This window comes from Aeromonas sp. S18(2024) (assembly GCF_041402525.1).
Taxonomy (GTDB): domain Bacteria; phylum Pseudomonadota; class Gammaproteobacteria; order Enterobacterales; family Aeromonadaceae; genus Aeromonas; species Aeromonas enteropelogenes.
In genome coordinates this window covers 113,116-159,508 of the sequence record NZ_JBGLQV010000010.1, presented here as the reverse complement: position 1 = coordinate 159,508, position 46,393 = coordinate 113,116, and the positions used below count along the sequence as shown (strand labels likewise).

46 protein-coding genes, 1 rRNA gene and 1 riboswitch (1 of these 48 cut by a window edge) are annotated in these 46,393 nt (G+C 60.4%); of the genes, 21 read left to right on the top strand and 26 right to left on the bottom strand.

The features are described from left to right. From rrf to ACB034_RS16545, 5 genes are all read left to right on the top strand, one after another. A 5S ribosomal RNA gene (gene rrf / locus ACB034_RS16565) occupies nt 1–103 on the top strand; the annotation flags it as partial. A gap of 284 nt (nt 104–387) precedes the next feature. Then, nucleotides 388–837 (top strand): pullulanase, encoded by a 450-nt coding sequence (locus ACB034_RS16560; RefSeq protein WP_124240377.1) that lies wholly within the window; start codon nt 388–390, stop codon nt 835–837. A 210-nt stretch (nt 838–1,047) separates the two neighbouring features. After that, complete coding sequence (locus ACB034_RS16555; RefSeq protein ID WP_371173279.1) at nt 1,048–3,195, top strand: adenosylcobalamin-dependent ribonucleoside-diphosphate reductase; 2,148 nt, start codon at nt 1,048–1,050, stop codon at nt 3,193–3,195. A 10-nt stretch (nt 3,196–3,205) separates the two neighbouring features. Continuing rightward, a complete protein-coding gene (locus tag ACB034_RS16550; protein ID WP_371173278.1) occupies nt 3,206–3,889 on the top strand; it encodes an NrdJb in 684 nt (227 codons plus the stop codon). A gap of 206 nt (nt 3,890–4,095) precedes the next feature. Then, entirely contained in the window at nt 4,096–5,466 is a 1,371-nt protein-coding gene (locus ACB034_RS16545; RefSeq protein WP_371173277.1) for a PhoH family protein, read from the top strand. A 69-nt stretch (nt 5,467–5,535) separates the two neighbouring features. Here ACB034_RS16545 and thiQ read toward each other — a convergent pair whose 3' ends face one another. The 3 genes from thiQ to thiB form a co-directional block, all read right to left on the bottom strand. After that, nucleotides 5,536–6,231, bottom strand: coding sequence for a thiamine ABC transporter ATP-binding protein (gene thiQ / locus ACB034_RS16540; protein ID WP_371173276.1), 696 nt, complete (start codon nt 6,229–6,231; stop codon nt 5,536–5,538). Between the two features lie 80 nt (nt 6,232–6,311). After that, nucleotides 6,312–7,934, bottom strand: coding sequence for a thiamine/thiamine pyrophosphate ABC transporter permease (gene thiP, locus ACB034_RS16535; RefSeq protein WP_371173275.1), 1,623 nt, complete (start codon nt 7,932–7,934; stop codon nt 6,312–6,314). Next, on the bottom strand, nt 7,931–8,911 hold the full coding sequence (gene thiB, locus ACB034_RS16530) for a thiamine ABC transporter substrate binding subunit (protein WP_371173274.1): 981 nt from the start codon (nt 8,909–8,911) through the stop codon (nt 7,931–7,933). The genes thiP and thiB overlap by 4 nt, the downstream gene beginning before the upstream one ends. 99 nt (nt 8,912–9,010) lie before the next feature. After that, a riboswitch (TPP riboswitch) is annotated at nt 9,011–9,101 on the bottom strand. A 91-nt stretch (nt 9,102–9,192) separates the two neighbouring features. Here thiB and ACB034_RS16525 point away from each other — a divergent pair. Further along, nucleotides 9,193–9,483 (top strand): PilZ domain-containing protein, encoded by a 291-nt coding sequence (locus ACB034_RS16525; RefSeq protein ID WP_042028725.1) that lies wholly within the window; start codon nt 9,193–9,195, stop codon nt 9,481–9,483. A gap of 64 nt (nt 9,484–9,547) precedes the next feature. Here the strand turns inward: ACB034_RS16525 and ACB034_RS16520 are convergent, their stop codons facing one another. From ACB034_RS16520 to leuA, 5 genes are all read right to left on the bottom strand, one after another. Then, nucleotides 9,548–10,474 (bottom strand): transglutaminase domain-containing protein, encoded by a 927-nt coding sequence (locus ACB034_RS16520; protein WP_371173273.1) that lies wholly within the window; start codon nt 10,472–10,474, stop codon nt 9,548–9,550. Nucleotides 10,475–10,579: 105 nt separating this feature from the next. Beyond that, the gene (gene leuD, locus ACB034_RS16515; protein WP_371173272.1) at nt 10,580–11,179 is read right to left on the bottom strand and encodes a 3-isopropylmalate dehydratase small subunit; all 600 of its coding nucleotides are present in this window, start codon (nt 11,177–11,179) and stop codon (nt 10,580–10,582) included. Between the two features lie 16 nt (nt 11,180–11,195). Then, entirely contained in the window at nt 11,196–12,593 is a 1,398-nt protein-coding gene (gene leuC / locus ACB034_RS16510; protein WP_371173271.1) for a 3-isopropylmalate dehydratase large subunit, read from the bottom strand. 32 nt (nt 12,594–12,625) lie between these two features. Next, on the bottom strand, nt 12,626–13,711 hold the full coding sequence (gene leuB / locus ACB034_RS16505; protein ID WP_371173270.1) for a 3-isopropylmalate dehydrogenase: 1,086 nt from the start codon (nt 13,709–13,711) through the stop codon (nt 12,626–12,628). Next, a complete protein-coding gene (leuA, locus tag ACB034_RS16500) occupies nt 13,708–15,270 on the bottom strand; it encodes a 2-isopropylmalate synthase (RefSeq protein ID WP_124240387.1) in 1,563 nt (520 codons plus the stop codon). The genes leuB and leuA overlap by 4 nt, the downstream gene beginning before the upstream one ends. Nucleotides 15,271–15,678: 408 nt before the next feature. Between leuA and ACB034_RS16495 the strand changes: the two genes are divergently transcribed. The 8 genes from ACB034_RS16495 to ACB034_RS16460 all read left to right on the top strand — a co-directional run bounded on the left by ACB034_RS16495 (nt 15,679) and on the right by ACB034_RS16460 (nt 22,643). Further along, nucleotides 15,679–16,302, top strand: coding sequence for a TetR/AcrR family transcriptional regulator (locus ACB034_RS16495; RefSeq protein WP_026455914.1), 624 nt, complete (start codon nt 15,679–15,681; stop codon nt 16,300–16,302). A 136-nt stretch (nt 16,303–16,438) separates the two neighbouring features. Next, nucleotides 16,439–16,936, top strand: coding sequence for a phosphatase PAP2 family protein (locus ACB034_RS16490; protein WP_042070187.1), 498 nt, complete (start codon nt 16,439–16,441; stop codon nt 16,934–16,936). Further along, nucleotides 16,933–18,042 (top strand): MJ1255/VC2487 family glycosyltransferase, encoded by a 1,110-nt coding sequence (locus tag ACB034_RS16485; protein WP_371173269.1) that lies wholly within the window; start codon nt 16,933–16,935, stop codon nt 18,040–18,042. Before ACB034_RS16490 ends, ACB034_RS16485 begins: the two co-directional genes overlap by 4 nt. Nucleotides 18,043–18,083: 41 nt before the next feature. Beyond that, nucleotides 18,084–18,236, top strand: a complete 153-nt coding sequence (locus ACB034_RS16480) for a hypothetical protein (RefSeq protein WP_156130703.1) — start codon at nt 18,084–18,086, stop codon at nt 18,234–18,236. A gap of 391 nt (nt 18,237–18,627) precedes the next feature. Beyond that, nucleotides 18,628–20,346: an acetolactate synthase 3 large subunit gene (locus ACB034_RS16475; RefSeq protein ID WP_061477090.1), complete on the top strand. Its 1,719-nt coding sequence runs from the start codon at nt 18,628–18,630 to the stop codon at nt 20,344–20,346. Beyond that, nucleotides 20,346–20,840 (top strand): acetolactate synthase small subunit, encoded by a 495-nt coding sequence (gene ilvN / locus ACB034_RS16470; RefSeq protein WP_026458423.1) that lies wholly within the window; start codon nt 20,346–20,348, stop codon nt 20,838–20,840. Before ACB034_RS16475 ends, ilvN begins: the two co-directional genes overlap by 1 nt. A gap of 98 nt (nt 20,841–20,938) precedes the next feature. After that, nucleotides 20,939–21,565, top strand: a complete 627-nt coding sequence (locus ACB034_RS16465) for a LysE family translocator (RefSeq protein WP_061477092.1) — start codon at nt 20,939–20,941, stop codon at nt 21,563–21,565. A 43-nt stretch (nt 21,566–21,608) separates the two neighbouring features. Further along, nucleotides 21,609–22,643, top strand: a complete 1,035-nt coding sequence (locus ACB034_RS16460) for a LysR substrate-binding domain-containing protein (RefSeq protein WP_223379936.1) — start codon at nt 21,609–21,611, stop codon at nt 22,641–22,643. Nucleotides 22,644–22,726: 83 nt separating this feature from the next. Here the strand turns inward: ACB034_RS16460 and ACB034_RS16455 are convergent, their stop codons facing one another. The 7 genes from ACB034_RS16455 to ACB034_RS16425 all read right to left on the bottom strand — a co-directional run bounded on the left by ACB034_RS16455 (nt 22,727) and on the right by ACB034_RS16425 (nt 27,965). Then, on the bottom strand, nt 22,727–23,908 hold the full coding sequence (locus tag ACB034_RS16455) for a M20 family metallopeptidase (protein ID WP_371173268.1): 1,182 nt from the start codon (nt 23,906–23,908) through the stop codon (nt 22,727–22,729). After that, nucleotides 23,908–24,357: a hypothetical protein gene (locus tag ACB034_RS16450; RefSeq protein WP_042028750.1), complete on the bottom strand. Its 450-nt coding sequence runs from the start codon at nt 24,355–24,357 to the stop codon at nt 23,908–23,910. The genes ACB034_RS16455 and ACB034_RS16450 overlap by 1 nt, the downstream gene beginning before the upstream one ends. After that, a complete protein-coding gene (locus ACB034_RS16445) occupies nt 24,354–25,172 on the bottom strand; it encodes a DUF3100 domain-containing protein (protein ID WP_342011147.1) in 819 nt (272 codons plus the stop codon). The genes ACB034_RS16450 and ACB034_RS16445 overlap by 4 nt, the downstream gene beginning before the upstream one ends. 245 nt (nt 25,173–25,417) lie before the next feature. Further along, complete coding sequence (locus ACB034_RS16440; protein ID WP_201982370.1) at nt 25,418–26,299, bottom strand: DMT family transporter; 882 nt, start codon at nt 26,297–26,299, stop codon at nt 25,418–25,420. 113 nt (nt 26,300–26,412) lie between these two features. Then, nucleotides 26,413–26,709 (bottom strand): DNA-binding transcriptional regulator Fis, encoded by a 297-nt coding sequence (fis, locus tag ACB034_RS16435; RefSeq protein ID WP_005309538.1) that lies wholly within the window; start codon nt 26,707–26,709, stop codon nt 26,413–26,415. A 26-nt stretch (nt 26,710–26,735) separates the two neighbouring features. Beyond that, nucleotides 26,736–27,701, bottom strand: a complete 966-nt coding sequence (gene dusB, locus ACB034_RS16430) for a tRNA dihydrouridine synthase DusB (protein ID WP_026458041.1) — start codon at nt 27,699–27,701, stop codon at nt 26,736–26,738. A 75-nt stretch (nt 27,702–27,776) separates the two neighbouring features. Next, on the bottom strand, nt 27,777–27,965 hold the full coding sequence (locus ACB034_RS16425; RefSeq protein ID WP_371173267.1) for a hypothetical protein: 189 nt from the start codon (nt 27,963–27,965) through the stop codon (nt 27,777–27,779). 27 nt (nt 27,966–27,992) lie between these two features. On the opposite strand from ACB034_RS16425, the gene ACB034_RS16420 reads away from it, so the two are divergent. The 4 genes from ACB034_RS16420 (at nt 27,993) to ACB034_RS16405 (ending at nt 32,827) form a co-directional block, all read left to right on the top strand. Beyond that, nucleotides 27,993–29,399 carry a TolC family protein gene (locus ACB034_RS16420; protein WP_042028755.1) on the top strand — a complete coding sequence of 469 codons (1,407 nt, stop codon included), beginning with the start codon at nt 27,993–27,995 and terminating at the stop codon, nt 29,397–29,399. Between the two features lie 73 nt (nt 29,400–29,472). Continuing rightward, nucleotides 29,473–30,477, top strand: a complete 1,005-nt coding sequence (locus ACB034_RS16415; RefSeq protein ID WP_026457043.1) for an HlyD family secretion protein — start codon at nt 29,473–29,475, stop codon at nt 30,475–30,477. Further along, nucleotides 30,477–31,616: an ABC transporter permease gene (locus tag ACB034_RS16410; RefSeq protein ID WP_371173266.1), complete on the top strand. Its 1,140-nt coding sequence runs from the start codon at nt 30,477–30,479 to the stop codon at nt 31,614–31,616. The genes ACB034_RS16415 and ACB034_RS16410 overlap by 1 nt, the downstream gene beginning before the upstream one ends. After that, complete coding sequence (locus ACB034_RS16405) at nt 31,616–32,827, top strand: ABC transporter permease (protein WP_371173265.1); 1,212 nt, start codon at nt 31,616–31,618, stop codon at nt 32,825–32,827. Before ACB034_RS16410 ends, ACB034_RS16405 begins: the two co-directional genes overlap by 1 nt. 56 nt (nt 32,828–32,883) lie before the next feature. Here ACB034_RS16405 and ACB034_RS16400 read toward each other — a convergent pair whose 3' ends face one another. From ACB034_RS16400 to ACB034_RS16390, 3 genes are all read right to left on the bottom strand, one after another. Next, complete coding sequence (locus ACB034_RS16400) at nt 32,884–33,519, bottom strand: NAD(P)-dependent oxidoreductase (RefSeq protein WP_371173264.1); 636 nt, start codon at nt 33,517–33,519, stop codon at nt 32,884–32,886. A gap of 130 nt (nt 33,520–33,649) precedes the next feature. After that, a complete protein-coding gene (locus tag ACB034_RS16395; RefSeq protein ID WP_042028765.1) occupies nt 33,650–34,504 on the bottom strand; it encodes a DnaA ATPase domain-containing protein in 855 nt (284 codons plus the stop codon). Between the two features lie 71 nt (nt 34,505–34,575). Continuing rightward, nucleotides 34,576–35,262, bottom strand: coding sequence for a DnaT-like ssDNA-binding domain-containing protein (locus tag ACB034_RS16390; protein ID WP_371173263.1), 687 nt, complete (start codon nt 35,260–35,262; stop codon nt 34,576–34,578). A 319-nt stretch (nt 35,263–35,581) separates the two neighbouring features. Here ACB034_RS16390 and ACB034_RS16385 point away from each other — a divergent pair, with 319 nt between their 5' ends. After that, a complete protein-coding gene (locus ACB034_RS16385) occupies nt 35,582–36,553 on the top strand; it encodes a response regulator (RefSeq protein WP_124238940.1) in 972 nt (323 codons plus the stop codon). A 73-nt stretch (nt 36,554–36,626) separates the two neighbouring features. On the opposite strand, the gene ACB034_RS16380 is transcribed toward ACB034_RS16385, so the two are convergent. The 5 genes from ACB034_RS16380 to ACB034_RS16360 all read right to left on the bottom strand — a co-directional run bounded on the left by ACB034_RS16380 (nt 36,627) and on the right by ACB034_RS16360 (nt 43,366). After that, nucleotides 36,627–38,024 carry a peptide MFS transporter gene (locus ACB034_RS16380; protein WP_042028771.1) on the bottom strand — a complete coding sequence of 466 codons (1,398 nt, stop codon included), beginning with the start codon at nt 38,022–38,024 and terminating at the stop codon, nt 36,627–36,629. Between the two features lie 213 nt (nt 38,025–38,237). Then, complete coding sequence (gene galU, locus ACB034_RS16375; RefSeq protein WP_371173262.1) at nt 38,238–39,149, bottom strand: UTP--glucose-1-phosphate uridylyltransferase GalU; 912 nt, start codon at nt 39,147–39,149, stop codon at nt 38,238–38,240. Between the two features lie 95 nt (nt 39,150–39,244). After that, a complete protein-coding gene (locus ACB034_RS16370; RefSeq protein ID WP_026455883.1) occupies nt 39,245–39,565 on the bottom strand; it encodes a ComEA family DNA-binding protein in 321 nt (106 codons plus the stop codon). A 374-nt stretch (nt 39,566–39,939) separates the two neighbouring features. After that, entirely contained in the window at nt 39,940–42,111 is a 2,172-nt protein-coding gene (gene pta / locus ACB034_RS16365) for a phosphate acetyltransferase (RefSeq protein ID WP_026455882.1), read from the bottom strand. 52 nt (nt 42,112–42,163) lie between these two features. Then, a complete protein-coding gene (locus ACB034_RS16360; protein ID WP_026455881.1) occupies nt 42,164–43,366 on the bottom strand; it encodes an acetate kinase in 1,203 nt (400 codons plus the stop codon). 305 nt (nt 43,367–43,671) lie between these two features. Here ACB034_RS16360 and yfbV point away from each other — a divergent pair, with 305 nt between their 5' ends. Further along, on the top strand, nt 43,672–44,112 hold the full coding sequence (gene yfbV, locus ACB034_RS16355; RefSeq protein ID WP_371173261.1) for a terminus macrodomain insulation protein YfbV: 441 nt from the start codon (nt 43,672–43,674) through the stop codon (nt 44,110–44,112). A 61-nt stretch (nt 44,113–44,173) separates the two neighbouring features. On the opposite strand, the gene ACB034_RS16350 is transcribed toward yfbV, so the two are convergent. The 3 genes from ACB034_RS16350 to ACB034_RS16340 form a co-directional block, all read right to left on the bottom strand. Beyond that, nucleotides 44,174–44,674: a YfbU family protein gene (locus ACB034_RS16350; RefSeq protein WP_042028775.1), complete on the bottom strand. Its 501-nt coding sequence runs from the start codon at nt 44,672–44,674 to the stop codon at nt 44,174–44,176. A 156-nt stretch (nt 44,675–44,830) separates the two neighbouring features. Next, nucleotides 44,831–45,295 carry a thioredoxin-dependent thiol peroxidase gene (gene bcp / locus ACB034_RS16345; protein ID WP_342018107.1) on the bottom strand — a complete coding sequence of 155 codons (465 nt, stop codon included), beginning with the start codon at nt 45,293–45,295 and terminating at the stop codon, nt 44,831–44,833. Nucleotides 45,296–45,318: 23 nt separating this feature from the next. After that, nucleotides 45,319–45,852, bottom strand: coding sequence for a glycine cleavage system protein R (locus ACB034_RS16340; protein ID WP_026455877.1), 534 nt, complete (start codon nt 45,850–45,852; stop codon nt 45,319–45,321). A gap of 203 nt (nt 45,853–46,055) precedes the next feature. Here ACB034_RS16340 and dapA point away from each other — a divergent pair, with 203 nt between their 5' ends. Then, nucleotides 46,056–46,393: the 5' portion of a 4-hydroxy-tetrahydrodipicolinate synthase gene (gene dapA, locus ACB034_RS16335; protein WP_026455876.1), read on the top strand. The gene runs 550 nt beyond the window's last position; only the first 338 of its 888 coding nucleotides appear in the window; it begins with the start codon at nt 46,056–46,058; the stop codon falls past the right edge of the window.

The window sequence follows — 46,393 nt, the reverse complement described above, 5'->3', positions numbered from 1 at the left end:
AGCGCCGTGGAACCACCTGATCCCATGCCGAACTCAGAAGTGAAACGCGGTAGCGCCGATGGTAGTGTGGCATTCGCCATGCGAGAGTAGGACACTGCCAGGCACCCAACATGAAAACCCCGCTCATTGAGCGGGGTTTTTTATTGCGTGAAATTGGTCAGATCGGTTGATCTTCGCCTTCAGGTATTCCCGTCGTTTTGTAATTAACCGCCTTCGGTTTACCAATTCCTTTGATTTTCTGTTCGATATTTATCCATCGATAACGTGCATTGGATATAAAAAGAACAGAATGTGATGCCTCTACCTTTCTTGTGATCCCCGCTCTGGTTTAATTCATCAGTCCACCACGATGGACCAAGGAATCACAATAATTTGAGGAATGGACACATGTTCAAGAGAACAGTAACGATGATACTGGCGGCGGGAACCCTGGTATTGGGCGGTTGTGCATCGAATGGTGGTGCTGAGTCGTCGACCGATAACGGCGATTTTAGTGGCAAGTCCATCTACCTGCGCGGGGAGATGAATGACTGGATGGCAACCGATGAGAGCAAGGTGGTCAAGGTGGCCGACAAGCTCTACATGGCCAAGGGCACGCTCAAGAAAGAGTGGGCCCCCTATAAGTTCAAATTTGCTGACTCCGGCTGGAGCTGCGGCACCAACTTCGGTTACAAGAGCCCGAGTGACGGCATTGCGGTGCTGGGTGGTGAGGCGGTGCCGGTCAATCCCTGCTCCAAGTACGAAGACATGAAATTTTCACCCGAGGTGGACGGGGTCTACGAGTTCTATCTGAATATGGCTGGCGAGACGCCGACCGTGTATGTCAAACAGCCCTGAGCTCAGTCTGAACGTTAAATCTTTCAGGAAATGAACCAGTTAAATGCCCCGGTCCAGAAATCTGCTGGCCGGGGCGTTTTTTTAGGATAGAATCAGCGCCCTCACGGTGGCAGGTGTACTATATATTGTGTCATTTTTATTTAATGTCACTATTGGTTGTGTTTTCTGCCGCACGGTGACCTAGGTGCATTCATATAAGGTTGATTGAATATGGCTAAATCCGAACCGGTACTGGCGAGCGAAACCGGCTCTCGCCTTATCCCTTTGCAAGAGACCTCTCTCGAAATCTGGGATAGCAAGTATCGTCTCAAGAGCAAGGATGGCGCACCCGTCGATGGTAGTATCGATGACACCTACCAGCGGGTGGCCCGAGCCCTGGCCGAGCAGGAGCAGGATCCCGCGGCCTGGTATGAGCCTTTCCTGTGGGCGCTGCGCAATGGTGCCATTCCGGCTGGCCGCATCACCTCCAACGCGGGGGCCTTCGAACACAAGCCTGCGACCTCGACCATCAACTGCACCGTCTCCGGTACCATCGAGGATTCGATGGACGATATCCTCGGCAAGGTCCATGAGGCAGGTCTGACCCTGAAGGCAGGCTGCGGCATTGGCTATGACTTCTCGACCCTGCGTCCGCGCGGTGCTTTTGTCTCCGGCGCCGGTGCCTACACCTCGGGTCCGCTCTCCTTCATGGATATCTATGACAAGATGTGTTTCACCGTGTCGTCTGCCGGTGGTCGTCGTGGCGCCCAGATGGGCACCATGGATATCCGTCATCCCGATGTGATCGAGTTCATCCAGGCCAAGCGGGAAGATGGGCGCCTGCGCCAGTTCAACCTCTCCCTGCTCATCACCGAAGACTTCGTCAAGGCGGTGAAGGAAGATGCTCCCTGGTCGCTTATCTTCCCCTACACCGCCAAAGAGGTGGAGCTGGATGACATAGCGCTCGACGACCCGGAGCAGGTGGTCTGGGCAGACTGGCCCAACAAGGAAGGGGTGGTTTTCAACGAGCTGGGGCAGGTCGCCTGCAAGGTCTACAAGACCCTGCCTGCCCGCAAGCTGTGGAATGTCATTATGACCTCCACCTACGACTATGCGGAGCCCGGTTTCATCCTGATCGACAAGGTCAACCAGATGAACAACAACTGGTTCTGCGAAGAGATCCGCGCTACCAACCCTTGTGGCGAGCAGCCTCTACCACCTTATGGCGCCTGCCTGCTGGGTTCGGTCAACCTGACCCGCTTCGTGCGAGATCCCTTCACCGAACAGGCCGCCTTCGACTGGCCCGCGTTTCGCAAGGTGGTGGCCATCTTCACCCGCATGCTCGACAACGTGGTAGAGATCAACCAGCTGCCGCTGGCCAAACAGCGCGAGGAGATCGTAAACAAGCGTCGTCACGGCATGGGCTTCCTTGGCTTGGGCTCGACCCTCACCATGCTGCAGATCAAGTATGGCTCTGCCGCCTCCGTCGCCTTTACCGAGCAGGTTTCCCAGGAATTGGCCATGACCGGCTGGCAGGAGTCTCTGCGGTTGGCGAAGGAGAAGGGCCCGGCTCCCATCATGGAACAGGAGTTCGAGGTGACCGGCAAGATGCTGCGACTGCGTCCCGAGATGGCTGCCGATGGCATCAAGCTGGGTGACAAGGTAAAGGGCAAGGTGCTGCACGCGCGCTATAGCCGTTACATGCAACAGGTGGCCGAGGTGGATCCTGCGCTCGTTGCCGAACTGGCCGAAGTGGGTGGCCGCTTTACTCACCACAGCAGTATTGCGCCGACCGGTACTATCTCGCTGTCGCTGGCCAACAACGCCAGCAATGGCATCGAGCCGAGCTTTGCCCATCACTATTGCCGCAACGTCATCAAGCCGGGCAAGAAGAGCAAGGAGAGCGTGGATGTCTACTCCTTCGAGCTGCTGGCCTACCGTGAGCTGGTGAATCCGGCCGCCATGCCCTATGCCGAGGATGAGGCGAGCCGGCTGCCGGACTACTTCATCACCGCCGATGACATCAGCCCGGCCCAGCATGTGGATATTCAGGCCGCAGCCCAGCGCTGGATCGACTCCTCTATCTCCAAAACCGCCAATGTGCCGACCGATTTTCCGTTCGAGCAGTTCAAGGACATCTACATGTATGCCTCGGACTCCGGCCTCAAGGGCTGCACCACCTTCCGCTTCAACCCGGAGGCCTTCCAGGGCGTGCTGGTGAAGGAGAAGGATCTGGAGAACACTCAATACGAGTTCACTCTGGAAGATGGCTCCGTCATCACCGCCAGGGGCAATGAAGAGATCGAATACGACGGCGAGCTGCACACAGCTGCCAACCTCTATGACGCCTTGAAAGAAGGCTATTACGGTAAATTCTGAGAACGACATCATGGTCAAGAAGATCGACAAGAAAATCGTCGCCTACAAGGTGCACACCCGGGATGAGCCACAAGAAGATCTGGCACCGCAGGACGACGTGGTACACATGCACGAGACCGTGCTGCGCCCGGAGCGGCTGATGGGCACCACCTACAAGCTGAAGACGCCGGAACATGTCTCCGAGCACTCGCTGTTCATCACCATCAACGACATTATCCTCAACGAAGGCACTGTCCACGAGACCCGCCGTCCGTTCGAGATCTTCATCAACTCCAAGAGCCTGGAACACTACCAGTGGATCGTGGCGCTGACCCGCATCATCTCGGCGGTGTTTCGCAAGGGCGGGGATGTTACCTTCCTGGTGGAGGAGCTGCGCTCCGTGTTCGATCCCAAGGGTGGTTACTGGAACAAGGGCAAGTATGTTCCTTCCCTCATCGCCGAAATTGGCAACGTGATTGAGACCCACCTCACCGAGATTGGCATGCTCAAGGCCCCCGGGCTGGATGAACACCAGCAGGCGTTTCTGGCCGAGAAGCAGGCCGAACTCCAGGCTCAGCAAAACGAGGAAGCGCAGTCGGCTGGCAGTGGTTTCCCGGCCAATGCCGCACTCTGCTACAAGTGCCACACCAAGGCGCTGGTACTGAAGGATGGCTGCATGACCTGCCTCAACTGCGGCGATTCCAAGTGCGGTTAAGTCGATGAACCAGGAAAGCGACCGGCCACAGTGCCGGTTTTTTTTTTGCTGTTTTTATGCGCAAACGATCGGGGCGAACCAGCGATTTGTTGCGCGATGGTAAAATCGGGCGTAGCGTTGAAAGTAATAAAACTGTCACGGCCGTGTGGTTTCAATGACATCTGAGATTCACACACGTGGCACCTTCAGTGCCAAGGAGGATGCTTATGGACAATACTGACCGAAAGCTGTTTATCCTGGATACCAACGTTCTGCTTCACGAACCCCTCGCCATCTACTCCTTCAAAGAGCACGACGTACTGATCCCCATGACGGTGCTGGAGGAGCTCGACAACATCAAGGATCGCCACAAGGATGTCAGCCGTGACGCCCGGGTGGCTATTCGGGCACTGGAGGATGTGTTTCGCGACGCTTCGACCGACGAGATCACCCAGGGCGTTCCTCTGGCCGGTGAGGCCAGCGGCCATATCTGCATCTTCAGCGATCACCATCTGCCTCAGGATGCCGAGGTGTTCACCGACAAGGAAGCCGACAACCGCATCATCAACGCCGCCCTCTATCTGCAAAAGCATGAGATGAAGCGCCAGGTGGTACTGGTGACCAAGGACATCAACATGCGCCTCAAGGCCAAGGGGGCTGGGCTGGCGCATGTGGAGGATTATCGCAGCGACCAGCTGATCGACGACATCCGGCTGCTGGCCAAGGGCTTTCAGGTAGTGCCAGGCAGTTTCTGGGAGCGGGTGGGGGAGTGCGAGAGCGAGACCCACGGCCGCGACACCATTCACATCATTGATGACAAGCTGCTGGACGGCGTCCACGTCAACCAGTACCTGATCGATGAAGAGAACTTCTTCGCCGCCCGGGTGCTGAGCCACGATGGCCACAAGATCCGCCTCAAGGATCTGGGGCGTGAGCGCCTGCTGTCGCGCAAAGCCTGGGGCGTACATCCCAAGAACGTCTATCAAGGCATGGCGCTGGACGCTCTGCTCGATCCCCACATCGATCTGGTGATCCTGACCGGCCCGGCCGGCTGCGGCAAGACCCTGCTGGCCATGGCGGCGGCCCTGGAGCTGGTGATCGAGAAGGGGATCTACGACAAGGTGATCGTCACTCGTAACACCCCCGAAATCGCCGAGAGCATCGGCTTCCTGCCCGGCACTGAAGAAGAGAAGATGATGCCCTGGCTGGCAGCCATCACGGATACCCTGGAGGTGCTGCACAAGCAGGACGAGAACATGAGCGGGTCGCTGAGCTACATCATGGAGAAGGCCAACATCCAGTTCAAATCGGTCAACTTCATGCGCGGGCGCAGCATCCAGAACACTTTCGTGCTGCTGGATGAGTGCCAGAACCTGACTGCCTCCCAGATCAAGACCATCATCACTCGCTGCGGCGAGGGGACCAAGATTGTCTGCTCCGGCAACCTGGCGCAGATCGACTCCAACTACCTGAGCCCGGTGACCTCGGGTCTGACTTACATAGTCGAGCGATTCAAGGACTTCGATGGCAGTGCCAACATCTTCCTGAATGGGGTAATGCGCAGCAAGCTCGCCTCCTTTGCCGAGGAAAACCTCTGATTGCAGGCGATCTCTGCCCATGCAAAAGGGGAAGCCAGCCGGCTTCCCCTTTTTAATCTCATCGCTGGTTTATTGCCCCAGATAGCGCAGCAGCCCGGGATGATCGCTCTGTTGCAGGATGGCCGGTGTGCCTTGCAAAGCGATGCGTCCCTCATCGATAAAGAGCACATGATCGGCGATAAGCTGGGCATCTTCCGGATTGTGGGAAACCATCAACACTGTGATGCCCTGTTCGCAGGCGAGGCGGGCCACTTCGGCCAGCATCTCACGGCGCAGGGCGGGATCGAGCGCCGAGAAGGGCTCATCCAGCAGCAGCAGTGGCTTGCCCCGTACCAGGGCGCGGGCCAGCCCCACCCGCTGTTGCTGGCCACCGGAGAGCTGCTCCGGCAGGCGTGTCAGCATCTCGCCAAGGCCCACTCGTGCAGCGGCATCTTTCACCTGTTCTCGCTGGGCAGGAGTCAGTCTCAGGCCCGGGTGCAGACCGATGGCGATGTTGTCGAATACCGAGAGGTGCAGGAACAGGTTGTGATCCTGAAATAGTGTGGTGACCGGTCGCTCGGCTGGCCCCAACGGCAGCAGATCCTGGCCGTCGAAGCTGAGGGCGCCCGACTCCACCGGCACGAAACCGGCGATCATGCCGAGCAGGGTCGACTTGCCCGCGCCGCTCGGGCCGATCAGCGCGGTGATCTCCCCCTTCGGCAGCGTCGCCGTGAAGCTCACGTGCCAATCCGGGTAGCTGGTGACAAGCGTATCAATGTTCAGCATTCTTTTCTCCTCAAGGGGTCCGTTCGATCAGCCAGAACAGCCGCAGAAACGGTAACGCAGGGGAGCAAGCTCCTTTGTAGTCAATGCTCGACATGTTTTCCTCCAAGTCCCCGCTCGACCAGCCAGAACAGGGAAAAACAGAGCATCAGCAGCAGCAGGGCGGTGGCGGCTGCCTCGGTCAGGCGATAGCTGCCGAGCTGCTGATAGAGCAACCAGGGCAGGGTGGTGAGCTCCTGGCTGCCAAACATGGCGATGGCGCCAAGATCCCCCAGCGAGAGGATCATGGAGAGCGCCGCAGCCTGGGCCAGCGGGCGGCGCAGCAGGGGCCACTCCACCAGACGCAGGCGGTGCAGGCCGTGTACCCCCAGGCTGTCGGCCAGCCTGTCATACTGACGTACCACCAGCTGCATGGGGGCGGAGAGAGTGCGCAGCACATAGGGCAACGCCATCAGGGCGTTGACCAGCACCACCAGCCAGGGGCCGAGGGCAAACACGTCGGTGAAGGGCATGAACATGATGAACAGGCCGGTGGAGAGCACCACAGCCGGGATCATCAGGATCATGGAGCCGCTGGCTTCCCACAGGGCGGCGGCCCGGCGCTTGTGTTCACGTACCTTGAGGTGACGACTGGTGAGCAGCAGGGCGGCCCCGAGCAGGGTAGCCAGGGTACCCGCCGCGAGCGCGATCAGGATCGACTGGCCACTGGCCTGCCATAGCCGGTTCGAGCTCAGCGCCGTCAGCAGGCCGGGGTGAAAACCGGCCACGACGATGGCCAGCAGTGGCGGCAGGAAGATGGCCAGCCCGCTGAGCAGTGCCAGAGTATCGACCGCGAGCGTGCCAGGCTGGTGGCGGTCCGGGCGCAAGCAGGGGCGGCGTGAGCTCAGGCGGCTGGCCGGTGTGGTTTGCAGCTTGTGCTGCAGCAGGAGCAGGGCGGCGGTCAGCAGCAACTGCACCAGCGCCAGTCCGCCGGCGGTGGCGAGATCGAAATCAAAGCGCAGCGCCTGATAGACGGCCACCTCCAGGGTGGTGGACTTGGGGCCGCCACCGAGGGCCAGTACGGTCGTGAAGCTGGTGAAGCAGAGCATGAAGATGAGGCTCGCCAGACCCGGTAGCTGGGCCCGGATCAGCGGCCACTCCAGCAGTCTGAAGATGTGGATCGATCGCATGCCGAGCTGACTGGCGAGGCGCCAGGAGGATTCTGGGATGCTCTCTATGCTCTGCAGGATGAGGCGCGCCGCCAGCGGCATGTTGAAGAAGACGTGGGCCAGCAGGATGCCGAACAGGCCGTAGAGGTAGTTGCCGGGATCCAGCCCGAGGGAGCGCAGCAACTGCGGCAGCCAGCCCTGCTTGCCGTGTACCGCGACGATGCCGAAGATGGCGATGATCACCGGCAGCACCAGGGAGAGGCCAAACAGCTTGAGCAGCAGGCGGCGACCGGTAAAACGGCGCCGGGCCAGGGCGCGGGCGACCGGTATGGCGAGCCCGAGGCTCAGCAAAGTGGAGAGCAGCGCCTGCCCCAGGCTGAAACCCAGTACGTGGCGCAGGTAGGGATCGGCCAGCAGGGTGCGAGGGGAGAGCCCCCCGGCCTGCCACAACAGGGCCGCGAGCGGCCCCAGGGACAACAGCAGGATCAGGCCGGTGGCTGCGCTGCCAGGCAGCCACCAGAGAGGGCGAGTTCCTGATTTCACTAAGAGACGATTCACTGGGTGACGGCTTGCAACCACTCGCGGATCCACTCCTTGCGATGGGTGGCGACCTCATCGGCAGTGAAGGCCAGCGGCTTGCTGACGGTGATCATCTGCTCGAATCCTTTGGGCAACGGCATGTCTGTCACCGGATACATCCAGTTGCCGGTGGGGATCTCCTGCTGGAAGGCGGGGCTCACCATGAATTGCAGGAACTGGTTGGCCAGCTTGTCCTGCGCCGTGCTCTTGAGTTTGGCCGCCACTTCAACTTGGCGATAGTGCCCCTCTTCGAACGCGGCTGCCTGATACTGGGGCTTGCTCTCGGCGATGAGGTGATAGGCCGGGGAGGTGGTGTAGGAGAGCACCATGTCCGCCTCGCCATCGAGGAACATGCCATAGGCCTCTGACCACCCCTTGGTGACGGTGACCGTCTTCTTGGCAAGCTCGGCCCAGGCGGCAGGGGCCTGGTCGCCATAGACGCTCTTCATCCACAGCATCAACCCCTGACCCGGGGTGGAAGTACGCGGATCCTGGTAGATCACCTTGATATCGGGGCGCGCTACCAGCTCTTTCAGGCTTCTGGGCGGTTGCTTGAGCTTCTCCTTGTCGTAGACGAAGGCGAAGTAGCCGTAGTCATAGGGCACGAAAGTGTCATCCTGCCAGCCGCCCGGCACCTTCAGACCATCCAGCTTGATGGTGTGGGGGGCAAACAGGCCGCTCTGCTTGGCTTCACTCAGCAGGGCATCATCCAGCCCCAGCACCAGATCGGCCTTGCTGTGTTTGCCTTCCAGTCGCAGCCGGTTGAGGATGGCGACGCCATCTTCCAGCGCCACCAGATTGAGGTTGCAGCCGCACTCCTTCTCGAAGGTCTGCTTGATCTTGGGACCAGGCCCCCATTCGGCGGCGAAGGAGCTGTAGGTGTAAACGGTGAGGGTATCGGCCGCGAAGGCGCTGGCCGAGAGCAGGCTGGTGGCAACCAGCAGCAGGGTTTTCATCGAGGGCACTCCCTGTGAGTCACGAGGTGCCATCGGTATGGTGTTTGGCGATGGCACCTCTGGGGTTGTGAAGTGCCAGCGGATGAGGGCGCCCGCAACGGGAGCCATGCCTCAAATTCCTCCGCCAGCATTATCTGGATCAGGTATACGGGTATAATCTCAGCGGCAAGCCGCACCCCGTTTGAGAAACGAACCGCATTGTATTAACGTTCTTGGGGGGAGGCCAGCACTATGTTTATGCAGGCCGTCGAGATGGCGCCAGTACAACAGAGGATGCTCGCGTGATAACCAATACCAAGGAAAGACGCGCCTTCCAGCGCATGATCATCAATGCTCCCGTTACCATCTTTCAGCAACAACAGGTGCTGGAGGGGATCTGCCGGGACCTCAGTGCCAACGGCATGGGGATCGCCATTGCCGAACACCGGCTGGATGTAAATCAGCCCATCCGGGTGAGCCTTGCCACCAACAACAACCTGTTGCCCCCCTTCGAAGCCCAGGCCCGCATCATACGGGTACTTGAAGAGGAAGAGGGGCTGCTGCTGGCCGTCGAGTTTCAACCCCTCGGCTGAACCCTTGTTTAGATGACCCATGAATCGACCGGCAACCCGCCGGTCGATTTCATTTCGGCCTCCGTCAGGGGGTTGCCTGCACCGGCTGGACGCTCAGCTGCCTGCTGTCGATCAGCGTCTTGCTGGTGGGGGCTATCTGGCCGGGAGGGAGCTCCGCCGGCCCCGTGGGTTCCAGCAGCAGATAAATCTGCCCCTGCCAGCTGATAGTCTCATCCCCTGGTTGGGCGGGCAGGTCGACGGCCAGCAGCGCATGACCCGGCACGAAGACCATGGCCTGTTTAAGCTCGGGAAAGAGCTGGGCAAGCAGGGCTGCCATCAGGGTCACCTTGCTGTCGCAGTCGCCGCGATTTTGCATCAGCACCTGGCGCGGCGTGAGAAAGCCCTTGCCCAGCCGTCCCCCCAGATTGTCCAGCTGCAGATAGGGAATGCTCTGGATGAAGGTGAGCATATGGGCCGCCGTCTTCTGGCGCGCCTCCACTTCGGTGGCCCCCTCCTGCTTGAGCTGGGCAGCCAGCGGGGCCAGCTCGCCGCGGCTCTCCAGCGCGATGCGCACATGATCCTGTTTGACGGCCAGCTGTCCATCGGGCGGGGTGAAGTATTGAAAGTAGTGCTTGTGCAGCCAGGCCTCTTCGGCCTTGTTGCGCTCGGCTTCCAGCCAGGCCATCGCCTCGCCGGCTTTGTCCGGATTGCGGCTCTTCATATGCAGCTCGAGGGAGGGGCGGGCCAGGGTAAATTGTACCTCCGGGTATTGCTGGCGTACCTGGCGCAGCAATCCCTGCAGCACCTCTTCCTGCATTCGTGCCGGGCGGTAGGCGATAAGCGGCGGCAGCTTGCCCGGTTCCAGCCGATAGGTGAGCTGCTGGCGTTCTCCCTTGCTGTCTTGCCAGCCGACATTGTTCTGGCCACCACTGACATTGAAATAGGTTTGTTCGGCGCTGGCCGGCAGCGCAAACAGCAGGGCGGCGAGCAGCGGAACTGGCATGGCTTTCATCGAGACTCCTTTGCAGGTGCGCACTCCCTGGCACCCATGACCGGACAGTAAAACGGGGAGCCAAGGCTCCCCGTTGATTCTACTCGTTTTATTGCAATCAGCTCGTCAAATCCAGCACGGCTGCTTCGCTTCGAAGGCGCTGATGGACGCCTCGTGTTGCAAGGTGAGACCGATGGCATCCAGCCCGTTGAGCAGGCAGTAACGGCGGAATTCGTCGATCTCGAAACTGAAGGTGAGTTCACCGGCCCGCACCTGATTGGCCTCCAGATCCACTTCGATCTCGATGCCCGGCTGGGTGGCGACCAGCTGGAACAGGGCGTCGACCTCCTCCTCCTTCAGGCGAACCGGCACCATGCCGTTGTTGATGGCGTTGCCGTAGAAGATATCGGCAAAGCTTGAGGCGATCATGGTCTTGAAGCCGTAATCCGCCAGCGCCCAAGGGGCGTGCTCGCGGCTCGAGCCGCAGCCGAAGTTCTCGCGAGCCAAGAGGATGCTGGCGCCGGCGAACTGTGGCTGGTTCAGCACGAACTCGGGGTTGGGCTGCTGGCCCGCATCGTCCAGAAAGCGCCAGTCGTGGAACAGGTGCTTGCCAAAGCCGGTGCGGTTTACCTTCTGCAAAAACTGCTTCGGAATGATGGCGTCGGTGTCGACGTTGGCGCTGTCGAGGGGGACGACAATCCCTTTGTGTTGCTTGAAGCCTGTCATCTTGTTCTCCTCGTAATTACAGCGCGCGAATGTCGGCGAAACGGCCAGTAACGGCGGCGGCGGCGGCCATGGCCGGGCTCACCAGGTGGGTACGGCCGGCACGGCCCTGGCGCCCCTCGAAGTTGCGGTTGCTGGTGGATGCGCAGCGCTCGCCTGGCTGCAGGCGATCGTTGTTCATCGCCAGGCACATGGAGCAGCCCGGCAGGCGCCACTCAAAGCCGGCCTCGATGAAGATCTTGTCCAGCCCCTCGGCCTCGGCTTGTGCTTTCACCTGCTCGGAGCCCGGCACCACCAGCGCCTGTACCCCGGCGGCGACCTTGCGGCCACGGGCGATGGCGGCGGCGGCGCGCAGATCCTCGATGCGGCTGTTGGTGCAGGAACCGATAAACACCTTGTCGATGGCGACCTCGGTGAGCTTCTGGCCGGCATTGAGCCCCATGTATTCCAGCGCCTTGCGGGCGGATTGCTGCTCGATGAGATCGGCAAAGCTCTCGGGGGCGGGGATGGGGGCATTGACGTCGATTACCTGGCCCGGGTTGGTACCCCAGGTCACTTGCGGGGCGATATCGGCGGCTTCCAGCACCACTTCGGCGTCGAACTTGGCGCCTTCGTCGCTCTTGAGGCTTTGCCAGTAGGTGATGGCCTGTTCCAGTGCCTCACCTTTGGGCGCAAACTCCTTGCCACGGATATAGTCGATGGTGGTTTGATCGGGGGCAATCATGCCCGCCTTGGCACCGAGCTCAATGGCCATGTTGCACACCGTCATCCGCCCTTCCATGGTGAGCCCTTCGATGGCCTCACCGGCGAACTCCACCACGTAGCCGGTACCGCCGGCGTGGCCGACCTTGCCAATGATGGCGAGCACCACGTCCTTGGCGCTGATCCCCTCGGCCAGCTTGCCGCGTACGCTGATGCGCATGGTCTTGGCGCGGCCCTGCTTCAGGGTCTGGGTGGCCATCACGTGCTCCACCTCGGAGGTGCCGATGCCAAACGCCAGCGATCCGAAAGCACCGTGGGTGGCGGTGTGGGAGTCGCCGCAGACGATGGTGGTGCCGGGCAGGGTGATGCCGAGCTCGGGACCCATCACGTGGACGATCCCCTGGTACTTGTGGTTCAGGTCATAGAGGCGAACTCCGAACTCCTTGCAGTTCTGTGCCAGGGTCTCCATCTGGATGCGGGCCATCTCGCCGGAGGCGGCGATGTCCTTGGTGGTGGTGGAGACGTTGTGATCCATGGTGGCCCAGGTCAGATCCGGGCGGCGCAGCTGGCGGTTCATGGCGCGCAGGCCGTCGAAGGCCTGCGGGCTGGTCACTTCATGCACCAGGTGGCGGTCGATGTAGATGAGGGGCGTTTCGCCTTCCACTTCCCGCACCACGTGGGCGTCGAATACTTTCTGATAGAGGGTCTTGGCCATTGCTCGGTTTCCTTGTTATCGATTCCGTGGCGTCAGATGCGGGCGGCGATCTGGTCACCCATGGCTGCAGTGCTCTGTACCGGGTGGCGGGCGCTTGCCTGGTGCAGATCGGCGGTGAAGTAGCCTTCGGCCAGGGTCTGGGCCACGGCCTGCTCGATGGCTTGGGCGGCAGCTTCCTGGCCCAGGCTATAGCGCAGCATCAGGGCGGCTGAGAGAATCTGGGCTATGGGGTTGGCGATGCCCTTGCCAGCGAGGTCCGGCGCCGAGCCACCGGCCGGTTCGAACAGGCCGAAACCGGATTCGTTCAGGCTGGCGGAGGGGAGCAGCCCCATGGAGCCGGTGATCATGGCGCATTCGTCTGAGAGGATATCGCCAAACAGGTTGGAGCAGAGCAGCACGTCGAACTGGGACGGATCCTTGATGAGCTGCATGGTGGCGTTGTCGATGTACATGTGATTCAGCGTCACGTCCGGATAGGACTTGGCGACTTGTGTCACCACCTCGCGCCACAGGATGGAGGAGGCGAGGACGTTGGCCTTGTCGATGGAGGTTACCTTGGCCTTGCGTACCCGGGCGGACTCGAAGGCAATCTTGGCGATGCGCTCGATCTCGAAGCGATGGTACACCTCGGTGTCGAATGCCTTCTCGGTGGCGCCTTCCCCTTCACGCCCCTTGGGCTGACCGAAGTAGATGCCGCCGGTCAGCTCGCGCACGCAGGCGATGTCAAAACCGCGATCCGAGATGTCGGCGCGCAGAGGCGAAAACTGCTCGAGGCCGGTGTAGATACGGGCCGGACGCAGGTTGCAGAACAGCTTGAAGTGGGCGCGCAGGGGCAGCAGGGCGCCGCGTTCCGGCTGATCGTTGGGGGGCAGATGCTCCCACTTGGGGCCACCGACAGAGCCGAACAGCACGGCGTCGGCCGCTTCACAGCCGGCTATGGTGCTCTGGGGCAACGGGGTGCCGTGGTTGTCGATGGCGATGCCGCCCACGTCATGGCGCTTGTAGTCGAGGGTGAAGCCGAACCTGGCCTGCACCTTTTCCAGCACCTTGACGGCCTCGGCCATCACTTCCGGGCCAATGCCGTCACCCGGCAATACTGCGATCCGATAACTGCTCATACTGTCTCCGTCTTGATATTGTTATTGCGTTCCATCTGTTCGGCGACCTGGTCGGCGCGCCAGATGCTGTTGATCACGTGCAGCAGGGCATGGGCTGATGATTCGATGATGTCGGTGGCCAGCCCCATGCCATGGAATTTGCGCCCCTTGTACTCGGCGACGATATCGACCTGGCCGAGGGCATCTTCCCCTTCCCCCTTGCTCTTGAGGGCATACTTGTCGATGCGGATCTCGTAGCCGGTGATGCGGTTGATGCACTGGTAGACCGCATCCACCGGACCATTGCCGGTGGCCGCTTCGCATACCAGATCCTGGCCTACCTTCAGTTTCACCGAGGCGGTGGCCAGCACCGAGCTGCCGCTCTGCACTCCGAGGTACTCCAGCTTGAAGTGCTCCGGCTCTTCGTGGATCTGGCTGAAGAAGGCGAGGGCTTCCAGATCGTAATCGAACACCTGCCCCTTCTTGTCGGCCAGGGTCAGGAACTTGGCGTAGAGATCGTCGAGGCTGTAACTGCTCTCGGCGTAACCCATGGACTCCATTCGGTGTTTGATGACGTGGCGGCCGGATCGGGAGGTCATGTTGAGGTTGTTCTGGGTCAGGCCAATGCTCTCGGGGGTGATGATTTCATAGGTGTTTTTCGCCTTGAGCACGCCATCCTGATGAATGCCGGAGCTATGGGAGAAGGCGTTGGCACCGACGATGGCCTTGTTGGGCTGCACCGGCATGTTGCAGAGCTGGCTGACCAGCGTGCTGGTACGGTGGATCTCGCTGTGGCGGATGTTGGTGTGCACCCCGAGCAGGTCGGCGCGGGTTTTGAGGATCATCGCCACCTCTTCCAGCGAACAGTTGCCGGCCCGCTCGCCGATGCCGTTGATGGTGCACTCGATCTGGCGAGCGCCCATCTGCACGGCACCGATGGAGTTGGCCACCGAGAGCCCCAGATCGTCGTGGCAGTGCACTGAGATGATGGCCTGGTCGATGTTGGGTACCCGGTTGAACAGGGTCTGGATGATGCCGGAGAACTCGGTCGGGACCGTATAGCCCACGGTGTCCGGAATGTTGATGGTGCGGGCTCCGGCCTTGATGGCGGCTTCCACCATGCGGCAGAGGTTATCGATCGGGGTGCGGCCCGCATCCTCGCAGGAGAACTCCACGTCATCGGTGTAGCGGCGGGCGTGCTTGATGGCGCCGATCCCCATCTCCAGCACGTCCTCGAAGCTCTTCTTCAGCTTGCTTTCGACATGGATGGAGGAGGTGGAGATAAAGGTGTGGATGCGAAACGCCTCGGCGACTTTGAGCGCCTCACCGGCGGCATCTATGTCTTTGGGAAGGGCGCGGGCCAAGGCACATACCCGGCTATTCTTGATGTGGCGGGCGATGGTCTGCACCGACTGGAAATCGCCGGGGGAGGAGACCGGGAATCCCACTTCCATGACATCGACACCGAGCCGCTCCAGGGCCTGGGCTATCTGCAGCTTCTCCTTGACCGTCAAGCTGGCGGCCAGAGCCTGCTCACCATCACGCAAGGTGGTGTCGAATATGATGACCCGATCTGACATGTGACTTCCCTCTTCCTAAGTTCGGTGACGTGCATCCTGCGGCGGCATAAAAAAACCCGTGCAGGGTGCACGGGTTTTTGTAAATTCCGGCTATACCTGAGCCCGGCTACAAGGATCCCGCGCGAGTCAACGCGATTAGGGAGATTAGTAGTAGCGGGGTGGCAATATGCATGACGGTGTTATTCCTTCCTGTCGGTAACGCCTTTACCAATATCGAGATTTTTATGCTGTGTCAACACGGGCGGCCAGGGGCAATCTGCTGACGTATTTAATCGGATTGTAAAGGATTGCAAATTTCCTTGTCCCATATTCGGCCCATGACTGATTATTCGGTCATTCCTGCTGTACTCGATTCTTTGCACAACCAGATCGACTTATCAGCATTGGCTGAATTATCTGAGGTGTTAAATGGAAAAACGTAGACCTGGTCGTCCGGTCGGGCGTTCTGACATTCGTGACAAACTGTTGGCTGCCGCTCGCGAGCGCTTTCTCTCCACTCCCTACAGCAAGGTCACTACCCGCGAAATCGCCGAGCTGGCTGGCTCCAATCTGGCGATGATCCACTACTACTTCGGCAGCAAAGAGGGCCTCTACAAGGCGGTGCTGGGTGATGTGGCCGAGCCGCTGGAACACGCCTGGCAGGATGAGCACAGCAACCACAGTCTCAACGAGCTGCTCAACACCTACTACCAGGTGATGGCGCCAAACAGCGAGCTGACCTCCGCCATCTCCAGCGCATTGTCGACCGAGAAAAGCCCGGGACGGGATTTTGTGCTGAGTCGTCTGCTGGAGCGCCAGCTGCCCCAGTTCGATGCGCTGCTGGAATCCATGAAGTCCAACGGTGAACTGGGTGACAACCTGGATCCCGAGATGCTGAAGGTCTCCTTCCTCAGCATGATGTGGCAGCCATTCGTGATGAAGGATCTCTACGAGCAGGTGTTCGGCCTGAAGGTGGATGAGCACTTCATGGCCCGTCTGGCGGATCACAACTGCCGTCTGATGGAAAACGGTCTGCGTGGCAGTCTGAACTAAAGACACCGAGGCATACCGCCTGGCAGTCATCAAAAGGGCCCTTCGGCCCTTTTTTCATAAATCTGTTATCCCCCGTTCAACACCCTGTCATCCCTCTTTCCTACCCTGCCATGAAAGCTCAAGGAAGGAGAGAGTCATGAACAAACTCCAGCAATGGGATCTGCAGGTATGCCGGGTCTGCCTGCTGCATGCCTACAACCGGCCACAGGCAAGAGTCAGTCGGCTGATTTCCCGCACCGGTGATGGCCCGCTTTATGGCGTGCTGGGGGCCTTGCTCTGGTGGCAGGGGGAGCGGGAACTGGTAGGGCAGGTATTGCTCGCCTTTGCCCTCGAGCTGCCACTCTATCTGTTGCTGAAAAACAGCCTCAAGCGGCAGCGCCCGGTGGGGCTGCCGGTCTTCATCACTCCCTCCGATCGTTACAGCCTGCCCTCCGGTCATACCGCCGCCGCCTTTCTGATGGCCACCCTGCTGGCCACGGCGTTTCCGCTCTGGGCACCCCTGCTGTTTGGCTGGGCCGCCCTGGTAGGGGCATCCCGATTGTTGCTCGGGGTGCATTATCTCAGCGATCTGGTGGCTGGCGCCCTGCTCGGCGGTGGCTGCGCCATGCTGGTACTGCTCTGGAGTCAGGGATGAGAATACTGTTCGGGGTACAGGGCACCGGCAATGATCATATCAGTCGCAGCAGAACCCTGGCCCGGGCTCTGCGCGGCGCCGGGGTGGAAGTGGATTATCTGTTCAGCGGCCGTCCCGCCGACGGTTACTTCGACATGGCGGAGTTTGGCGCCTATCGCGCGTTCTCCGGGCTCACCTTTGTCACTCATGAGGGCAAGGTGTCTCCCTGGCGCACCCTGCAGGCGGCATCGCCGCTCACCTTCTGGCGGGATCTGCGCGCCCTTGATTGCCGTGCATATGACCTGGTGGTGAGCGATTTTGAGCCGCTCACCGCCCATGCCGCCCGCCGTTATCACAAGCCGAGTCTCACCATCAGCCATCAGGCCAGTTTCAACTGGCCTATCCCCCGCTGGGGAGAAGATGGCCTGAGCCGCCAGCTGATGCGCCACTTCGCTCCCGTTTCCCGGCCGCTCGGATTGCACTGGTTTCACTTCGGACAACCCCTGTTGCCACCGGTGATCGACCCTCTGGTTGCGGCGCCAGACAACGGCAACATCCTGGTCTATCTCCCCTTCGAGCAGACCGAGGCGATTGCTGCTCTGTTGTCGCGTTTCAGCCAGCAACGCTTCGTCTGCTTTCATCCGGCGATCCGCAACGTCAGCCAATGGCGCAACCTGCGCTTCGAGCCCCCCTCCCGTGAGGGTTTCCTTGAGGTGCTGCGTGGCTGCCGCGGAGTCATCTCCAACGCCGGATTCGAGCTGGCGAGCGAGGCCTTGTCCCTTGGCAAGAAGCTGTTGGTCAAGCCGCTGCACGGCCAGTTCGAGCAGTTGACCAACGGCAAGACGCTGGAGATGATGGGGCTGGCGACCCTGATGGATTGCCTCGACGCCAACCAGGTTCGCCACTGGCTCGACAGCGCCGCCCCGGGAGTAATCAGTTACCCGGATGTGGCGGGCGAGGTGGCACGCTGGCTGGCGGCAGGGGCCGAAGAGAGCGTGCCCGCCCTGTCACGGCGGCTCTGGGCCCGTACCCTGTTTCCGGAAGAGGTCAGCGATCGCCTGAGCGAGCTGGAAGGGGGCGAGAGTTTGTCCGGTTGCTGGTTATCGCAAGTCAGTGTTGTCAACTAGACTGAAAGGCGAGCCGGCAAGATGCGAAGAGGAGGGAAGTAATGCGCTTTACCAATGAAAATGGCGAAACCATGGATCTGGCAGACAACCTGACATTGCACGAACTGCTGGACATGGGCGTCAGTATCTCTGTCAGCGAGGAGACAGATCCGGATCAACAAATCTGGCTGGCCGAGCCGGAACAGGATCACTGAGTCACCCGCAACGATAAAGCCCACCGATCAATCGGTGGGCTTTTTTATGGCCGTCACTGCTCTCATCGGGACGATCCGCTGGCTTTTCATCGACTTACTTCCCGTTTGTGTTACCGCCATGGTAGCAAACCATTGAATGTTAATAGCCGGTTGAAATCTATGACTGTTTCGGTCAGACAAAGCCGTGGACAAGCGTTCACGGGCAGGTTAAGTTGGTTTTTCACCCGATTCTCGGGTCAATGATGGAAAAATCCTTTTTTTCTGCTGTCGGCGGGGCTGAATTGGCCCGATCTGCATTCAGATAACAACAAGAAACGGATTGGGCTGTGCCGGGAAGCACGGTGCTGTCGACGGGATTCGCTAAACGGAGCAAAGCCTGGAGGGCTTTATCATGGAGATGTTATCAGGCGCCCAGATGGTGGTTAGAGCGCTGGAGGATCAGGGAGTCGAACACGTATTTGGCTACCCGGGTGGTTCGGTGCTCGACATCTACGACGCTCTCTTCGAAAACGGCAAGATGGAGCATGTTCTGGTGCGGCACGAGCAAGCCGCTGTGCACATGGCTGATGGTTACGCCCGTTCCACCGGCAAGGTGGGAACCGTACTGGTGACCTCTGGCCCTGGCGCGACCAACTGCATTACCGGTATTGCCACCGCCTACATGGATTCCATTCCGCTGGTGATCCTCTCCGGCCAGGTGCCGACCAGCATGATCGGCGAGGATGCGTTCCAGGAGACCGACATGATCGGCATCTCCCGCCCGGTGGTGAAGCACAGCTTCTTGTGCAAGAAGGCGAGCGACATCCCCGAGGCCATCAAGAAGGCCTACTACATTGCCGCCAGTGGCCGCCCGGGGCCCGTGGTGGTGGATCTGCCCAAAGACGTGCAGAACCCGAAAGAGAAATTCCCCTACCAGTATCCGGAGACGGTCTCCCTGCGCTCCTACAACCCGACCAAGTCCGGTCACAAGGGCCAGATCAAGCGCGCCGCCAAACTGCTGGTGGAGGCGCAGCGCCCCGTGATGTACGTGGGAGGGGGAGCCATCAACGCCAATGCGGATCATCTGGTGACCAAGCTGGCGGAGCTGTTGAACCTGCCGGTGACCACCACCCTGATGGGGCTGGGGGCCTTCCCGGGTACCCATCCGCAGTTCATCGGCATGCTGGGGATGCACGGCACCTTCGAAGCGAACAAGACCATGCACAACGCGGATCTCATCTTCGCCGTGGGTGCCCGCTTCGATGACCGCGTCACCAACAATGTGGCCAAGTTCTGCCCCAACGCCACCGTGGTGCATATCGACATCGATCCCACCTCCATCTCCAAGACGGTGCAGGCCCATGTACCCATCGTCGGCTCGGTGGAAACCGTGCTGGAGCAGATGCTGGAAGTGATCCGCGAAAACGGCTTTGACAACGACAAGCAGGTGATGGCGGACTGGTGGGAGCAGATCAACCAGTGGCGCTCCCGTCACTGCCTCGCCTACGAGACCTCGCCCACCCAGATCAAGCCGCAGCAGGTGATCGAGACCCTCTACAAGGTGACTCAGGGCCAGGCGTTCGTCGCCTCCGACGTGGGCCAGCACCAGATGTTTGCCGCCCTCTACTACCCGTTCGCCAAGCCGCGCCAGTGGATTAACTCCGGTGGTCTCGGCACCATGGGCTTTGGCATCCCGGCCGCCATGGGCGCCCAGTTTGCCAACCCGGATGCGGTGGTCTGCTGCGTTACTGGCGACGGCTCGGTGCAGATGAACATCCAGGAGCTCTCCACCTGCATGCAGTACGGGGTGCCTATCAAGATCATCTCCATCAACAACCGTGCCCTCGGCATGGTCAAACAGTGGCAGAAGATGTTCTATGGCGGCCGTCACAGCCACTCCTACATGGAATCCCTGCCTGACTTCGTCAAACTGGCGGAAGCCTACGGCCATGTCGGTATCGCGGTGAGCGATCCGGCCGAGCTGGAGAGCGCCATGGAGAAGGCGTTTGCCATGAAGGATCGGCTGGTGTTCATGGACATCTCGGTCGACCCGGATGAGCACGTCTATCCGATGCAGATCAAGTTTGGGGCCATGGACGAGATGTGGCTGAGCAAGACGGAGAGAACCTGATGAGACATATAATTTCCGTTCTGCTGGAGAACGAATCCGGCGCCCTGAGCCGGGTGGTGGGCCTCTTCTCCCAGCGTGGCTACAACATCGAGACCCTGACCGTGGCTCCCACCGAGGATCCCACCCTGTCGCGTATGACCATAGTCACCATGGGGGATGAGCGGGTGCTTGAGCAGATCCAGAAGCAATTGCACAAGCTGGTGGACGTGCTCAAGGTGTGCGATTTGAGCGAAGGGGAGCACATCGAGCGGGAGATCGCGCTGGTGAAGGCGCGCGCCGCCGGTGGTGGTCGCGACGAGCTCAAGCGCCTGGCGGATATCTTCCGCGGCCAGATCGTCGATGTGACCCCGGAGCAGTACACCGTGCAGCTGGTGGGCACCAGCGAGAAGCTGGATGCCTTCATCAAGACCGCCGCCCAGACCAACGAGATCATCGAAGTGGTGCGCTCCGGTGTCTGCGGCATCTCCCGCGCCGACAAGGCGCTGCGTCCCTGATGCAGGTGCAAGTCCGCGGGGCAACAGAAAGACACCCATGATACAGGGGGCTCTGCGGAGCCCTCTGCTTTTGGCACTCAGGAAGTAGAGGAGGAGAGATGTTCGGGATCCACGATTTGGCGCTGTTTGTGGTATCGGGTCTGCTGCTCAACATGATGCCGGGGCCGGACTCCCTGCTCATCATGCTGCGCAGCGGTTCGCAGGGGTGGCGGGCCGGTTCGGCGGCGGCCCTGGGGATAGGAACCGGCACCATGATCCATGTGCTGGGGGCCGCCCTTGGTCTCTCGGCCCTGCTGAGCGCCTCGGCCGAGCTGTTCGCCGTGATCAAGCTGGTGGGGGCTCTCTATCTCATCTATCTGGGGATCTCGCTGTTTCGCCAGAAATCGGCCAGGGTCGACAGTGCCGGGGTGAGCCTGCCTGCGCTCTCCTATGGCCGCATTTACTGGCAGGGGGTGTTGACCAATGTGCTCAACCCCAAGGTGGCGCTCTTCTTTCTCGCCTTCGTGCCCCAGTTCATCGCGCCGGATTCCCCCGACAAGGCCCTCGCCTTTATCCTGCTCGGCTGCATCTTCAACCTGAACGGTATGATCTGGTGCCACTTTCTGGTCTTCAGCACCGCCTATGCCAGCAACAAGGTGAAGCTGCCGACCAGGATTGGCCGCTGGCTCAACCGGGGTATCGGCACCCTCTTTGTTGGGCTCGGGGTCAAGCTGGCGAGCGAATAGTCAGCCACTCCCTGACCTGGGGCAGGTTATCCCCGGCGACCCTGTGATATGGTCGCTGGGTATTTCCATTCGCGGCCACGGCCTGCCGGCCGCCGACAATCGAGACCCACTAGCACAGATGAATATCGCCCGGCTCAAGAATTTTACCGAGATAGTGAAGAACAACTTCAACATCTCGGCGACGGCGGAGAAGCTCTACACCTCCCAACCTACCCTCAGCAAGCAGATGAAGATGCTGGAAGACGAGCTGGGGCTGGCCCTCTTCACCCGCAAGGGCAAGAACCTCATCGGCCTGACCCCTGCCGGTGAGCAGGTGATGGAGCTGGCCAAGGGAGTAGTGGCCCAGGTGGAGCAGATCAACCAGCTGTCCCTGGGCGAGCAGCTCGCCACCAGCGGGGTGCTGCGCATCGCCACCACCCACACCCAGGCCCGCTACAAGCTGCCCGAAGTGATTACCGAGTTTCACCGCCGCTATCCCGAGGTGGCGATCCATCTTCATCAGGGGGCGCCCGCCCAGCTGGCCCAGATGGTGCAAAGCGGTGACGTGGAGATGGCCATTGCCACCGAGTCCATGTACCTGTTCGACGAGCTGGCCGCCGTGCCCTGTCATCGCTGGGGGCGCAGCGTGGTGGTGCCCCATGGCCACCCGCTCCTTGAGTGCCAGCCCTTGTCCATGGCCGATCTGGCCCGTTACCCTCTGATCACCTATGTGTTCGGTTTCACCGGCCGTTCCAAGATGGACAAGGCCTTCGGTCGCCACGGCCTCTCCCCGAAAATCGTGCTGACCGCCACCGACACCGATGTCATCAAGCATTATGTGCGGCTCGGCATGGGGGTCGGGGTGATTGCCAGCGTTGCCTTTGACGAGGGGGACAGGGAGGATCTGGTCTGCCTCAACATCGATCATCTGATCGCCTCGAGTGCCACCCACGTCTGCCTGCGCAAACATGTGCACCTGCGCGATTACATGTATGACTTCATTCACCTCTACGCCCCTCATATCAGCCGGGAGACGGTACAGCGCCACCTGATGAACCAGCCGCCGGCCATCAATATGGCGGAGCTGCCCTGGCTGTAACGCCGTGTCCGCCATATGGATTTGAATCGCAGAGATAAAAAAAGAGAGGCACTTGCCTCTCTTTTGTTTCAGGGGATGGGACTTTAAGGGCGACGGGTCGCCAGATTGATAAAGATCTGGGCCCCGATCAGCAGGCAATCGTCATCCAGGTAGTAGGGATTCGCGTGCAGATAGTTGCAAATCCCCTTGGCCTGGCAGCCGCTGCCGAGGAAGAACATGGCGCCCTTGCGGTCACGGCAGGCGTTGACCATGTAGCTGAAGTCTTCACTGCCGGTCATCGGCTGACCCTGAGCGTTGATCCCTTCTGCTGGCACTACGTCGGCGGCGGCCTGCAGCAGGCGCTCGCATGCCTCCTGGTGGTTCTCTACCGCCGGATAACCGGCATAGACCATGCTGGTCTTGAAGCCGCGCAGCTCGCTCTGGGCCACTATCTCCCTGAAGCTGTTTTTCAGGATCTGGTCGGTTTCGGCGTCCATGGCGCGGATGGTGCCGCGCGCCTGCACATGGTCGGCGATGGCGTTGGGAATGGTGCCGCCGTTGATCATGCCGCAGCCGAACACCGCCGGGCTGAACGGACTGGTGCGCTTGGCGACGATATAGTCCATGTCCTCAATGATGCGCACCGCCTCGCGGATGGCGTCCAGCCCCTTGTGGGGTGTGGAGCCGTGGGCCGAGACCCCGTGCACCTCCAGGGTCCAGGCCGAACCCCAGGAGGACATGACGCCGCTGTTGAACTTGATGGTGCCGGTCTCCATGGCGCCGTCGTTGTGCAGGGCGTAGACCTCGTCCACCCCCGCCATGCAGCCCAGCTCCACCATCTTCTCGGCGCCCGGCACCCGCATGTCTTCCTCCGCCATCTGGAAGATGACGCGCACATTGTGGGTCAGCCGCTCTTGATGCTCCGCCAGAAATTTCGCCGTGGTCAGGGCGATCGCCATATGGGAGTCGTGACCGCAGTTGTGGGCCATCCCCTCGTGGGTTGACTTGAACGCCACCTCGCTCATGTCGTGCATCTCGAGGCCGTCCATGTCGGCACGGAAGGCGATGGTGGGCAGGCTGGGGTCTATCACCAGATCCCCGTGAAAGCCGGTGAAGCCCGGGTAGTCGGTGAGGCGGTAGCCAAAGCCTTGCATCAGCTCGCGGCAGTAGGCCGAGGTCTTGAACTCGACGCCGGAAGCCTCGGGGATGGTGTGCAGGTGGTGGCGCACTTCCTGGCTGAAGTCGCGCAAGGCCAGCAGGGCCGGTTCAATGTGATAGTGGTTCATCAGATGATCCCTTGAATGGAGAAGCCAAGCTGGGCAACCAGCGACGCGCCGAAGAAGCAACTGGTGGAGACGATCATGAAGATCAGGATCACCTTCCACGACATCTTCTTCAGCTCCTCCAGCTGACCGCCCACCGAGAGGCCGGCGAAGGCCAGCAGCGGCACGCAGCAGGAGAGGAAGGAGATCTTGGCCACGGCATCGATAAAGAGGCCACGCACCGGAGTGTCCGGCAGGCAGATGAGAATGCCGATGATGGTGGCATAGGCAAACGCCGGCAGGGAGGAGGGCAGATAGTGCTTGGCCACCAGAGAGGCAAACACCACCAGCGACATGGCCACGAAGCTGTCACCCATCTGCCAGATCGGCAGGCCAGTGGTCAGAGTCTGGGTAAACATGGCCAGCAGGATCGCCAGAAAGACGAACCGCATATCCATTACGATGCTTTTCATACTTTCTCTCCTTTCGCAGTCAGGGCAAAGATCTTCTCGGCAAGGGGCAGTCCCAGGTAGGTGAGGGAGAGGGCGCCCAGCGCCGACGAGAGCAGGTTCGATGCGGCTGCGATGCTCAGCACCTGCTGGGCCAGCGCTTCGTCGAGGCCGTTGATCAGCGCCCCGGAGGCGGCGCTCAGCATGGAGCCTGAGCCCACCCCCGAGCCGGCGGCCAGCGCCAGCGGATGCAGGCCGGTGAGCGGCGCTATGCTGCCGAGCACGCTGAACCAGAGGGTGCCGATGACTGAGCCGCACAGGTAGATGGCGAGCACGCCTATGTACTCCTGGGACCCAGTGCCGAACTTGCCCTGAATGACCGCGACCGAGGGCTCACGGCTGATGGAGGAGCAGGCCCCGATGGCGCGGCGGCCGAAGCCGAACTTCACCGCCAGCGGAATGGCGATGAGGATGGGCAGCAGGTTGCCAATCTCCTGCAAAAAGAGCGGTACGCCGACGCTCAGGATCAGTTTCAGGTTGGGGATGATCATCCCCGCATACTGGGTGCCCAGGATCAGCAGGCTGAAGCCCACCATCTTGCCGCAGAACCCTTCTTCTTTTTCGGAGAAGAGCTTGCGCCAGCCGGGGATGCGCTCCTTGACCGGCTTGGCGGAGACAATCATGCCGATGATGACGGCAAAGAGCATGGGCAGGATGGGGATGATGGCGATGCCAATTTTTATCTCCTGTTTGCCTATCAGGTACTGGGCCACAAAGATCAGCATGGCGGTTGCCAATATGCTGACCGTGACCGTCTTGAGGGGGCTGGTTTGCTGCATAGTCTTCTTCTCTTGTTATCCCATGTGTGGCCATCCTCAGGGCGGGCCCGACGGATGATGGAGGCATGATAGGGAGCTGGGGAGGTGAGTAATGTGACCGCCATCAAGCTGGCCATATGGCATTTTTTCATGGGGTATGCCCTTTAACCCTTTGGATACCAAGGGTTAAATCCAGTGACACATCAGCGTGACAGGCGTGGGAACAAGAGGGGGGGGCCATCGGATGGATGGCCCATGGGAGAGGCTTATCGTTCGAGCGGCTTGAGCCGGGTGCTGCGCAGCAGCAGGGGGAGCTGGTAGAGCACCAGGGCACCCAGCACCAGCCCGGCGCCAGCCAGTTTGCTGCCACCGAGCGGCTCGCCATAGAAGAGGGTGCTGAGGATCAGGGTCCAGACCGGTTCGAGCAGCATCATCAGGGCGGCGTGGGCCGTGGTCATCCTGCTCAGGGCGTGGGTGAGCAGCCAGTAGCGCAGGGTGGTGGCGATCAGGACGCTCGCGGCAAACCAGCCCCAGATGCCGTGGCTGATGTTGGCGGGCCACTGCTCGGTCAGCAGGGAGAGCAGGGTGCCAAGCAGGCCGGTCACCGCCAGCTGGATGCAGGTGAGCCAGGTGGGGGGAATGGACTGGGCGAAGTGGCGATGAACCGCAAGCTGGATGCCGAGGGTGGCGGCGGCTGCCAGAAACCAGAACAACGACAAAGAGACGCCCCATTGGGTGCTGCTGGAGAGCAGCAGCAGGCCGGCGATGGCGAGCGGCAGGGTGAGCCAGTAGTGGCGACCCGGTCTGGCCTTGAAGGCAGCCCAGGCGGCGAGCGGCGCCATCAGGGTGGCCACGCTCATGATGAAGGCGCCGCTGCCCAGCGCATCGCTCTGGCTGATGGCGGTGACCCAGAGCAGCAGGCTGGTGCCGAGCAGGGTGCCGCAGCCCGCAGCGCGGATCAGTTGGCCGCGGTTGGGGGGCGGCTCGCGCAGCCAGGCGAGCGGCAACAGCAAGAGGGCGGCCAGCAGGAAACGACTGCCGATAAAGGCGGCGGGAGGGAGTTCGCGGATCGCCTCTTTCGAGAAGAGCCAGCCGGCGGCGGCCAGCAGGGTGACCAGCACCATCAGCAGCAGGGGAGCGCGGTTCATAGAGGGCATCGTGATGAAACAGGAGGGGAGAGCATAAAGGAAAGGCGCCGGGCATTGCTACCCGGCGCCTTTCATCTCTGCCTGGCATCGCTTGCACGATGCCCGGCCAGCAATCAGTTCATGCCGTAACGCTTGAGCTTCTTGCGCAGGGTGCCACGGTTGATACCCATCATCACGGCGGCGCGAGTCTGGTTACCACGGGTGTACTGCATGATCACGTCCAGCATGGGAGCTTCGACTTCGGAGAGAACCATATCGTACAGATCAATCACTTCCTGACCGTTCAACTGGGCCAGGTAGTTACGCAGGGCCTGTTGCACAGAGTCACGCAGGGGGCGCTGGGTCGGCTCGGCAGCGTGATTGTGAGTAGTTGTTACCAATGCATCAGAAGTCAGGGTTTGTTCGAACATATTCGGTCGGCTCTTTAGTTATCTTGTTAACCTAATCCATCGAAATACGCTTCGAGTGCCTCGAGCTGTGCGTCTGCACAATCCAGGGCATTGAAGTGCTTACGGAATTCTCGGCCCGTCTCTTCTTCATCCAGGTACCAGCCCACGTGTTTACGGGCGATGCGCGCTCCCAGATATGCACCATAAAACCGGTGCAGGTTGGTGACATGCTCGTTCATCAGGGTGCGAACCTCTTCCCTCTCGGGAGGTGGCAGCTTGGTGCCCGTCTCAAGAAAATGACGGATTTCCCGGAAAATCCAGGGTCGTCCTTGCGCAGCGCGGCCGATCATCACGGCATCGACACCGGTATAGTCGAGGACATACCGGGCTTTCTCCGGGCTGTTGATGTCGCCATTGGCGACAACAGGAATCGATACGGCCTGCTTAATCGCCCTGATCGTGTCGTACTCCGCTTCGCCTTTGTAGAGGCAGGCGCGGGTGCGACCATGCACGGCAAGGGCCGCGATACCGCAATCTTCGGCGATTCGGGCGATCTCCACGCCATTGCGGTTATCCGGATCCCATCCTGTGCGGATCTTCAAGGTGACAGGAACCTCGACTGCGTCCACCACGGCCCGGCAAATTGCTTTGACCTGGTCTGGGTAACGCAACAGGGCTGAGCCTGCCAGCTTCTTATTCACTTTTTTTGCCGGACACCCCATGTTGATGTCGACGATCTGTGCGCCCTGCTCCACGTTGTAGCGGGCAGCAAACGCCATCATCTCGGGATCGGCTCCGGCAATCTGGACCGATCGCAAACCACCTTCAGCAGAGTGATCCATTCTCATCCTGGTTTTCTGGGTATCCCAGACATCCGGGTTGGCCAGCAGCATCTCGGAAACGGCCATGCCGGCACCCAGCCGCAAACAAAGTTCACGGAATGGTCGGTCTGTTACACCGGCCATGGGAGCCACGATCAGGGGAGTTTCAAGCGTGTGGGGACCTATCTGCATTCCACGGTTACCATCGGCTTAGGGCGGCGTATATTACGCATTTTTTAGGCAGGAGAAAAGGTTAGTATTTGAGCGTCAGCCATTTTTTTCTGAAAAAAACGTCGCGCCAAGGCTTGCAAATTCTGGAGTTGTTGAAAAACGGCCAAATTGGGCGGCAAGGATCTCTGTACCATAGGGAGAGCTCCCTTGCATAATTGTCAGTCCACTTGCGAGGCCTGTTTGCGTTATGATGGCGAGCTTCCAAAGAGTAAATACTCCAAACATTTTCATAACAATGCGGGTTGGGGATCTATGACGTCAAGGTTCATCAAATCACTCTGGCCATGCCTGATGGGGGCCATGCTGGGGTCGGCGCAGGCGCAGACCATCAGCTTCAGCGAAGCCTGGACCCGGGTCATCCAGCAGGATGAGGGGCTGGCGGCCGAACAGGCAGGGGTGGAGCGCGCCAAACAGCTGCGCGAGGCGGCCAAGGACATGTATCTGCCCAAGGTGGATGTGGGGGCCAGCTATACCCACCTCGACCAGCCGATGGAGCTCGATATGATGGATCTCAATCCCATCGCCAACCATCCCGAGCTTGGCAAGGTGCTGGCCCCCCTGATGCAGGCCTTCAGGCTCACTCCGGATGATTTCGTCACTCCTCTCACCAAACAGAATGTGGTGACCAGCTCGGTCAAGATGCTGTGGCCGCTGTTCACCGGTGGTCGCATCGATGCGGCGCAGGACATTCGCGAAGCACAGGTGAGCGAGGCACAGCAGCTGCTGGTGCTCAAGCAGCAGTCCACCTTCGAGAGCCTCTCCCAGACCTATTTCGGGGTGGTACTGGCCGCCCAGGTGGTGCAGACCAAGCAGGAGATCGAAGACGGGCTGGCTCATCATCTCGATCACGCCAACAAGCTGGAGGCCCAGGGCCAGATCGCCCGGGTCGAACGCCTCTCCGCCCAGTCAGCCTATGACAGGGCACGCATCGATACCCAGAAGGCGCGACGCAGCCTGGAGATCGCCCAGCTGGCCCTCGGCCACATGCTCAAGCTCAAGCAGGCAAACCCGGACAGCGCCCTGTTCGTCAACCGCGAGCTGCCGCGTCTGGAAGGATTGGTGAGCCAGACTCTGGAAGTACACCCCGGCCTCAAGCTGCTCAGCGCCAAGAAGGAGCAGGCCAAGGGGATGATCCGGCTGGAGAAGGGCAAGTACGCCCCCGAGGTGTTCCTGTTTGGCAACTACAACCTCTATGAAGATGACTCACTGGCGTCCAAGACCACCCCGGACTGGCTGGTGGGGGTCGGCGTCAGCATGCCGCTGGTGAGCCGCGATGGCCGCTCCGAGACGGTGCAGGCCGCCAAGAGCGCCGAGCTGCAGGTCAATCTGCTGCAGGCCAAAACCCGCCAGGATCTAGAATTGCTGGTCGAGAAGACCTGGCGCGAGGCGGCTCAGGGACTGGAGGAGTATCAGTCTCTCTCCTCCACCCAGGCACTGGCGGAAGAGAACGTGCTGCTGCGGGACAAAGCATTCGGGCAGGGGCTCTCCACCTCGCTGGATGTGGTGGATGCTCGCAACCAGCTGGCCGGGGTCAAGACCCAGCGCGCCGCAGCCGCCTATCAGTACGTGGTGTCGCTGGCCCGCCTGCTGGCGCTCTCCGGCCAGATCAACAGTTTCAACCAATATCAGCACGGCCAGGTGATCGAGGTGAACTCATGAGCCTGATGTTGACCGTGGATCTTTTTGTTCGTGTATCGACCGCCAAGGGTCGCCAGATTGTCGAGGTGAAGTGATGAGCCATCCCCCCATCAAGAAGAAGATGAGCCAGGGTAAACCGCTGTTGTTGCCGCTGGCGCTGGTGATCCTGGTCGGCTGGCTCGGTTGGCGCTTCTGGCTCGCCTATCAGCCCGAGCCGGTCCATCTGCAGGGCCAGATCGAGGCGCAGCAGTATTCGGTCTCCTCCAAGGTGCCGGGCCGCATCGACGAGGTGCTGGTGAAGAAGGGGGATCAGCTTGCCAAGGATCAGCTGGTGTTCACCCTGGCGAGCCCCGAGATTGAAGCCAAGCTGAGCCAGGCCAAGGCCGGCGAGGCCGCCGCTGGCGCCCTGGCATTGGAAGCGGAGAAGGGGGCCCGTGCCCAGCAGATCGCCGCAGCCAAGGATCAGTGGCAGAAGGCCAAGGCTGCCGCCCTGCTGCGGGGCAAGACCTATGAACGGATCGCCAACCTGCACCGCGATGGTGTGATGCCGCTGCAAAAGCGCGATGAGGCCTGGACAGCCTGGCAAGCCGCTCGCTACACCGAGGGGATGGCCTGGCAGCAATACCAGATGGCGCTGGAAGGAGCGCGGGAAGAGACCAAGATCGCTGCCCGCGAAAAGGCCAAGATGGCGGCGGGCTCGGTGGCCGAGGTGGAGGCCTATCTGGCCGACACCCGCATTGTCAGCCCCCATGCCGGCGAGGTAAGCCAGGTGCTGCTGCGCAGCGGCGAACTGGCGCCTCAGGGCTTCCCCGTGGTGACTCTGCTCGACATGAATGACGCCTGGGCCCAGTTCCATATCCGCGAGGATCTGCTGCCCCGCTTCCCGGTCGGCACCGAGTTCGACGCCCGCATCCCGGGTCTGGGGGATCAGACGGTGCGCTTCAAGGTGACTCATGTGGCCGTGATGGGAGATTTTGCCACCTGGCGCGCCACTGATACCCGCCAGGGGTTCGACATGAAGAGCTTCCAAGTGGAGGCGCGTCCGCTGCAACCGGTCGACGGGCTGCGGGTCGGCATGAGCGTGCTGGTTGATCTCTGATGGGACGCGAACTTCGGCTGTTGTGGCAGGATCCGTTCAGCCGGGCCCTGATGAGCTGGGTGCCCTTGCTGCTGATGGGGATCCTCTGCTGGATCTTTTCGGCGGGGCTTGCCCGGGATCTCAAGGTGGGGCTGGTGGATCTGGACCAGAGCAGCCTCTCGCGCCAGCTCGCCTTCTCCCTCGACGGTTCGGCTGGGCTCAAGATCGCACGCCAGTTTGACTCCATCGATGCTGGCGCCCGCGCCCTGCGTGGTGGCGACATCTATGCGCTGGTGGTGATCCCGAACCATCTGGAGCGGGATGCCCGCCAGGGCACCCAGCCGCAGGTCACCGTGTTCAACAACGGCCAGTTCATCCTGATCGCCAAGCTGGTCAATTCGGCGCTGGCCCAAGTGGTGGGCACCCTCAACGGTCAGGTGGGTGTGCTTTCTGCCATGGCTGACGGCAAGGCGCCCCCCGGGGCGCTCGGGCAGGCGGTGCCCATCAGCAGTCAGGTGACGGCGCTTTACAACCTCAACTCCAGCTATGCCCAGTTTTTGCTGAGCGCCATCCTGCCCGCGGTCTGGCAGATCCTGGTGGTGCTGTTCGGTCTCAATGCGCTGGCCCGTACCGACCGGCTGGGACTGGACTGGACCACTCGCGGCGTCTGGTTCGGGCTCTGGCGCACCCTGTTGCCCCATGTGCTGATCGGCTGGGCCTGGGGGCTGGCCTGGAGCTGGCTACTGTTCAAGGGCTTTGCCTATCCCATGCACGGCAACTGGGCCGTGCTGGTGGCGGGCCTCGGGCTCGCTTCGGCCGCCTGCGTTACTATGGGGGCCTTCTTCTACGCCATCATCCGGGATCCGGCCCGCGCCCTGTCGCTGGCGGGAGCCTACACAGCGCCCGGCTTCGCCTTCATGGGTGTTACCTTCCCGGTGAGCGCCATGGGGGATTTCGCCCGCTTCTGGCGCAACCTGCTGCCGGTTTCCCACTATGTGGAGCTGCAGATAGGCCAGAGCAACTACGGCCTGCCACTGCAGGCCGCGCTGCCCCAGCTCGGGGCTCTGCTGCTGTTTCTCTTGCCCCTGATTTTGGTGGTGCGCCGATACTGGCTGCAGGCCGAGCTTGCCCGTCAACCTGCCGAGAAGGAGTCGCCGTAATGCTGGGTTTTCGGGATTTGCTGCGCCTCGAGCTGCGCACCCTGCTGGCGGATCGCGCCATCATGCTCACCCTGTTTGGCGGGATCTTCTTCTACTCCTTCCTCTATCCTCAGCCCTATCTGCACCAGCTGCCGCGGGAAGAGGCGGTGGTGCTGGTGGACGAAGATGGCAGCCAGCTTTCGCGCCAGCTGGCGTTCATGGCCGATGCCACCTCCCAGGTCAGGCTGGTGGCGCAGGCCAGCTCCCTTGAGAGGGCGCGCCAGCTGCTGCTGGAGGGCAAGGGGAGCGGCATACTGCACATTCCCAGGCACTTCTATCGGGATCTGATGCTGGGCCGGAGCGTCACCCTGAGCTATGCCGGTGATGCCTCCTATTTCCTGGTCTATGGCACTATCGCCGAGGGGTTGGCCCAGGCGGGCGGTACCCTGGCGGCCCAAGTGAAGGTGGCGCGGCTGCTCACCCACGGCGAGGCGTTGCCCCAGGCAAGGATGGGCTGGAGCGCGGTGGCCCTCAACGTGGTGCCGGTGTTCAACCCCACCATGGGCTATGTGAACTATGTGGTGCCTGCGGTGTTCGTGCTGATCCTTCACCAGATCCTGCTGATGGGGGCTGGCATCATGGGGGCGACCCAGAACCAGCGGGGCCTTCGCGGCGAGACCGGCTACTGGCAGAGTGCGCCCGTGCTGCCTCTGCTGCTGGCGCGTACCCTGGTGACGGTGGGGCTGTTCCTGTTGCCGGTGAGCTACTTCTTCGGTTTTTGCTTCGATTACTACAACATCGCCCGCAACGCCGAGCCGGCGCAGTTGTGGCTCTTCACCCTGCCGTTTTTGCTGGCAACCTGCTGGCTGGGCATCGTGCTTGGCGCCCTCTTTACCCGACGTGACATGCCTACCCAGGTGGTGCTCATCTCCTCCCTGCCGCTGGTCTTTCTGGCGGGCTTTATCTGGCCGTTGGAGCTGATACCGGCGCCGCTCAACTGGCTGGCACAGTGGGTGCCGAGTACGGCGGCCATCGAAGGATTTCTGCGCCTCAACCAGATGGGGGCGGGGTTTGAGCAGGTGGCCCCTTACTGGTGGCAGCTGTGGGGACTGGCGCTGCTCTACGGTATTCTGGCCTGCCTATTGCTGCGCTGGCGCCAGCGCCAGTTGCCGCTGGCCACTCAGGGTGCCGCCCATGGGGCGACCACGAAGAGCGGCGCAACCGGTGGCTAAACGATGCCGGATGGATAACGAAACGGTCAGCCCTTGGGCTGACCGTTTTTTTGGGTTCAGGCGCGGGTGAGCGCGGGATCGGCGATGGCGTAGATCTGGCCCAAGGCGTCCTCATCGAAGAGCAGCCGCAGCCCCTGTGCGGCGACATCGGCACGGCGTACCAGGCCATGCACTTCCCGTCCCTGACTCAATTCGGCAAGACCGGTGGCCTCGCCATCCTGCAGGCCCGCCGGGCGCACTATGGTCCAGGCCAGCTCGCTGGTTTGCAGCCAGCTCTCCGCCAGGCTTTTGAGCCGCACCTCGTGACCGAAGGCGGCGCGAGCCCGCTCTGGCAGATATAGCCAGCTGTCGCCACAGCCGAGGGAGGTGACCAGCAGCAGGCGCCTGAGGCCCTGTTGTTCCATGGCATCGATCACATGGCGGTTGCCGAGATAGTCGACGGGCTCGTGCTGGCGAAAGCTGCCGAGGGTGGAGACAACATGGGCATCCTTGCCAGCCTGCGTGCAGGCTCGTGCCACGGCCCCCATATCCAGGGCATCCCCTTCAACGACGTCGACCCCCTGTGTGCGCAGCTCGGCGGCCATCTCGGAGCTGCGTACCAGCGCCACCACCCGGTGGCCTGCTTGCAGGGCGTGATCGGTAAAGGCGCGGCCCAGCCCGCGGCTGGCTCCGAAGATGAGTGTGGTCGGCATAGATGAGGTTTCCTTCAAAGAAAGGGTTAGCCTAGTGGCTGACTCTTTCGATGTAAATGAGAGCTGTTTTTATTTGTGGAGCAAAAGAAAAAAAAATGCGAGCTGCTTGGGCTCGCATTTTTGCACGGGCTTAGCCGCGATAGTTGCCGATGCTGGGGCGACGGCTGGGGCCGCTCAGGTGGATATCCACCGGGTTGAAGGCCTTGATCGCCTCGTAGCTGAAGTCACCGATCGCCTGATGCAAGGTCTGGGGCGTGTGGTTGGTGATGATGATGACGCTCTTTGACAGGTTGCGGCGCCGGCGCAGCAGGTGGCCGAGGAAGCTGGACTGGCTCTCCGCCATCTTGGCCCGGTTGGCCGACACTTCATCGATGATCAGTAAGTCCACCTCTTCCAGGGCACGGCGATACTGGTTGCGCTCGTCCTGATCGGGGATCACGTTGAAGAACAGCCGATCGACGATGGAGGCCCACTGCTGGAAGATCACCGACTTTTGGTGGCGCTCGATCAACTCATGGGCCACGGCACCAGCCAGGGTCGATTTGCCGGTGCCATAGTCACCGTAGATCAGCATGCAGCCGCCGCCGCTCTTCTCCCAGTGTTCGAAGCCGCTGATAAAGTAGCGGGCGGTTTCGATGGGATATTGCAACGCCGGATCGCCAGCATCCATCTTGTCGAATACCCAGTCCGGGTTGAGGTCGGCCTGGGCTATCAGCTTCTGGATCCGCTCTTGGCGTGCCACCTTCTGCAGCTCGCGCACCTCGGCGTTAGCCTTGGCGTCGTACTCCTTGCGCAGGGTTTCGTAGTCGTACTGGCTGCCGCCGGTCTCCTGTTGCAGACGGCGAATTCGCTCCAGCAGGCTGCCGACGTGGCGTTTCAGCTCGGGGTCGTGGGCGCGTTGATCCTGCTTGGCCTTGGCAATTTTCTGGCGCTTGGCCTCGATCTCTTCCAGCTCCTGGCGCAGGGGATCGTGCGGGTCAGTCATGGAGTGCTCCTTCTGCTTGATCAGGGATGGGGGGACAGGGGGCTGATTTTGCCTGTTGGCGGGGGCCTGTATCAATCATTATCCGGTGCTTCTGCTGCTTGTTGTCCCTGGGCCAGCCGTTTGGCTTCCTCGATCATCTCCTGGGCCCGTCGGCTCGGGCCAGCCTCTGCTGGCGCTGGCGTCACCTTTTGGTAACCCCTCACCTCCGTCGGTTGGCGACGGGCGTAGCGGCGGGTCTTGAGGGCGCGGATGAACTTGAGCATCCACTGGTGCTGGGAATCGAACACCTCGGGGCGACCCAGCCAGTAGGCGATGAACTCCCCCAAGTCTTCCTCGCTGTAACTGGCATCGATCACTCCACACAGGCGGGCGAGGGCGGGCAGCTCCTCGTCTGGGCGCCACTGCAGGTGCATCTGGAACGGGCGATCCGGCAGCGGGCTGCGTACCTTCTGGGCCAGCAGCGGCAACTGGAACGGACACTGATGATAGTGCTCACTCTCGCCCTGAGCCTCTACCTGCAAGAGCCCAGCTTCCATCAGCTCGTCGAATAGCTCGGTCAGTTGGCGGGCATTGACCTGATAGGAGAAGCCGCAAGGATCGCCCGGGTCGACCACAGCCAGCGCCCGGCCAAGCTCGGGGTAGTTGAGCCGGGCCAGATGATTTTCCAGCACCAGTCTGCGCAGCTGCAGGGTGTAGAGGCTGCGGGCCGGGTGGGAGAGTCTGGGATGGGCGAGGGCGCTGTATTCGGCTGGGGTCATGGTCTTCTTCATGTTCTGGAGTAAGGGGCATTATCCCCCATGGCGGGGGCTTGCACAATTCGCCCGGCCGGTGCGGGAAGAGGATATCCTTGATAGAAGGACCGAGAATCCGGGCTCTTCCTCCCGACGGTCGTGTCACTTCGAAGGCTTCCAGATGAGCTGCCGTTATCTTGAATGGCAAAACCATTTCAAATACAGGGTTTTTGTGAGCAAGCTCGGGATTTGCGACCGTTTCTGACGAACTCGTTTCGGCGTTTTTGCCGATTTGGTCTAGTCTTATTGAGTAAATAACAGATTGACTAATAAGGATTTTATAACAATGTCAACAGCCGGGCTAAGGATCCTGGTGGTGGAGGACGAAGCCGTTTTTCGCCACTCGCTTGTGAGCTATCTGATGGGGGATGGGGCGACCGTTTTCCAGGCCGAGGATGGTATTGAAGGGCTGTCGGCTGCAGCGCTTTATCATCCCGATGTGGTGCTGTGTGATCTGAACATGCCGAATATGGATGGCCATGAGGTGATCGCCTGTCTCTCGGCTCGCAGCCCGGATATTCCGGTGATCGTGATCTCGGCCCAGAGCACCATGGAGGCAGTGGCTGCTGCCCTGCGTGCCGGTGCCCGGGATTATCTGATCAAGCCGCTCGACAATTATGTTCAGCTCGAGCGCAGTATTTCCGAGTGTCTGCACGGCAGTGTCGCACGCAGTCCACAGCTGGAACTGATGGACCATGTCGACTATTTTCGGGCTCACGACAGGGCGGCGACCCGCCTGCTGGCGGGTCTCAAGTCGCCGGGTGTGCAGGAGTGGGGCCCTTGGCAGGTGACCTTCAAGGGGAGGGGAGCGCTGTTTCTCTCCGATACCTTCAAGGTGGCTGACAAGCTGCTGATGCTGATCATCGAATTGCCGGTGGCGGGGGCGGATGCGGCGTTTTGTGGTGCCTTGGTGCGTTCTTTGATGAACGTACCTTACCGCCAGTTTCAGCGCGAGGAGAGTCAGTTGCTGGATCAGCCGCACAGGCTGCTCGACTACCTCAATCATCAGCTGATGGAGTCCGGCCTGCGTCACTCGCTGGCCATGGCGGCCCTGCTCTTCGATCAGGAAGATGGTCTGGTCTTTGCCAATGCCGGGTTGACCTCCCCTCATTGGTTGATGCGAGCCGGCGGTTTGCCCCTGGGGCTGATGCGCAGCAGTCGCTATGCCTTGCACAGGCGCAGCTGGCACGAACCGTTTGAGCTGCAATTTCGCAACGAGAGTGGCTGCTCACTCCAGGTGCAGGTTCATCATCACTGAGTGAAAGCGAGCTTGCTCCAATAAAAGAGGGCGTCCCGTGGGACGCCCTCTTTACTTGCGTTCTGCGGGCCTATCAGGCAGTGGCAGATTGCAGTTTCTCGTCGCTTGTGTGCGGCTCTTTGGCCGGGCCTTCGGCGCCATGCATCCAGTAGACCAGGCGGTTGGCCATGGCCAGCAGGATCAGGGCACTGATGATGGCCGCAAGCGCGATACCACCGAAGATGGCCAAGGGACCGGACTCGCCAATAAAGGAACCGATAAGGCCGGCTGCGTAGTTGGCAACCGCGATGAAGCCAAGCCAGGCACCCATCATCAGGGAGGCCAGGCGCAGCGGAGCCAGCTTGGTCACCATGGAGAGGCCGATCGGAGAGAGGCAGAGTTCGCCCAGGGTGTGGAACAGGTAGGCTCCCACCAGCCAGAACATGGAGGTCTTGACGCTCTGATCACCGCCCTGCTCCAACACGGCACCCACCATGAACAGGAAGCCGATGGCCAGGAACAACAGACCCATGGCGAACTTGACCGGCGAGTTCGGCTCTTTTTTGCCGAGCTTGACCCAGATGGCAGCTACGATCGGTGCCAGGGTGATGATGAAGAAGGGGTTCAGGGACTGGAACCAGGCGGTCGGCACTTCGAAGCCACCGATCATCCGGTCAGTGTACTCCTGGGTGTAGAGGTTCATCAGACCACCGGCCTGCTCGAAGCCAGCCCAGAAGATGATGGTGAACAGGCCCAGCACCAGGATAACCTTGATGCGATCCACTTCCTGCTTGGTCAGCGGGGCCTTCTGTCCCTTGTCGCGCAGGGCGGCTGCGCGCTTGGCGGCAGGGATGCGGCCGATATCACCGAGGAAGCGTTGGGCCAGGGTTGCCTGCAACACCAGGGAGATCAGCATGCCGATACCGGCGCCGACGAAGGCAGCTTGCCAGCCATAGGCTGTGGCAGCGGCACCGCAGATCACGCCGGTCAGCAGGGAGCCCAGATTGATCCCCATGTAGAAGATGGTGAAGGCACCATCACGGCGGTGATCACCCTCTTCATAGAGGTCGCCCACCATGGTGGAGATGTTCGGCTTGAACAGGCCGTTACCGATGATCAGCAGAGCCAGACCGGCGTAGAAGACGGTTACCACCTGATCCGGGAACATGCTGTGCGGCAGTGCCAGCGTGAATTGGCCGAGCGCCATCAGGACGGCGCCGATCAGAATGGCGCGGCGTTGCCCCAGGAAGGTGTCAGCCAGCCAGCCACCGATGAGCGGAGTGATATAAACCAGACCGGTATAGATACCGTAGAGCTTGAGGGCATCTGCCTGATTCCAGCCCAGACCACCGTTGGCAGTCAGGTCGGTCAGATAGAGTACCAGTACGGCACGCATGCCGTAGTAGGAGAATCTCTCCCACAGTTCGGTACTAAAGAGCAAAAAAAGCCCTTTAGGGTGACCTAAAAAGGTCCCTTTTGACGGGTTATTCATTGGAACTTCCACCTGTGTCTTATATTTTTTTAAGTTTTTTATGCAAGGGCGAGAAACACGCCTTAATCCTTATAGAACATGCGTAGATAAATTACAACATTATGATTTGATGGGGTTTTATTTATCAAAGATTGAGAAAGTGTTGCTGAAATGAAAAAGGAGCATCGTTTGATGCTCCTTTAATTTGTCTGTAGATAAGAGATTTATCAGCGATTACAACTGCTTGACGAACTGCTTCAGCCAGCCGATGAATTCGCCGTCCAGTTCGTGATGGCGTACGGCATATTCCACATTCGCCTTCATATAGCCCAATTTGCTGCCGCAATCGTGGCTCTTGCCCTTCATGAAGTAGGCGTTGACCTGCTCGCGCTCCATCAGCATGGCGATGGCGTCGGTCAGCTGGATCTCGTCGCCGGCACCGGCCGGGGTTTTTTCCAGCAGCGGCCAGATGTTGGCAGAGAGTACATAACGGCCGACCACGGCCAGGTTGGAAGGGGCCTCGTCACGGGGCGGTTTCTCGACGATGGCCTGCATCGGCAGTGACATGCCAGCACTCAGCTCTTCACCCTTGATATCGGCGATGCCGTATTTGTCCACTTCGCTCTCGGGAACCGCTTCCACCATGATCTGGCTGATCTGGTTCTCTTCGAACATGTGCACCATCTCGGCTAGGTTGTCCTGCTTCGGGTCGCTGGCAGCCTCGTCGATCAGCACGTCCGGCAGCAGCACGGCGAAGGGGTTGTCTCCGATCAGCGGGCGGGCGCAGAGCACCGCATGGCCCAGGCCTTTGGCCTCGCCCTGGCGCACGTGCATGATGGTGACGTCCTTGGGACAGATCTGTTGCACCTCTTCCAGCAGTTGACGCTTGACCCGCTTCTCGAGGGTCGCCTCCAGTTCGAAGCTCTTGTCGAAGTGGTTTTCGATGGAGTTCTTGCTGGAGTGGGTGACCAGCACAATCTCCTTGATACCGGCCGCGATTGCCTCGCGAACCACGTACTGGATCAGGGGCTTGTCGACCACCGGCAGCATCTCCTTCGGGATGGCCTTGGTGGCAGGCAGCATGCGGGTGCCCAGACCGGCTACCGGCAGCACGGCCTTGCGAACAACGAGAGGTGTCTTTTTCATGGAGAGGTGTCCAGGAGGAATAAAGTGGGGCCATGATACCCGAAGAAAAATGGGGCAGCCATAAGCCGCCCCATTTGTAGCTTTTTCATCGGACGTTATTTGACCATCATCATATCCCTGTTGGCTTCCAGCGTGGCCGGGCCGATCCCCGTGACATCTGCCAATTGATCTACAGAGGTAAATTTCCCCTGTTTCTCACGATATTCGAGGATGGCCTGAGCCTTCTTCTCGCCAATACCCTTGAGGGTAGTGAGCTCGGCCAGGGTGGCCGTATTGAGGTTGAGTTTGCCACTCTCCTTGGCGGCGGTTGTGGTAGTGGTTTGCTTGGTCTGCGTCTGTTCGGCTGCCAGCGAGGGCTGGCTGAACAGGGGCAGGGTTGAGAGCAACATCACGGCGGCGAACTTGTGTATCTGCATTTTGCTTCTTCCTTCAATGACTGTTTGCATCAGCATATTGATAGATAGCGCAGCAGTAGAATGCGTCACTGTGATAAATGACAGCGGAGTTATCCAGCACCCTTTTTGAAGGTTTGCTATAAGCGTTCTGGAAGTTGCCTGATATTGATTTAACTAACTAATTCCAATCTGTTTTTACTGAGGCTTTTGAATCTGAGTTGCTGGGATTCATATTGATCTCTTGTGCGTATTCATGAGGCAGCTGACACGGGGTTTTACTGGCGGAAATAAGCGTTGTTGGTATCTTTCACTGGTTGTCAAAAGAGAACCAATAAAAAAGGCTGCCCACCTTGGGTGAGCAGCCTTAATGATCGGTTTTTTCACAGGGCGGACGATTACTCGGCCTGAGCCGCCTGAATACCGGTCAGGGCGATGGTGTAGACGATGTCGTCCACCAGGGCGCCACGGGAGAGGTCGTTGACCGGCTTGCGCATGCCTTGCAGCATGGGGCCGATGGAGACCAGCTCGGCGGAGCGCTGTACCGCCTTGTAGGTGGTGTTGCCGGTGTTCAGATCCGGGAACACGAACACGGTGGCTTTGCCTGCTACCGGAGAGTTCGGCGCCTTGGACTTGGCCACGTTCTCCATGATGGCGGCATCGTACTGCAGCGGACCGTCGATGATGAGATCGGGGCGCTTGGCCTTGGCCAGCTCGGTCGCTTCACGCACTTTCTCTACGTCTGCGCCGGCGCCGGAGGTGCCGGTGGAGTAGGAGATCATGGCCACACGCGGCTCGATGCCGAAGGCGGCAGCGGAGTCGGCGGACTGGATGGCGATCTCGGCCAACTGCTCGGCAGTGGGATCCGGGTTGATCGCGCAGTCACCGTAGACCAGCACCTGATCCGGCAGCAGCATGAAGAAGATGGAGGAGATCAGGGAAGAACCCGGAGCGGTCTTGATGATCTGCATCGGCGGACGGATGGTGTTGGCGGTGGTGTGAACCGCGCCGGATACCAGGCCGTCGACTTCGTTACGCTCCAGCATCATGGTGCCCAGCACCACGTTGTCTTCCAGCTGCTCGCGGGCAACCACTTCGGTCATGCCCTTGTTCTTGCGCAGCTCGACCAGACGGGCCACATAGCGCTCGCGCACCGCGGCGGCATCAATGATTTCGACGCGGTCGGTCAGCACTACGCCCTGCTGTTCGGCGACACGACGGATCTCTTCCGGGTTACCCAGCAGTACCGGGCGGGCGATGCCACGTTCGGCACAGATGGCAGCAGCCTTGATGGTACGCGGCTCTTCCCCTTCCGGCAGCACGACGCGCTTGTTGGCCTGACGGGCCAGCTCGGTCAGCTGATAACGGAAAGCCGGCGGGCTCAGGCGACGGGAACGGGTGGAGCTGACGGTCAGAGACTCGATCCAGTGCTTGTCGATGTGGCCGGCCACGTAGTCTTGTACCAGCTCGATACGCTCGCGGTCATCTTCCGGAATATCGACGTTGAAGTTCTGCAGGCTGACGGCGGTTTGCCAGGTGTTGGTACCGGTGATCATGATCGGCAGGCCGGTGGCCATGGCCTGTTGGCACAGAGCCATCACCTGGGGTTCCGGATGGTAGTTACCGGTCAGCAGCAGGGCACCCAGCTTGACGCCGTTCATGGCGGACAGGCAGGCGGAGACGATGACGTCGGAGCGGTCGCCGGAGGTCACCAGCAGGCTGCCCGGGCGGAAGTGCTCGATCATGTTGTGGATGGAGCGGGCGCAGAAGGTCACGGTCTGCAGACGACGGCTGTCCAGCTCGCCCTGGTGCAGGATCTTGGCGGCCAGGTGCTTGGCGAGATCCTTGGCGCGCGGGGCGATCAGCTGGGTATTCCAGGGGATGCAGCCCAGAATGCGCAGCGGGCTCTTGCCAAAGACCTGCAGCACTTCCAGGTTGTGGCCGGTATCGGCGCCATGGTGGTGGGCTTCGAACATCTCGGTCAGGTCGGGACGGGTTACACCGTGCTCGTCAACCGGGGCGCCGACTTTGTTGATGACGCAGCCCACGATGCGCGGGTTGTTGACACCACCGAAGTTGGAGCAGGCCAGCTCGATGCGCTCTTTGAGCTTCTGGCTGGAGTCGTGGCCCGGGTGGGTGACGAACACCATGTCGGCGTCCAGCGCTTTGGCCACGTCGTAGTTCAGCTTGTTGGCAAACGGCTGCTTGTCGGTCGGCACCATGCCTTCGACCACCAGCACTTCGGCCCCGCTCGCTTTCACGTGCTCTTCGAAGCGGGCCACGATCTCTTCCAGCAGGATGTCGGTGTTGCTGGTAGTGATCATGTTCTCGGCGTAGGAGAGGGCGAACGGCTCGGGCGGATTGATGTTGGCAGCGGCGCGGATAACGGCGGTAGAACGCTCAGGACCGGTCTCCCCCGGGCGCGGCTGGGCAACCGGTTTGAAGAAGCTGACATTGACACCGTGACGTTCCATGGCGCGAACCACGCCAAGACTCACGGACGTTACGCCGACACCAGTGCCGACCGGGATAAGCATAATAGTGCGTGCCACTTTATACCCCTTGTTCATTTTTTGGGATCAGGAAAAGGCCGCCCGAGGGCGGCCTTGCTTTACAGCGAAATTAGGCGCCGACCAGTTCCAGCGCATCGTGGGCGATGACCCACTCTTCGTTGGTCGGGATAACCAGAGCCTTGGTGGAGCCAGCCTTGGTGATCTCGCCACCCTTGCCGAAACGGGCGGCCAGGTTGGCGTCGTGGTCGACGTCAAAGCCCAGCAGGCCCAGTTTGCCCAGGGTGATTTCACGGATCGGGGCGGAGTTCTCACCGATACCACCGGTGAAGACCACTGCGTCCAGACGACCGTCCATGGCGGCGGCGTAGGCACCGATGTACTTGGCCAGACGGTAGCAGTAGACGTCCATGGCGCGCTTGGCTTCTTCCTTGCTGTCGTAGTTGTCTTCAACGAAACGGCAGTCGGAGGTCACTTCGGTCAGGCCCAGCAGGCCGGATTCCTTGGTCAGCATGGTGTTGATCTGCTCAACGCTCATGCCCAGCTTGTCATGCAGGAAGAAGATGATGGCCGGGTCCAGATCGCCGGAGCGGGTACCCATCACCAGGCCTTCCAGCGGGGTCAGACCCATGGAGGTGTCGACGGACTTGCCGTTCTTGATGGCGCAGACGGAGCCGCCGTTGCCCAGGTGGCAGTTGATGATGTTCAGCTCTTCCACCGGCTTGTTCAGCTGCTTGGCTGCTTCCAGGCTGATGTAGTAGTGGCTGGTGCCGTGGGCGCCGTAGCGACGGATGCCGTTCTCTTTGTAGAGCTTGTAAGGCAGGGCGTACAGGAAGGCCTCTTCCGGCATGGTCTGGTGGAAGGCGGTGTCGAACACGGCGACGTTCTTGTCGGCCAGGGCCGGGAACACGCGACGGGCTTCACGGATACCGATCAGGTGAGCCGGGTTGTGCAGCGGTGCGTACGGTACGGCGGCTTCGATGCCGGCGATCACGTCGTCGCAGATCACGACAGAGGAGGTGAAGCGTTCGCCACCGTGAACTACACGGTGACCGATGGCGATCAGGTTCTTGGCCAGTTCCGGATTGAGCGGCAGGATCTTGTTGACGATGAAGTCCAGCGCTTCCTGGTGAGCAGCCCCGGCGCCCAGATCGGCATTGCCTTTCTCGCCGTTCAGTTTCCACTTGATGCGTGCATCGTCGAGGTTGAAGCATTCGGCCAGGCCGGACAGCAGGTCATCACCGGTGGTTGCGTCAATGACGGCGAACTTCAGGGAAGAGCTGCCACAGTTAAGAACAAGAACCAGCTTACTCATGAATAAATCCTATCGCAGATTGGGTTGTGTAGGCGGATGGTGTTGGGCGCAGGGCGTCCAAAAACTTTCAACTTATCCTTATGAGGGTTGGCAATCTGTTGCTTGCCCCTTGTATAGTGATACAAGACCCGGAGTCCAGACGTCCCTGACAGGCCAACAGCAAGATGCGGTTGACGCAAAAATGGGCGTACAAAGGATAACCCGATTGTTGAAAAATAACAAAGTCATCCTCAACCTTTGTTACTTTGCATCAAAAATTGTCGAGGTTTTGCCGTCAGTGCGTTCAAAAAGCGCTCGGAGGTTGTATGAGCATGAACATTTTTGGAACTAAGTTACAGCAAGGCCACCATTATATGACGCTTTGGCCCCGTCGTCCCGAGCTCAATTCGATGTTTCCGGAAAATCGGGTGATCAAGGCCACCGAGTTTGCCCTCAAGATCATCCCGGCGCTGGCAGTGCTCAGCGTCATGCTGCAGTTCCAGTTTGGCGAGCTGCACTACTGGCCTTCCGTTATCACTTCCGTCCTGTTTCTGTTCAGCCTGCCACTGCAAGGTTTCTACTGGCTCGGCAAACGCGCCGATACTCGTCTGCCCCCCTCGCTGGCCAGCTGGTATCGTGAGATCAACGGCAAAATGAATGAGCAGGGCGGGCGTCGCCAGCTGGTCGCACAACCCCGTTATGAAGAGCTGGCCGATACCCTCAAGGCCGCCTTCCAGCAGCTGGATAAATCTTTCCTCTACGAATAATGCACAGCAAGCAAAACAAAGGCGCCATGGGCGCCTTTGTTTTTGTTGGGCATATCGACCATCAGGCCGCCAGCACCTTGCGGATCTCCTGGATGGAGAGCTTGTACTGGCGCGGGCACTGGCGCCACTCCACTAGCATGCGTTGGTATTTGCCGCGCATGGCGATGTCGCTGGAGAGCTCGTCGCACGGGCACTTGAGTTCGGGGAAGCGCTTGTCCACCTCCAGCAGGAAGCAGACATAGTCCGCCAGCTCACGCTCCTGGCTGCGGCTGTAGCCGTTGAATTCCAGCCGACTGGCCGCGATTTCGGCCTGTTCGGCAGCCTCCAGATTGCCCCAGGAGATGGCCAGCGCGTGATGCAGTTCCAGGGTGTCGATCACCTCCTGGCAGGTGGCCTGATCCAGATGGCCGAAGTGCTTCTCCAGCTCGAGGAGTTGCAGGCAGTAGCCGCGCTCAATGATGGTGCTGGCACGCTGATAGAAGGCCGCCTTTTCCGGATTGAGCTTGGCCAGGATTTCGTACTGGTTGCTCAGGATCAAACGCTCTGCATTACTGATGTTCATGGGATATCTCACTGGAAGATGACACTGGGGTCACGTTAACCCATATCTAGAATGAATTTTTTGATCTGGCGGGGCAGTTGGTGAGAAAAGCGGTGCTAAATGCCGGGGCGGCCGAGAGCACTGAGGCCTGCGGTTGCAGGCCCCGAAGTGGGGGAATTACCCCTTGAGGAATGCCAGTACAACCTGATGGTGATCGCTGGTCTTGAACTTGGTGAAGTGATGGGCAACCTTGCCCTCTTCATCGATGAGGAAGCTCTGGCGATGGATGCCGTCATACTCCTTGCCCATGAATTTCTTCGGACCCCAGACGCCGAAGGCGTCAGCCACGGCATGATCTTCGTCCGCCAGCAGGGTGAAGTTGAGCTGATCGCGCTCTTCAAATTTCTTCAACCGTTTGGCGCTGTCCGGGCTGATGCCGAGCACGACCACATTGAGAGCCGCCAGCTCGGCGTTGACGTCGCGCAGGCTGCAAGCCTGGGTGGTACAGCCCGGGGTCATCGCCTTGGGATAGAAATAGATCAGCACTTTCTTGCCGCGCAGATCGGCCAGGCGAACCGGGTTGCCATTCTGGTCCGGCAGGGTGAAATCGGGGGCGGTGCTACCTGCTTGTAAGGGTTGCATGGGATCTCCTCGAATAAACGCCCTCAGGCGTGCTTGCGATTGACGATAAACTCGAACGACTCGGCACCCAGTTCACGACAGAATTCGGCGAAGGCCGCCTGGGAGCCTTCCGGTTCTCCCTGCTTGGCCAGATTGAGTTGGAAACTCGCTTTGAGCAGGTTGAATGGCTGCTGTTCCAGGGTCATGGTCTGCATCGCCTGGATATCCCAGCCGTGGTCGCTGAAAAACTGGGTGCACTGGCTGACGATGCCATGCTCGTCACGGATCAGGATCTCGGCGTTGGCCCCTACATCGTACTGCAGTGACTGATGACGTTCGGTGCGTTTCATCATGGTGATGAGGTCCCACTCCTGACTGCGCAGGGGCAGGCTTATCTCGAGCTGCATCAGGCTGTTCCAGTCACCGGACAGCAGCATGATAAAGGTGAATTCATTGCCGAAGATGCCAAGGCGGCTATCCACTATGTTGCAACCGCAGCCACTGACGTGGCGGGTGACCTCATTGACGATGCCGGGCCTGTCCGTGCCGATGGCCGTTACGACCAGGTAGTGAGTCATAAATCTTCTCTCGTCCGTTATATGTTGCGAAAGCGCCGCTGGGCCACCGATGCGCTGGTCAAATGACGCTTCCCTGACAGGCGGTGCCGGCTTTCGTTCATGGCGTTTGGAACCGGATGGTAACACGGCTCGCCCCCTCTCTCCCTTGTTTTTCAAAGGGGGCAGCTTTACCATTACGCCCCTGAAAATCGGGAGAATTATCCATGTTACGCGGTAGTATTGTTGCGCTCGTTACCCCCATGCTGACTTCGGGTGAAGTTGACTGGGCCAGCCTGGCCAGATTGGTCGACTATCATGTCAGCGCAGGTACCAGCGCAATCGTGGCAGTTGGCACGACAGGGGAGTCGGTGACCCTGAGCGAACAGGAACACATCGCCGTTGTTGAAAAAACCGTTGAATACGCCGCAGGTCGCATCCCGGTTATTGCCGGTTGTGGCTCCAACAATACCGCCCATGCCATCGAGTTGGCCAAACGGCTGGCCAAAACCGGCGTGGTGGCGGGCCTCTCGGTGACACCTTACTACAACAAGCCCACCCAGGA

Excerpts from the sequence above, each read along its gene's own strand:
- bcp (WP_342018107.1), bottom strand. The coding sequence starts at position 45,295 with ATGCAACCCTTACAAGCAGGTAGCACCGCCCCCGATTTCACCCTGCCG.
- ACB034_RS16465 (WP_061477092.1), top strand. The coding sequence starts at position 20,939 with ATGTTCGGGATCCACGATTTGGCGCTGTTTGTGGTATCGGGTCTGCTG.
- leuA (WP_124240387.1), bottom strand. The coding sequence starts at position 15,270 with ATGTCAGATCGGGTCATCATATTCGACACCACCTTGCGTGATGGTGAG.
- ACB034_RS16385 (WP_124238940.1), top strand. The coding sequence starts at position 35,582 with ATGTCAACAGCCGGGCTAAGGATCCTGGTGGTGGAGGACGAAGCCGTT.
- galU (WP_371173262.1), bottom strand. The coding sequence starts at position 39,149 with ATGAAAAAGACACCTCTCGTTGTTCGCAAGGCCGTGCTGCCGGTAGCC.
- thiB (WP_371173274.1), bottom strand. The coding sequence starts at position 8,911 with ATGAAAACCCTGCTGCTGGTTGCCACCAGCCTGCTCTCGGCCAGCGCC.
- leuC (WP_371173271.1), bottom strand. The coding sequence starts at position 12,593 with ATGGCCAAGACCCTCTATCAGAAAGTATTCGACGCCCACGTGGTGCGG.
- ACB034_RS16395 (WP_042028765.1), bottom strand. The coding sequence starts at position 34,504 with ATGACTGACCCGCACGATCCCCTGCGCCAGGAGCTGGAAGAGATCGAG.
- ACB034_RS16485 (WP_371173269.1), top strand. The coding sequence starts at position 16,933 with ATGAGAATACTGTTCGGGGTACAGGGCACCGGCAATGATCATATCAGT.
- ACB034_RS16400 (WP_371173264.1), bottom strand. The coding sequence starts at position 33,519 with ATGCCGACCACACTCATCTTCGGAGCCAGCCGCGGGCTGGGCCGCGCC.
- ACB034_RS16475 (WP_061477090.1), top strand. The coding sequence starts at position 18,628 with ATGGAGATGTTATCAGGCGCCCAGATGGTGGTTAGAGCGCTGGAGGAT.
- ACB034_RS16550 (WP_371173278.1), top strand. The coding sequence starts at position 3,206 with ATGGTCAAGAAGATCGACAAGAAAATCGTCGCCTACAAGGTGCACACC.
- ACB034_RS16370 (WP_026455883.1), bottom strand. The coding sequence starts at position 39,565 with ATGCAGATACACAAGTTCGCCGCCGTGATGTTGCTCTCAACCCTGCCC.
- ACB034_RS16440 (WP_201982370.1), bottom strand. The coding sequence starts at position 26,299 with ATGAACCGCGCTCCCCTGCTGCTGATGGTGCTGGTCACCCTGCTGGCC.
- ACB034_RS16495 (WP_026455914.1), top strand. The coding sequence starts at position 15,679 with ATGGAAAAACGTAGACCTGGTCGTCCGGTCGGGCGTTCTGACATTCGT.
- thiQ (WP_371173276.1), bottom strand. The coding sequence starts at position 6,231 with ATGCTGAACATTGATACGCTTGTCACCAGCTACCCGGATTGGCACGTG.
- fis (WP_005309538.1), bottom strand. The coding sequence starts at position 26,709 with ATGTTCGAACAAACCCTGACTTCTGATGCATTGGTAACAACTACTCAC.
- ACB034_RS16415 (WP_026457043.1), top strand. The coding sequence starts at position 29,473 with ATGAGCCATCCCCCCATCAAGAAGAAGATGAGCCAGGGTAAACCGCTG.
- ACB034_RS16455 (WP_371173268.1), bottom strand. The coding sequence starts at position 23,908 with ATGAACCACTATCACATTGAACCGGCCCTGCTGGCCTTGCGCGACTTC.
- ACB034_RS16420 (WP_042028755.1), top strand. The coding sequence starts at position 27,993 with ATGACGTCAAGGTTCATCAAATCACTCTGGCCATGCCTGATGGGGGCC.
- ACB034_RS16545 (WP_371173277.1), top strand. The coding sequence starts at position 4,096 with ATGGACAATACTGACCGAAAGCTGTTTATCCTGGATACCAACGTTCTG.
- ilvN (WP_026458423.1), top strand. The coding sequence starts at position 20,346 with ATGAGACATATAATTTCCGTTCTGCTGGAGAACGAATCCGGCGCCCTG.
- ACB034_RS16555 (WP_371173279.1), top strand. The coding sequence starts at position 1,048 with ATGGCTAAATCCGAACCGGTACTGGCGAGCGAAACCGGCTCTCGCCTT.
- ACB034_RS16390 (WP_371173263.1), bottom strand. The coding sequence starts at position 35,262 with ATGACCCCAGCCGAATACAGCGCCCTCGCCCATCCCAGACTCTCCCAC.
- leuB (WP_371173270.1), bottom strand. The coding sequence starts at position 13,711 with ATGAGCAGTTATCGGATCGCAGTATTGCCGGGTGACGGCATTGGCCCG.
- ACB034_RS16360 (WP_026455881.1), bottom strand. The coding sequence starts at position 43,366 with ATGAGTAAGCTGGTTCTTGTTCTTAACTGTGGCAGCTCTTCCCTGAAG.
- ACB034_RS16425 (WP_371173267.1), bottom strand. The coding sequence starts at position 27,965 with ATGTTTGGAGTATTTACTCTTTGGAAGCTCGCCATCATAACGCAAACA.
- ACB034_RS16340 (WP_026455877.1), bottom strand. The coding sequence starts at position 45,852 with ATGACTCACTACCTGGTCGTAACGGCCATCGGCACGGACAGGCCCGGC.
- ACB034_RS16450 (WP_042028750.1), bottom strand. The coding sequence starts at position 24,357 with ATGAAAAGCATCGTAATGGATATGCGGTTCGTCTTTCTGGCGATCCTG.
- ACB034_RS16410 (WP_371173266.1), top strand. The coding sequence starts at position 30,477 with ATGGGACGCGAACTTCGGCTGTTGTGGCAGGATCCGTTCAGCCGGGCC.
- ACB034_RS16405 (WP_371173265.1), top strand. The coding sequence starts at position 31,616 with ATGCTGGGTTTTCGGGATTTGCTGCGCCTCGAGCTGCGCACCCTGCTG.
- ACB034_RS16380 (WP_042028771.1), bottom strand. The coding sequence starts at position 38,024 with ATGAATAACCCGTCAAAAGGGACCTTTTTAGGTCACCCTAAAGGGCTT.
- pta (WP_026455882.1), bottom strand. The coding sequence starts at position 42,111 with ATGAACAAGGGGTATAAAGTGGCACGCACTATTATGCTTATCCCGGTC.
- yfbV (WP_371173261.1), top strand. The coding sequence starts at position 43,672 with ATGAGCATGAACATTTTTGGAACTAAGTTACAGCAAGGCCACCATTAT.
- ACB034_RS16445 (WP_342011147.1), bottom strand. The coding sequence starts at position 25,172 with ATGCAGCAAACCAGCCCCCTCAAGACGGTCACGGTCAGCATATTGGCA.
- ACB034_RS16520 (WP_371173273.1), bottom strand. The coding sequence starts at position 10,474 with ATGAAAGCCATGCCAGTTCCGCTGCTCGCCGCCCTGCTGTTTGCGCTG.
- leuD (WP_371173272.1), bottom strand. The coding sequence starts at position 11,179 with ATGACAGGCTTCAAGCAACACAAAGGGATTGTCGTCCCCCTCGACAGC.
- ACB034_RS16350 (WP_042028775.1), bottom strand. The coding sequence starts at position 44,674 with ATGAACATCAGTAATGCAGAGCGTTTGATCCTGAGCAACCAGTACGAA.
- ACB034_RS16560 (WP_124240377.1), top strand. The coding sequence starts at position 388 with ATGTTCAAGAGAACAGTAACGATGATACTGGCGGCGGGAACCCTGGTA.
- dusB (WP_026458041.1), bottom strand. The coding sequence starts at position 27,701 with ATGCAGATAGGTCCCCACACGCTTGAAACTCCCCTGATCGTGGCTCCC.
- ACB034_RS16490 (WP_042070187.1), top strand. The coding sequence starts at position 16,439 with ATGAACAAACTCCAGCAATGGGATCTGCAGGTATGCCGGGTCTGCCTG.
- ACB034_RS16480 (WP_156130703.1), top strand. The coding sequence starts at position 18,084 with ATGCGCTTTACCAATGAAAATGGCGAAACCATGGATCTGGCAGACAAC.